The organism is Paratractidigestivibacter sp. (assembly GCF_963660155.1).
Lineage (GTDB): Bacteria > Actinomycetota > Coriobacteriia > Coriobacteriales > Atopobiaceae > Paratractidigestivibacter.
Map to the genome: position 1 here is coordinate 1 of NZ_CAVKWG010000022.1, position 52,187 is coordinate 52,187.

General features: G+C 66.8%; 39 protein-coding genes. 4 read left to right on the plus strand and 35 right to left on the minus strand.

The features are described from left to right. Positions 1 to 95: 95 nt before the first annotated feature. The 14 genes from U5709_RS04060 to U5709_RS04125 form a co-directional block, all read right to left on the minus strand. Entirely contained in the window at positions 96 to 1,568 is a 1,473-nt protein-coding gene (locus U5709_RS04060) for a nucleoside hydrolase-like domain-containing protein (protein WP_321972481.1), read from the minus strand. 59 nt (positions 1,569 to 1,627) lie between these two features. Further along, the gene (locus U5709_RS04065) at positions 1,628 to 2,926 is read right to left on the minus strand and encodes a prolyl oligopeptidase family serine peptidase (RefSeq protein WP_321972482.1); all 1,299 of its coding nucleotides are present in this window, start codon (positions 2,924 to 2,926) and stop codon (positions 1,628 to 1,630) included. A gap of 29 nt (positions 2,927 to 2,955) precedes the next feature. Then, complete coding sequence (locus U5709_RS04070) at positions 2,956 to 4,251, minus strand: DUF4038 domain-containing protein (protein WP_321972853.1); 1,296 nt, start codon at positions 4,249 to 4,251, stop codon at positions 2,956 to 2,958. A 217-nt stretch (positions 4,252 to 4,468) separates the two neighbouring features. Continuing rightward, positions 4,469 to 5,896 carry a PTS transporter subunit EIIC gene (locus tag U5709_RS04075; RefSeq protein ID WP_321970490.1) on the minus strand — a complete coding sequence of 476 codons (1,428 nt, stop codon included), beginning with the start codon at positions 5,894 to 5,896 and terminating at the stop codon, positions 4,469 to 4,471. A 599-nt stretch (positions 5,897 to 6,495) separates the two neighbouring features. Continuing rightward, positions 6,496 to 7,392 (minus strand): ribokinase, encoded by an 897-nt coding sequence (locus tag U5709_RS04080; RefSeq protein ID WP_321970491.1) that lies wholly within the window; start codon positions 7,390 to 7,392, stop codon positions 6,496 to 6,498. A gap of 148 nt (positions 7,393 to 7,540) precedes the next feature. After that, positions 7,541 to 7,942, minus strand: coding sequence for a D-ribose pyranase (gene rbsD, locus U5709_RS04085; RefSeq protein WP_321970492.1), 402 nt, complete (start codon positions 7,940 to 7,942; stop codon positions 7,541 to 7,543). A 5-nt stretch (positions 7,943 to 7,947) separates the two neighbouring features. Then, positions 7,948 to 9,030, minus strand: coding sequence for an ABC transporter permease (locus U5709_RS04090; RefSeq protein WP_321970493.1), 1,083 nt, complete (start codon positions 9,028 to 9,030; stop codon positions 7,948 to 7,950). 25 nt (positions 9,031 to 9,055) lie between these two features. Beyond that, positions 9,056 to 10,600, minus strand: coding sequence for a sugar ABC transporter ATP-binding protein (locus U5709_RS04095; protein ID WP_321970494.1), 1,545 nt, complete (start codon positions 10,598 to 10,600; stop codon positions 9,056 to 9,058). A gap of 17 nt (positions 10,601 to 10,617) precedes the next feature. After that, the gene (locus U5709_RS04100) at positions 10,618 to 11,253 is read right to left on the minus strand and encodes a DUF2291 family protein (RefSeq protein ID WP_321970495.1); all 636 of its coding nucleotides are present in this window, start codon (positions 11,251 to 11,253) and stop codon (positions 10,618 to 10,620) included. A gap of 95 nt (positions 11,254 to 11,348) precedes the next feature. Continuing rightward, a complete protein-coding gene (locus tag U5709_RS04105; protein WP_321970496.1) occupies positions 11,349 to 12,365 on the minus strand; it encodes a D-ribose ABC transporter substrate-binding protein in 1,017 nt (338 codons plus the stop codon). A 379-nt stretch (positions 12,366 to 12,744) separates the two neighbouring features. Then, a complete protein-coding gene (locus U5709_RS04110) occupies positions 12,745 to 14,235 on the minus strand; it encodes a glycerol kinase GlpK (protein WP_321972854.1) in 1,491 nt (496 codons plus the stop codon). A gap of 3 nt (positions 14,236 to 14,238) precedes the next feature. After that, complete coding sequence (locus tag U5709_RS04115) at positions 14,239 to 15,186, minus strand: transketolase family protein (protein ID WP_321970498.1); 948 nt, start codon at positions 15,184 to 15,186, stop codon at positions 14,239 to 14,241. After that, entirely contained in the window at positions 15,179 to 16,015 is an 837-nt protein-coding gene (locus tag U5709_RS04120) for a transketolase (protein WP_321970499.1), read from the minus strand. The genes U5709_RS04115 and U5709_RS04120 overlap by 8 nt, the downstream gene beginning before the upstream one ends. Further along, positions 16,015 to 17,418 (minus strand): L-fucose/L-arabinose isomerase family protein, encoded by a 1,404-nt coding sequence (locus U5709_RS04125; protein WP_321970500.1) that lies wholly within the window; start codon positions 17,416 to 17,418, stop codon positions 16,015 to 16,017. The genes U5709_RS04120 and U5709_RS04125 overlap by 1 nt, the downstream gene beginning before the upstream one ends. 213 nt (positions 17,419 to 17,631) lie before the next feature. Between U5709_RS04125 and U5709_RS04130 the strand changes: the two genes are divergently transcribed. Further along, positions 17,632 to 18,663: a LacI family DNA-binding transcriptional regulator gene (locus U5709_RS04130; protein ID WP_321970501.1), complete on the plus strand. Its 1,032-nt coding sequence runs from the start codon at positions 17,632 to 17,634 to the stop codon at positions 18,661 to 18,663. A gap of 250 nt (positions 18,664 to 18,913) precedes the next feature. Here the strand turns inward: U5709_RS04130 and U5709_RS04135 are convergent, their stop codons facing one another. The 9 genes from U5709_RS04135 to U5709_RS04175 form a co-directional block, all read right to left on the minus strand. Beyond that, on the minus strand, positions 18,914 to 19,633 hold the full coding sequence (locus U5709_RS04135; RefSeq protein ID WP_321970502.1) for an ECF transporter S component: 720 nt from the start codon (positions 19,631 to 19,633) through the stop codon (positions 18,914 to 18,916). A gap of 9 nt (positions 19,634 to 19,642) precedes the next feature. Then, positions 19,643 to 21,085 carry an ABC transporter ATP-binding protein gene (locus U5709_RS04140; RefSeq protein ID WP_321972855.1) on the minus strand — a complete coding sequence of 481 codons (1,443 nt, stop codon included), beginning with the start codon at positions 21,083 to 21,085 and terminating at the stop codon, positions 19,643 to 19,645. Beyond that, complete coding sequence (locus U5709_RS04145; protein ID WP_321970504.1) at positions 21,085 to 21,954, minus strand: energy-coupling factor transporter transmembrane component T; 870 nt, start codon at positions 21,952 to 21,954, stop codon at positions 21,085 to 21,087. The genes U5709_RS04140 and U5709_RS04145 overlap by 1 nt, the downstream gene beginning before the upstream one ends. 246 nt (positions 21,955 to 22,200) lie before the next feature. Then, on the minus strand, positions 22,201 to 23,400 hold the full coding sequence (locus U5709_RS04150) for a DUF4430 domain-containing protein (RefSeq protein WP_321972856.1): 1,200 nt from the start codon (positions 23,398 to 23,400) through the stop codon (positions 22,201 to 22,203). Beyond that, a complete protein-coding gene (locus U5709_RS04155) occupies positions 23,400 to 27,206 on the minus strand; it encodes a DUF4430 domain-containing protein (protein WP_321972857.1) in 3,807 nt (1,268 codons plus the stop codon). The genes U5709_RS04150 and U5709_RS04155 overlap by 1 nt, the downstream gene beginning before the upstream one ends. A gap of 846 nt (positions 27,207 to 28,052) precedes the next feature. After that, positions 28,053 to 29,720, minus strand: a complete 1,668-nt coding sequence (locus tag U5709_RS04160; RefSeq protein ID WP_321972858.1) for an NAD(P)/FAD-dependent oxidoreductase — start codon at positions 29,718 to 29,720, stop codon at positions 28,053 to 28,055. Further along, positions 29,720 to 30,865, minus strand: coding sequence for an NAD(P)/FAD-dependent oxidoreductase (locus tag U5709_RS04165; protein ID WP_321972859.1), 1,146 nt, complete (start codon positions 30,863 to 30,865; stop codon positions 29,720 to 29,722). The genes U5709_RS04160 and U5709_RS04165 overlap by 1 nt, the downstream gene beginning before the upstream one ends. A gap of 4 nt (positions 30,866 to 30,869) precedes the next feature. Beyond that, positions 30,870 to 31,772, minus strand: coding sequence for an Mrp/NBP35 family ATP-binding protein (locus U5709_RS04170; protein ID WP_321972860.1), 903 nt, complete (start codon positions 31,770 to 31,772; stop codon positions 30,870 to 30,872). Between the two features lie 147 nt (positions 31,773 to 31,919). Beyond that, positions 31,920 to 32,951 carry an MBL fold metallo-hydrolase gene (locus tag U5709_RS04175; protein ID WP_321972861.1) on the minus strand — a complete coding sequence of 344 codons (1,032 nt, stop codon included), beginning with the start codon at positions 32,949 to 32,951 and terminating at the stop codon, positions 31,920 to 31,922. Between the two features lie 229 nt (positions 32,952 to 33,180). On the opposite strand from U5709_RS04175, the gene U5709_RS04180 reads away from it, so the two are divergent. Further along, complete coding sequence (locus U5709_RS04180) at positions 33,181 to 33,594, plus strand: hypothetical protein (RefSeq protein ID WP_321972862.1); 414 nt, start codon at positions 33,181 to 33,183, stop codon at positions 33,592 to 33,594. Positions 33,595 to 33,713: 119 nt separating this feature from the next. Here U5709_RS04180 and U5709_RS04185 read toward each other — a convergent pair whose 3' ends face one another. The 10 genes from U5709_RS04185 to U5709_RS04230 form a co-directional block, all read right to left on the minus strand. Continuing rightward, positions 33,714 to 34,199 carry a flavodoxin gene (locus tag U5709_RS04185; protein ID WP_321972863.1) on the minus strand — a complete coding sequence of 162 codons (486 nt, stop codon included), beginning with the start codon at positions 34,197 to 34,199 and terminating at the stop codon, positions 33,714 to 33,716. A 408-nt stretch (positions 34,200 to 34,607) separates the two neighbouring features. Continuing rightward, positions 34,608 to 35,375, minus strand: coding sequence for an imidazole glycerol phosphate synthase subunit HisF (gene hisF, locus U5709_RS04190; protein ID WP_321972864.1), 768 nt, complete (start codon positions 35,373 to 35,375; stop codon positions 34,608 to 34,610). A 211-nt stretch (positions 35,376 to 35,586) separates the two neighbouring features. After that, positions 35,587 to 36,321 (minus strand): HisA/HisF-related TIM barrel protein, encoded by a 735-nt coding sequence (locus U5709_RS04195; protein WP_321970514.1) that lies wholly within the window; start codon positions 36,319 to 36,321, stop codon positions 35,587 to 35,589. Further along, positions 36,318 to 36,995, minus strand: coding sequence for an imidazole glycerol phosphate synthase subunit HisH (gene hisH, locus U5709_RS04200; RefSeq protein ID WP_321970515.1), 678 nt, complete (start codon positions 36,993 to 36,995; stop codon positions 36,318 to 36,320). Before hisH ends, U5709_RS04195 begins: the two co-directional genes overlap by 4 nt. Then, positions 36,995 to 37,585, minus strand: a complete 591-nt coding sequence (hisB, locus tag U5709_RS04205) for an imidazoleglycerol-phosphate dehydratase HisB (RefSeq protein ID WP_321970516.1) — start codon at positions 37,583 to 37,585, stop codon at positions 36,995 to 36,997. The genes hisH and hisB overlap by 1 nt, the downstream gene beginning before the upstream one ends. Continuing rightward, positions 37,582 to 38,673: a histidinol-phosphate transaminase gene (gene hisC / locus U5709_RS04210; RefSeq protein WP_321972865.1), complete on the minus strand. Its 1,092-nt coding sequence runs from the start codon at positions 38,671 to 38,673 to the stop codon at positions 37,582 to 37,584. The genes hisB and hisC overlap by 4 nt, the downstream gene beginning before the upstream one ends. A 103-nt stretch (positions 38,674 to 38,776) precedes the next feature. Then, a complete protein-coding gene (gene hisD, locus U5709_RS04215; protein ID WP_321970518.1) occupies positions 38,777 to 40,183 on the minus strand; it encodes a histidinol dehydrogenase in 1,407 nt (468 codons plus the stop codon). Positions 40,184 to 40,186: 3 nt separating this feature from the next. Next, positions 40,187 to 41,851, minus strand: coding sequence for an ATP phosphoribosyltransferase (hisG, locus tag U5709_RS04220; RefSeq protein ID WP_321972866.1), 1,665 nt, complete (start codon positions 41,849 to 41,851; stop codon positions 40,187 to 40,189). A 166-nt stretch (positions 41,852 to 42,017) separates the two neighbouring features. Next, positions 42,018 to 44,363: a family 78 glycoside hydrolase catalytic domain gene (locus U5709_RS04225; protein WP_321970520.1), complete on the minus strand. Its 2,346-nt coding sequence runs from the start codon at positions 44,361 to 44,363 to the stop codon at positions 42,018 to 42,020. Between the two features lie 24 nt (positions 44,364 to 44,387). Next, complete coding sequence (locus tag U5709_RS04230) at positions 44,388 to 45,635, minus strand: MFS transporter (RefSeq protein WP_321970521.1); 1,248 nt, start codon at positions 45,633 to 45,635, stop codon at positions 44,388 to 44,390. 308 nt (positions 45,636 to 45,943) lie between these two features. Here U5709_RS04230 and U5709_RS04235 point away from each other — a divergent pair, with 308 nt between their 5' ends. Beyond that, positions 45,944 to 46,885 carry an AraC family transcriptional regulator gene (locus tag U5709_RS04235; protein WP_321970522.1) on the plus strand — a complete coding sequence of 314 codons (942 nt, stop codon included), beginning with the start codon at positions 45,944 to 45,946 and terminating at the stop codon, positions 46,883 to 46,885. Positions 46,886 to 47,278: 393 nt separating this feature from the next. On the opposite strand, the gene U5709_RS04240 is transcribed toward U5709_RS04235, so the two are convergent. Both U5709_RS04240 and U5709_RS04245 read right to left on the minus strand, forming a co-directional pair. Next, on the minus strand, positions 47,279 to 49,660 hold the full coding sequence (locus U5709_RS04240) for a family 78 glycoside hydrolase catalytic domain (RefSeq protein WP_321972867.1): 2,382 nt from the start codon (positions 49,658 to 49,660) through the stop codon (positions 47,279 to 47,281). A gap of 9 nt (positions 49,661 to 49,669) precedes the next feature. Next, on the minus strand, positions 49,670 to 50,887 hold the full coding sequence (locus U5709_RS04245) for an MFS transporter (protein WP_321970524.1): 1,218 nt from the start codon (positions 50,885 to 50,887) through the stop codon (positions 49,670 to 49,672). Between the two features lie 221 nt (positions 50,888 to 51,108). Here U5709_RS04245 and U5709_RS04250 point away from each other — a divergent pair, with 221 nt between their 5' ends. After that, positions 51,109 to 52,068 carry an AraC family transcriptional regulator gene (locus U5709_RS04250; RefSeq protein ID WP_321970525.1) on the plus strand — a complete coding sequence of 320 codons (960 nt, stop codon included), beginning with the start codon at positions 51,109 to 51,111 and terminating at the stop codon, positions 52,066 to 52,068. Positions 52,069 to 52,187 lie beyond the last annotated feature (119 nt).

Here is a 52,187-nt window from a genome sequence, read left to right on the forward strand (position 1 = left end):
AAAACGCGCGGCGCAAAACCCTCAAAAGCAGGAGGCCTTCGGTCATCGGGGCGCCGAAGACCGTCCCCGAACCGCTGCAGAAAGGGGACTGCCCCCTATCGGCAGGTCACGGCGAGCTGGGCGTAGCGGGTCATGGGGCGCTCGGCCTCGTCGCGGGCCACGAGGGTAAGCACGATGCGCTCCCCCGCCATCGCGTCGGCGGGCACGGTGAACTCAGCGTCCGCGCCGGCGGCCTCCCAGAGGACCTCGCCCGTCGCGCCGTAGCGGCGCCAGACACAGGTCACGACATCGCCGTCGGGGTCGCTCACCACGGCATGCAGCGCCACGGGCTCGCCGGGCACGGCCGCGGTATCGGGCGAGACCTCAGCGATGACGGGCGCGTGGTTACACGCGTCCGGCGCGTTCGCGCACCACTGCGCGCGGGCGGCGAAGTCTTCTTGATAAGCGCGCAGGTAGGGATTGATGTTTGTCTCCGGCGCGGTGAACGGGGCGAACTCGACCGGGGGCTTCTCGCCGTCGAGATACATCGGGCCGAGCAGCGTGTCGAAGCCGTCCTCGTCGGCGCCGCGCAGGCCGAAGGGCAGAAGCGGGATGTAGGTCATCGAATCGCCCTCGGCCATGAAGTCGCCGCGGTCGAACTGAAAGGCAGGCGCGCCGGCGAGGCCCCAGTCAAGCCGCGCGTGCCGCCCGAACTGGAAGCGATCGCATTCCCCTTCGTACACCCTGCCGTCTCCGTAGAGCGCGTAGCGTGCCATGAGCGGCCCGTTTCCGCAGACGAGGTTTGCTTGCGGCCACGGCGCGCGGAACAGCGGCAGCGTGTCGGGCTGCCCGAGCTTCGCATCCACGTATCCACCGTAAACGAAGGGCACGCGCATAAGGCGGAGCCCGCCGAAGAGCTCGCGCCCGTGGTCGGCCCAGGAGTTGTCCTGTCCCACGCCGTCCACGATGCCGGCCACGCGGACCTTACGATACACGCTCTCGCGCACGGCGTCCCACTCGGGGCCGCCGGCGTACTCGTCAGCGATTGACATGAGGGCGCGCACGATGGTATTGGCCCCGCCCCACGAAAGAAGCCACAGCTCACGAGGGTCGTCATCCAGGATCGCGGCGCGGATAACGTCGGAGCCGGGCGTGTCGGCGCGCACGTCTCCCTCGAAGGCGACGTTGCCCACGTACGTCTTGGCAAGAAGCTCGTCGGGCGACGGGAACGCGGGCTCGCCAGCCGCGGCGGCATTGGCGCAGAGGTACGGCCACGCCTCCGCGTAGTCGCCCGTCCACAGCTCCTCGAGCCAATGCACGGGCCACGGCCGATAACTCGTGAGGCTCCCCGCCTCCGGGTCGGGCTCGCTCGGCACGACCTCCCACTCGCAGGAGCGCCGGCCCTTGGTGCGCCAATGCGACGTGACCTCGCCCAGCGTATGGGCCCCGTCGCCTAGGAAATGGTACTGCGAGGAGGTGTACACGACGGCCTCGACGTCGAGCAGGTTCAGGTAAAGCGCCAGGTGAACGACGGAGTTCATGTCGTCGATCTCCATGTCGGTGGTGATGATGACGCGGTGCTTCTCCATGAGCGGCTCCTAACAAAAAAAGAGTGGACAAAGGAACTGTCCTTTTGTCCACTTTAGGACTAGACGCGGGCGCACCACTCCCACAAACCGACGGGCTCGCCGCCGACGACGACGTTCGTGCCGTCCATATCGGTGCGGCAGAAATCGTTGAACTGGTGAATCCAGACGCCGTGGTTAAAGGTGCGCAGCGGCCGGCCGTCCGGCTCGCGGTAGACGCCGGTGAGGTCCTCGACGTGATCGAAGTAGGTGCAGTGGACGTCCGCGCCGGCTGCCTTGAGCGCGGCGTAGAGCGGCAGCACCGTCTCGTCCACAGCCACGAGCTCGTCTCCCTTGGAATGCGTGAACCAGACGGGCGTCTTGGCCAAAAGCTCGACGTCCTCCTCCGTGGCGTTGTACCAGGGCGCGCAACAGGGCGCCGCGGCGGCGAAGAAGCCCGGGTAGTCGCGCACAAGGCGAAGCGTCATGAAGCCGCCGTTGGAAAGGCCGCCGACGATGATGCGGTCGGGGTCCACATGGTCGGCGTGCTCGGCCACGAACTCGTCGATCAAGGCCTTGAGCACCGGGGCGTAGATGGACTCGTTAGAGCGACCCATCTGCTCTTTGCCGTTGTCCATCCAAAACGTCGGGCTCTGGGGCACGAGCACCCACGCGGCGCCGCCGAAGTAGCCCTGGATCGGGTTTTGCGAGAGGGCCGTGACGCGGTTGCCGGTGTAGGCGCGCGCAGGGCCCTCGCCCGTCGTTTCTCCCCTGCCCTCGCCGGCGCCGTGCAGGTAGACGAGAAGCGCGGCTTTCTGCGGCACGGGCACAGGCTCGCCGAAAGGCACGGGGCGCGGCTCGAAGCTCGGCTCGAAGTAGCCGTACTCGAGTGAGATGCCATCGACCGGGGTCTTCTGCTGCGCGTTCTTCCAGCCGGCGAGCTGCGGCGTGTACTCCTCGCGCAGCCCGTCGAACACGAGGCCGCACACCGGGTCGCCGTCGCCGCAGACGGGGGCGAGCTGCGTCACGCGGATGCGATTCTCGACGTAGCGCGATCCCATGACGCCGCCCTCGACGCGCTTGGTGAGGCGTACCTCGGGGACCTCAAGGGCCACGTGGGAGCCGGCGGACGCGCGGCCGCCCTTCTCGTCGCAAGGATAAGCGGCAAGAACGGGCACGTAGCCGGCGGTGTGCACGGCGTGGTCGGCACCGCGCTCTTTGCGCATGAGCGGCTCGCCTGTGGGCTCGAAGCGCGCGCAGTAGACGTTGAAGGCATCGGCCGCGACCTCGCTCGCGCGAACCTCGCAGGGCAGGTCGACGACGATCTTCGAGATCCAGGGGCCGAAGTCGCCCAGGGTCACGACGGTTGCGTAGGTGGACATGGGGGGGTCTCCTTTGCTGAGCGCGGCGGCTACTCGGCGACGACGAGCGCGTCGTGCTCGAACGGGTGCTGGGCCACGGTAACGACGCCGTCGGCGCAGCTCACGGGCAGGTACGCCACGCGCTTATCCTCGAGGTCGAGAGCGCGGGCGGACGTCGCCGCGTCCAACTTGAGCTTGACCTTGGTCGCGCGCGGCACATAGACCACGGCCTTCTTGCCGATGCGGGCGCAGCGGATGGCGGCGCGCTCGTCGTCAAGAAGCTCCTGCGCGGGCTCGACGGCAGCCGCGGCGTCGGCAGAGCTTGCGCCAAGGTGGCCGAGCACGTGCGGAATCAGGCCGAAGTCCCACACACCCGGGAACTGCAGACACTCCTGCCAGCGGAACGGCGCGTCGAAGCCCTCGCCCAAAGCCGAGCCCGTGGAGCGCGAGGTCTGCCAGTTCCACACGCCGTGGGCGCCGTAGGTCACGCCGGCCGATGCGCCCGCGAGAATGGACGACCACACGCTCGCGCGGCAGTCCTGCGCGGTAAAGCGCCAGTAGACGTTGCGCGAGGCGCCCATCTGCTCGTAGCAGGGCTCGGAGTTGACCATGGGCTTCTTGGGATAGTTGGCGCGGAAGTCCTCGGGGAGCTGCCAGGCCTCGGTCTGGCCCTCGTAGTTGTGGCCGGGCTGGAACATGTAGAAGTCCAGGCGGTCGACGAACTGCTCGGGGATGCTGCGGTTCGCGCGGTTGATGTGCATGCAGCGCACGGCGTCGGGCGCGAGCTCGCAGATGGCGGAGAGGGTCTCCCCGTAGTACTCGATGGCCTCGTCGGAGGCGAAGTCGGTGTCGCCGGTGACCACGTAGACCGGGTCGAGGTCGCCGAGGTGCTCGACGACGCGCTCGACATGGGGGCGGATCTCTTCGCGCGGCATGACGTCGGCGCCGAGCAAGGTCGAGATGCGCGAGCCCCAGGTGCCGGGCACGTAGTTGCACCACATGAGCACGAGGGCGGGGCGGATGCCGTGCTCGACGGCCATCTGACACATGGTGCGGGCACGCTCCCAGTAGGCGGCGTTGACGCTCGACCAGTCGAAGTGGACGCCGTCCTCGCTCGCATAGGGCCAGATGCCCAGGTCGGGGGTGCAGCGGTCCCACTGCGGCAGGGTGTTGATCTGCAGCACGTTCATGCCCTGCTCGGCGCGGCGGGCCAGGTAATAGTCCCAGTCCTCAAGCGAGATGCTGGTAAAAGCGCTCCAGCAGGTATCGGCGAACCAGAACCACGGCTCGCCGTCCAGCAAGAAGCCGTCCTGACGAGCGTTGATGCTCAGCTTTCCCAGTCCCATGCGATGCTCCTTTTTATGTTTGGGGTCGCGGCGGGAGCGCCCCCCCTTTGCCTAACGATAAGCGCTTTCTTCTTGCCGGCGCGGCAAAAAGCGGCGCGGCAAAAAGCGCTTATCGACGGGCAAACGGGCCGCGAACGGCTTTGCAGCCGGCCTTGCAAAGATGCCCCGCCCGGATGGGGGAAATCCGGGCGGGGTGAACATTAGGGGCGAGGTTGGCCTACTCCTCGTCCATCGCGGCGAGCTCCTCCTTGGAATAACCGGTGAAGTAAACGACCACGGCGGAGACCACACAGGCAACGGCCATGCCGATAATCGCGCAGATAGTGTTCTGCATGCCGCCCTGGAGGTAGCCGAGGAAGACCAGGAAGTTAGTCGCCATCGCGCCGACGTACAGGGTAACGCCGAGCAGCGCGGAGACCGCCGCGCCGGCAGCGCCGCCGATGATCATGCCGAGCATGGTGCGGCGGAAGCGAAGAACGGTGCCGAAGAGAGCGGGCTCGGTCACGCCGCCGAGCAGAGCGGAGACGATGTAGCCGGCGCACATGCCCTTCTCATGCTTGTTGCGGATGCGGAAGAAGGAGCCGATAACGCAGCCCCAAACGGCCGTCATGGCGCAGTTGGTGGCGACGAAGAGGAAGGGGTCGGAGCCGACCTGGAGAATCTGCACCTGAGCAAGCATGATCACGGGCATGTGCATGCCGGCGACGACGAAGAGCTGCCAGAAGGCGCCGAGAACCATCATGGCCAGGATGGTGAAGACGCCGCCGAGGTTCTGCAGGCCGAAGAGGACGGCAGCGATACCCTGGCCAAGCAGGTTGCCGAGGGGGGCGAGCACGATAAACATGATGGGCACAACGACAATCATGGTGAAGAACGGGGAGAACAGGGTGCTCAGAACGTCCGGCACGTGCTTCTTCATGAACTTCTCGACCACATAGAGGACCGGGATGGTCAGCATGACAGGCAGAACGGTCTGGGAATAGTCAGCCGCGGCGATCTGGAAGCCGTAGACGCTGATGTTGGCACCCTCACCCGCAGCAGAGACGACGGACGGCGCAATGAGAATGGCGCCAGTGAGCAAACCGAGCATCGGGCTAGCGCCCATCTTCTTTGCGCAGGCGTAGCCAAGGAAGATCGGGAGGAAGTAGAAACCGGCCTCATACAGCGTGGTGTTGAAGAAGGTGTAGGTCGGATCCGTGTCGGAGAGGACGCCGAAGACCTGCGGGCCAAGCACAACGGCGAACGTGCGGAAGAGGCCGGCGGCCATGACCAGCGGAATGAGCTGGGTCATGGAGCCGGACAGGTAGTCGAGGATCGCGTTGAAGACGCCCTTGGGGGTGAGCTTCTCCTTCGGGGCGTCGTCGAGGTTCTCGTCGACGGCAGCGCCCTGCTTGACGCCGGAGATGGCGACGAACTCGGCGAGGACCTTCGGCACGTTCTGGCCGATGATGACCTGCAGCTGAGAGCCGGAGAACTGAGCGCCGAGGACACCCTTGACCTTCTTGAGGCCCTCGAGGTCGGCCTTGGAGTTGTCCTTGAGCGTGAGGCGCAGGCGCGTCATGCAGTTCGTGGCGATGGTGACGTTCTCGGCACCACCCACGAGCGGCAGGACGTCGGCGGCAATCTGGTGGTTGTCTACGGCCATATATATCCCTCTTTCCTTTCCTTGCGGCCAGGCGCGACCCTGACCCTAAGCGGACGCGCCCCGGGATTCCCCCTACCGGCGACGCGCAATTTCTGATGTAAATAATGCGTTCGCGACAGGTTAGTTGAAGGTCAGGCGGAGATTTACTAAATGCTTTAGCAATTTTATTAACGGATTTAATTGTAACTTTGACGTTAGCTGCGACTCTATTTCTAAATTCTTTAATTGCAAAGCTACGGGGTCGGCTGCAGTTTGGGGACAGACACCTTTACGCACACGCGTCGCGGTTGCAAGCCGGTTGCCGAATCAATGGGCCAATTTGCTCAAGCCGAGGTTCGCGTGCGCAAAGGTGTCTGTCCCCAAACTGCAGCTGGACCACCGGGCGTCCAATTTACAGGCGACCGCTCCTCGATTTGAGGGTTTTGCGCCCTCCGTTTTGGGCGCGCAACGCAAAACCCTCAAATCGAGGATACTTTCTTCCGCGAAAAAAGGGTTTTGCGCCCTGGCACCAAAACCAGGGACGCAAAACCCTTAAATACAGGAGAAGAACGGCTCAGTTGCGCCGGGCGTGGCGCGATCCGGCGATGAAAACGAGGGCCCTAGGCGCCGAGGGCGGCGCGGACCTCGTCCAGAGCCGGGATGCTCGGGGCCGCGCCCGCGCGCGAGACGGCGATGGAGCTCGCCTGCGCCGCGCAGAGCATGGCCTGCGCGACGTCCTCGGAGCGCAGGTACTCCGCCAAGAAGAACCCAGAGAACGTGTCGCCCGCGGCCGTCGTGTCCACGGCCGTCGTCGGGATGATAGGCTGCTCGAAGCGCTCGCCCCCGAACTGCGCGACTGCACCGTCTGAGCCGAGGGTAAGGACCACGTTCGAACCCGGGTAGCGCTCGGCGAACGCGTCGAGGATCTGCGCGGGGTCGCTCTTGCCCGTGATCTGCTCGCCCTCGATCTCGTTCACGAAGAAGAGCCACACGCGCGAAAGGTCGCACTCGTCGATGCGGGCATCGAAGGGGCTGGGGTTCAGCACCACGCGCATGCCGCGCGCCGCCGCCGACTCGATGATCTGCGGCAGCATGTTGACCTCGTTCTGCAGCACGATGAGGTCACCTTCGCCGTAACCCTCCAGCGCCTCGTCGATATAGGCCTGCGTGACGCCGCGGTTCGTGCCGCCGAAGAGGATGATCGAGTTCTGGCCGTGCTTATCGACCTGGATGATGGTGTGGCCGCTGCGTCCCTCGTCCACGTGCACGCGCGAGACGTCGACGCCTGACTCGCGGCAGATGTCGAGAAGCGCCTGCCCGTCCGCGCCCACGATGCCCGCGTGCGCGACGTCCGCGCCGCCGCGGGCCAGTGCGATGGACTGGTTGAGGCCCTTGCCGCCGCAATGCGTGGCCACCTCGCCGGCGTCGATGGTCTCCCCGCCGAGCACGATGTGGTCGACCTGGTAAACGAAGTCGAGGTTGAGCGAGCCAAAGCTCAGAACTTTTGCCTGTGCCATACAAACCCCCTGACGAGTGGACAAAGGGACTGTCCCTTTGTCCATTATTTGCAGAAGAGGGCCGAGAGCCGTACAGGTAGGCTCTCGGCCCAAGAGGGTCGCCGTAAGGGAAGGGAGGAGGAACCGGCGGCCCCCAGGGAACTTCGATTTATGCCGGGAACGCGACGCCGGCGCGCAGGATCACGTTCGGGTACGGCGTGAACTCGCCGGTGCGGATGGCGAACCTGCAGGAAGCGGACATCTTCTTGAGCTCATCGTGGGGCAGCTCATCCATGGTCGCGCCCGAGAAGGTCTCGGCGAGATACGCCTCGAGCTCGGGGTTCTTCTCGTGGATCTCGGTGGCCACGGTGTAGTGCTCGACCACGGTGTCGGCCGCCACGGCATCGACGACCTGCTTGAAAGTCGGTACGCCGCCGACGAGGACCAAGTCCACGACCTCGACGCCTGCCGGGATGGGCATGCCCGCATCGCCGATCATGAAGGTGTCCTTGTGCCCGAGCGCGGCGATGAGGCGCGAGAGCTGGGCGTTGAGGATTCCGGAGCGCTTCATAGCCGTTACTCCTTAGCCTTCTCGGCGGGCGCGTCACCGGTCTTTTCCGGGACCGCAGGGGCCTTGGCCTGCAGGGCGATCTTGGCCTGGAGGCGACGCTGGGCGACGTCGATGACGACGGCCAGGACGACGACCACGCCGCGGATGACCATCTGCCAGAACTCGGAGACGCCGCACATGACCATGCCGTCGTTGATGACGCCGATGATGAAGGCGCCGAGGACCGTGCCGGAGATGGTGCCGATGCCGCCGGACATCGAGGTGCCGCCGAGGACGGTAGCCGCGATGGCGTTCATCTCCCAAGACTCGCCGGTGGCCGGGTGGGCGGCCATGAGCTGCGAGGTGGTGATCACGCCGACGATGGCGGCGCAGGCGCCGGAGATGATGTAGACGATGATGGTGTCCTTATCGACCTTGACGCCGGAGAACTTGGCCGCCTTGGGGTTGCCGCCGATGGCCAGGGTGTGCCAGCCGAAGGAGGTCTTGGACAGGACGAAGCCGGCGATAACGGCGATGACGATGAAGATGATCAGGCCGTTGGGGACGCCGAAGGTGGTGGAGCCGAAGAACTCGAAGCCGGTGTTGCCGAGGGCCTCATTGCCCGCAAGGCTCGAATAGGTGGCGCCGTTGGAGCGCAGGTTGGCGAAGCCGCGCAGCACGTACATGGTGCCGAGCGTGGTGATGAAGGCGGGCACCTTGAGCTTGGTGATGATCAGACCGTTGACGGCGCCGATCAGCGCGCCCAGGACAAGCGCGATGACGAAGATGGCGGGCACGCTGAAGTAGAGCGTCACGCCGAGGGGCTCGATGGTGAGGCCCTCCTGGAGCAGGCCGCCGACGATCATACCGGCGAATCCGACCACGGCGCCGACAGAAAGGTCGATGCCGCTCGTAATGATGACGTAGGTCATGCCCACGGCGAGGATGCCGTAGAGGGCGACGTGCTTGCCGATGAGCAGCATCGTGGCGACCGACAGGAAGTTGGGGGCCGCGATGCTGAAGAAGATGAACAGGGCCAGCAGCACGATGAGGGTGCGCCCCTTGAGCAGGAGCATGACAAGATCGTTGTTGGACTTCTTCTCGCCCATGCTGGATTCTCCTTTCTTTGGGGGCCTACGCGTCGGCGTGGTGACCCTTGTAGGATGCGAGTACGAGGTCGTCGTCGGAAACCTTGCGGCTGTCGAACTCGGCGGTGAGCTTGCCGTTCGAAAGGACGAGGACGCGGTTGGTCACGGAGATGATCTCCTCGAGCTCGGAGGACACGAGGATGATGGCCAGGCCCTCGGAGGCATACTGGTGAATGATCTCGAAGACCTCGGTCTTGGCGCTGATGTCGATGCCGCGGGACGGCTCGTCGAGCAGCAGCACCTTCGGGTTCGTGAGGATGCACTTGCCGATAACGACCTTCTGCTGGTTGCCGCCAGAAAGCGAGAGGATCGGGAGCTTCTTGTCGGCGACCTTGATGTGGATGTCGTCGATCTGGGAGCGCGCGGCGAAGTCGAGCTTCTTCTGGTTGATCATCGGCCCCTGGGTGTAGTGCTTGAGGTTGGAGATCACGAGGTTGCGCTCGATGTCCATGGTCTGGATGAGACCCTCGCCCTGACGGTCCTCGGGCACGATCGCGAAGCCGCGGTCGATCTGGTCGGCGATGCTCTTGGGCTGGATCTTCTCGCCGTAGAGCTCGATCTCGCCTGAAGACTCAGGATGCAGGCCCATCAGGCACTCGAGCATCTCGGTGCGGCCGGCGCCGAGCAGGCCGTAGACGCCCAGGACCTCGCCGGCCTTGAGCTCGAAGCTCACGTGGTCGACCAGGTAGCCGCCGCCGGCCTTGGGCAGGCACAGGTCGCTGACCTTGAGGACGGTCTCCTGCTTGGACCAGTCGACGTTGTTCTCGAAGACGGGGTACTTCTTGTCCTCGCCGACCATCTGCTCGACGATCCAGCTGACGTCGACGTCCTTGACGTCGGCGTCCGAGATGAAGCGGCCGTCGCGGAAGATGGTGACGTGGTCGCCGATCTCCATAATCTCCTCGAGTCGGTGGGAGATGTAGACGATGGAGACGCCCTGGTCGGTGAGCTCGTGGATTAACTTGAAGAGCAGGTTGACCTCGTTCTTGTCGAGCGAGGAGGTCGGCTCGTCCATGATGAGGAGCTTGAGGTTGTCGGCCTGGACCAGGTTACGGGCGATCTCGATGATCTGCTGCTGGCCGATGCGCAGGTCGCCGACGAGGGTGGAGGGGTCGATGGGGTTCTCGAGGCGCGCGAGGACCTGCTTGGTGCGCTCGATGTGCTCCTTGTTGTCGACCACGCCGCCCTTGAGCTGCTCGCGACCCATGAACATGTTCTGATAGACCGTGAGGTTTGGGAAGAGGTTGAGCTCTTGGAAGATGATGCAGACGCCCTCGGCGCGGGCGGCGTCGATGTCCTTGAAGCTGACCTCGCGCCCCTCCATGTAGATCTTGCCGTTCGAGGGCTGCTCGACGCCGGCGAGGATCTTCATGAGGGTGGACTTGCCGGCGCCGTTCTCGCCGATAAGAACGTTGACCTTGCCGCGCAGGACGTCGAAGGACACGTCGTCGAGGGCCTTGGTGCCGGGGTAAATCTTGTCGATGTGGTCTGCGTGGATGAGTACGGAGTCATCCATCTGGAAATCTGCCATACAAAAATCGACCTCCCCTACGAGAGCTCGAGCTGAACCGGCGTGATGGTGAGGGTATCGCCGGTAAAGGTGCCGCAGAAAGTGACCTTCTTGCCGGCGGCCGAGGCAGTGTCGACCTTGCCGACGACGTCGGAGGCGACCTTCGCGTTGAGGGCGGTCTTCAGCTCGCCCCACTCGACCTGGTTGGTGAAGTCCTGGGCGCTGACGTTGTTGAGCGCGTCGCGGATGGTCGAGCCCTTGTAGATGGGGCCGACCTGGATGGTGACCTGGGCGTCGGCGTAGTCGTCGAGCGTCACGACGAGCGCGCCGTTGTTGCCCTCCTCGACAGAGGCGACGGTGCCCGTGCCCTTGACGGCGAAGCATTTCTTGGAGCTGCCGACGGCGTACTTGTCGGCAACGGAGGACGGCTTGCCGCCGGACTCGGAAAGAAGGGTAGCCAGATCGGTGGCCTCGCCCGAAATCTCCTCGACGACGCCGGACCACTTCTCCTCGACGTAGGCAGTTGCGTCGAAGGTGGTCTGGCCGGTGAGAGCCGCCTCATCGCCGATCTTGACGACGGTGACGCAGCCGGCCATACCGAGGGCGGAGACGCCGAGAATCGCGGCGAGCGACCCTGCGGCGACGGTGCGGGCGAGCTTGTTGCTCTTAACCATGTGTATCTCCTCTCTATGGTGATAAGAAGGGCCGCCGCAAGTCGCCTTGGACGGCCCTAACAGTCAAGCTAAGCCGCGGATAACGGCACGAAGAGCTACTCGGTGAAGGTGAAGTTGCTCATCTTGTCGACGTTGGCGGAGGTGACGATGGCGCAGTCGATGAGCTGCTTCTCGTCCTGGCCGGTCTTGCCGTTCTTGAGGTAGGCGTCGAGCTGCTCGGCGGCGGTCTGGGCAATCACGAAGAAGGGCTGCATGGCGGTGCCGACCATCTTGCCGGCCTTGATCTGCGCGGCAGCCTCGTCGGAGCCGTCGACGCCGATGATCTTGATGTCCTTACCCTCGCAAGCGGCGATGGCACCCATGGCCATGGTGTCGTTGCCGCAGATGATGCCCTTGAGGTTCGGGTTGGACTGAAGGATGGTCTCGGTCTTCTCGAAGGCCTCGGTCTGCTCCCAGTTAGCGACCTGGGTGTCGACGAGCTTGAGGTCGCTGTACTGGTCGATGACGGAGTGGAAAGCGTCGGAGCGGACGCCGGCGTTGGTGTCGGACTCCTTGCCCTTCAGCTCAGCGTACTCGCCGGCCTCGCCCATGGCGGTGACCCACTCCTGGGCGATGCCCTCGGCGCCCTGGTAGTTGTTGGCGACGATCTGGGCGATGGCGATGCCGGTCTCGTTGATCTCGCGGTCGATGAGGACAGTCGGGATGTTGGCCTCGTAGGCCTTCTTGACCGGGGTAACGGTGGCATCGGCGCCCGCATTGTCGCAGATGATGCCGGCGGCCTTGTCGGCGATGGCGTTGTCGAAGAGCTCAGACTGCTTGTTCACGTCGTCGTCGTGGGAGACGCACTTGACCTCGTAGCCGAGCTCCTTGACCTTGGCGGCAGCGGCGTCAGCCTCGCACTTGAAGGCGGGGTTGGAGACGGACGGGGTGATGACATAGACGAGGTTGGAGCCGCCGCCGGTGAGGACCTTGGCCTCAGTGCTGGAGCTGGAGTCGCTGGAGCTCGAGGAGCTGCTCGAGGAGCTGGAAGCGGAGTTGCAGCCCGCGAGGACGGCGACGGAGGCGACGGTGCCGGCCATGCCGATGAATGAGCGGCGAGAAATGCTTGACATACTGGGATCCTTTCCCCTATTTGCTGCGAAACTTTGCACAGCAATCCCCAACTTCCGCGTGCCTCTTCCTTGCACGATCGGAAGTACCTTCTAAATAAAAAACTTTCGGAAAAACCCTCATTGCGCCGGCCTCTCACCGACGCGCCTTTTCTGTTGACGATTAATCTACACGCAACACGCACGCAGTGCTTTGCTCGATGGATTTAGTAGCGCGTTTAGTAGTGTTTTAGATGTTTAACTACCGTTCACCGACTGTTCAGCGACATATAAAGCCGCAGGTTAGGGGTAACTAAGCTTTTCGGCATGCAAAAACCCGCGCAGACGTGGCGTGTCTGCGCGGGTTTACTAAATTTTGCGGATAAACCGCTTGGCAAGCGCTTTAGCGCGTAGTCGCCTGCTTGAGGGCGAGGTGCCAGCCGTCGCGCTTGGCGGCGACGTCCGCCTTGCTCATCTGAGGCTTAAATGCGCGGCGCTTGACCTTCTCATAGATAACATTATGATCGAACAGGCCCGCCGAACGGCCGGCCACGAAGCCTGCGCCCGCCGCCGAGAGCTCGTTTAGGCTGGAGACCACCACGTCGGCGGCGGCCATGTCGGCCTGGAACTGCATGAGGTAGCCGTTGGCGGTGACGCCGCCGTCGGCGCGCAGCTCCCCCACCTCAAGGCCCGTATCGGCGCGCAGGGCGTCGAGGACGTCCGCGATCTGGTACGGGATGGACTCGGCGCAGGCCTTGACCATCTCGGCGCGTCCCGTGGTGCGCGTGACGCCGGTAAGAAGGCCCGTGGCCTCGGTGTCCCACCAAGGGGCGCCAAGGCCCGTGAAGGCGGGCACGAAGTAGGCGCGGTCGGCGGGGTTGGCGCCGGCAATGATGCCCTCGACCTCGGCCGGGCTCTCGATGAGGCCCATCTGGTCCTTGAGCCAGGTGATGGTCGCGCCAGTGTAGTTGAGGTTGCCCTCGAGCACGTAGGAGCGCTCGCCGCCGAAGTCCCAGGCGATGCTGGAGACAAGGCCGCTCTGGGACTGCTTGAGCTCGGAGCCCGTCTGCATCATGACCGAGGAACCGGTGCCGTAGGTGGCTTTGGTGTCGCCGGGGTTCAGGCAGTTCTGGGCGGCGAGGGCCGCCTGCGAGTCGCCGAGGACTCCGCAGATGGGCACGGGCTCGGCGAAGAGCCCGCCCATCGTGGTGTGGCCGAAGACGGAGTCCGAGGGCTTGACCTCGGCGAGCGCCTCCATCGGCACGACGAACGCGTCGCAGAGCTCGGGGCTCCAAGCGCCGGTGCGGATATCGAGCAGCTGCGTGCGGCAGGCGTTTGACGGCTCGGTGGCGAAGGCGTGCTCCTCGGAGAGCTTGAACACGAGCCACGAGTCGATGGTGCCGAGGGCGAGCGTGCCCCCCTCGGCCGCCGCGGAGACGGCGTCCACGTTGCGAAGCAGCCACGCGAGCTTGGCCGCCGAGAAGTACGGCGACAGCGCCATGCCGGAAAGCTCGGCCACGCGATCGGCCACGCCCTCGCGGGCGGACATCTCGTCGCAGATGCCCTTCGCGCGGCCGCACTGCCACACGATGGCGCGGGCCAACGGCTCGCGGCGCTCGCGGTCCCAAGCAAGGCAGGTCTCGCGCTGGTTGGAGATGCCCACCGCGCGGACCTCCCCCGCCTCGACGCCGGCCTTCTTGCAGACGTCGCGGGAGCAGGCGAGCACGTTCGTCATGATTTCCTCGGCGTCGTGCTCGACCCAGCCGGCCTCGTTCACGTGCTGCTCGTGCGGGCGCGAGGCCTTCTCCACGAAGTTGCCCTCGGCGTCGAAGAGCAGCGCCTTGGTCCCCTGCGTGGACTGGTCGATGGCGAGGATAAGGGAACGGCCGGCCATGGCTTAGGCCTTGGTCTTCTCGAAGAAGCCGCGGGCCGTGTCGGCGATGCCGCGGGCGTCGAGGCTGTAGTGGGCAAAGACCTCCGGCGAGGTGCCGGTGATCACAGGGGCGTCGGGCAGCGAGAGGCACTTGACCGGGCGCGGGCAGTTCTCGCCGACGACCTGCGCGACCATGGAGCCGAGGCCGCCGAAGGGCGAGTGCTCCTCGACGGTGAGGACGACCTTGGCACCTTGCGCGGCGTTGACCACGGCCAGGGTGTCGAGGGGCTTCACGCAGTACATGTCGAGCACGGTGGTCGAGATGCCCTGCTGCTCGAGGAGGGCGGCCGCGTCGTAAGCGGGCTTGACCATCTCGCCGCAAGCGATGAGGGCCACGTCGGTGCCCTTGCAAAGGACGGTGGCCTTGTCCATCTCGAACGGGCAGTTGTTCTCGTCGTAGACGTCCTCGACGGGGTTGCGGCCCACGCGGACGTAGGCGGGCTTCTCGTCCTCCAGCAGCGCCTCGATGAGCTTGGCGGTCTGGAAGCGGTCGCTCGGCAGGTAGACGCGCATGTTGGGGATGGAGGCCATGGCGGCGATGTCCTGCGCGGAGTGGTGGCTCATGCCCAGGGCGCCGTAAGAGACGCCGCCCGAGATGCCGATGAGGGTGACGTTGGTGTTGGAGTAGGCGCAGTCGACCTTGGCCTGCTCGTAGGAGCGGGTCGAGACGAAGGACGCCGGGCTCGCGGCGAAGGCCTTCTTGCCGCAGGAGGCGAGGCCGGCCGCGATGGAGACGAGGTCCTGCTCGGCGATGCCGACCTCGACGGACTGCTCGGGGAACTGCTCGAAGAAGGGAGCGAGCGAGGCCGAGCCGCGCGAGTCGGAGCACAAAACGACGATGTCCTTGTCGGTGGCCGCGTGCTCGAGCAGCACGTCGCAGATGGCCTTGCGGTTGGCGATCTTGTTAGGCATTGAGGGCCCCCTCTCGGGCGGTGAAGTCGGCGATGATCTGCTTGTACTCCTCGTCGTTGGGGAGGTGGTGGTGCCAAGAGGCCTTGTTCTCCATGACAGGGGAGCCGTAGCCCTTAGTGGTGTTGGCGATGATCACCGTCGGCTTGCCCTTGGTCTGGGCGGCCAGGGTAAAGGCGGAGTCGAGCGCGGCGAGGTCGTTGCCGGGGATGGAGAGCACGTTCCAGCCGAAGGCGGCCCAGCGCTCCTCTTGGGAGTCCTGCTTCATGACCTCCTCGGTGGTGCCGGAGATCTGCAGGCGGTTGCGGTCAACGAGGGCGCAGAGGTTGTCGAGCTGGTAGTTGCCGCCGGACATGGCGCCCTCCCAGACGGAGCCCTCGGCGAGCTCGCCGTCGCCCATGAAGACGTAGCTGCGGTAGTCGCGGCCGTCCATCTTGGCGGCAAGCGCCATGCCCACGGCGACGGGCAGGCCGTGGCCAAGGGAGCCGGAGTTCATCTCGATGCCCGGGAGCTTGTTGTTCGGGTGACCGATGTAGGGGCTGCCGAACTTGGAGAAGCGCGCCTTGACATCGGCGAGGTCGAGGTAGCCCCCCTCGCACAGGACCGCGTAGTAGGCCTCCATGGCGTGGCCCTTGGACAGCACGAAGCGGTCGCGGTCGGGGTCGTCGACGGTCGCGGGGGTGATGTTCAGGTGGTTCTTGTAGAGCACCATGAGGGCATCGATGACGGACATGTCGCCGCCGATGTGGCCGCCGGCGCCGGCCATGATGATGTCGACGCAGTCGCGGCGCAAGCGCCAGCGAAGATGCTCGAGCTCCTGGATACTAGCCATTAGTTCTCTCCTCTCAGGTAGGCCTTGACGTCCTCCTCGATGGGGTCGTAAAGGTCGGGCTTGACGCCGATGTACTTGCAGGCCTCGTAGAGGACCGGCACGACGTCGGCGTGGATGGCGACGCAGTGGTGGATGTAGGGGCCCTCGACGATCTTGGCCTCGAGGCGCTTGAGGTTCTCGACCTCGACCCACAGGTAGGTGCCCATGCCGGCCGGGCCGTCGATGCCCTTCGCGTTGCCGAGGAGCAGCGAGTACTCGCCGTTGTCGCCGTCGAAGCGGGCCAGGGTGAGGTCGCCGTGCTTGGCCTCGGCGGTCAGCGCGCCGGGGTGGTCGAAGGCCAGCGGGTAGGTGAGCTTGGGCTTGCAGCAGGCGACCGAGCAGGGCCACGGGCCGCAGTGCTGGAGCAGCTCGCCGTTCTCGTTGTCCGGGTGGCGGACGGTCCAGTCGGCGAACATGCCGCGGTGACGGCCGAGGTCGGCGGCCTCGACCATAAGGGCGGTGATGGCGCCGTGGATGTCGGTCTCGCAGACCACGGGGATGCCCATCTCGTTAAGGATGGCGTTGGCGGCGCAGGGCATGATGCCGAGCTCGTCTTGCAGCGCGTTCCAGCACTGGATAGCGCCGGCGTTGCAGCCATACTTGTCGATGAGGTTCTTCATGGCAATGGCCAGGCCCGCGACCTCGGGGACCTTGTCCTCGGGGATGCAGATTTCGAAGGACTCGTTGATGTGGGCGAGCATCTTGTCCATGGCGTCCTTATCGGCCTGGGCGGCGCGGACGGCCTGGACGAGCTCGGTCATCGGGATGGGCGAAAGCTGGATGTTGAACTTCTCGAGCAGCTCGCCCTCGTTGCACATGGTGGACCAGAAGTCGAAGGGACGGGTGGCCATCTGCAGGATGCGGGTGTGCTTGAAGGTCTTGACGACGTTGCACACGGCCAGGAAGTCCCAGACGCCGCGCTCGAACTCGGGGTCGGTCAGGCGGCAGTTGGTCATGTAGGTGAAGGGCACCTGGAAGCGGCGCAGGACCTTGCCAGTGGCAAAGAGGCCGCACTGCGAGTCGCGCAGGCGGGAGCCGTCGGGCGCAGGGCGCTCGTCGCGCGGGCCCCAGAGCAGGACGGGCAGGCCCATCTCCTTGGCGAGGCGAGCGCAGAGGTACTCGGTGCCGAAGTTCGCGTGGCAGAGCATGATGCCGTCGACGCCGGCCTCGCGGAACTTCTTGACGATGGGTTCGATGTGGGAGTCGTCGAAGAGCAGGCCCTCGTCGTTGATGTCGTCAATGTCGACGAAGTCCACGCCCAGCTCACGCAGGCGATCGGCCGTGAGGCCGCGGTACTTGATGGCGTCCGGGGCGCTGAAGATGCTTCGGCGCGTCGGCACGTACCCGAGCTTGATGTTATCCATTAGAACCCCTCTCTCTTGTTTTATGCCGCCGGCCGATGTGGCCAACTAAACCGGTTAGCTGGTCCTCTTGCCGGCGACACCCTCTGGCAAATAGCGCTTTACCTGCTAATTCCGCATGATAGAGCCAAAGATACCGCTCGACGGGCTGAGGGTGGATTACTAAATCTTTAGTACTAAACTAGTCGGAAATTCGCGGATTGGAGAGGTGCCAGGATGTCAAAAGTGACTGCGCGAGACGTGGCGAAGGCGGCTGGCGTGAGCCCGGCGACCGTGTCGCTGGTGTTCCGCAACAAGCCCGGCGTGGGCAACGATACCCGCGAGCGGGTGTTCTCTGTGGCGCGCGAGCTGGGGTTCGAGTACTCGGTGCCCGACACGCCGCGCAAGACGAGCACGCTTCTGCTCATCGTGTACAAGTCGCACGGGCGGGTGCTCGCCGACACGTCGTTCTTCGAGAGCCTGATCAAGGGCGTCTCGGACGCGACGTACGCGCAGGGCTACCACCGGCTCTCGGTCTCGTACTTCTACGCGCAGCAGGACCGCGAAGAGCAGCTCGCGGCGCTCAAGTCCGTCAAGTGCGCGGGCATCATCTTGCTGGCCACCGAGATGCGCGCGGGCGACGTGGCGCAGTTCGAGCGACTCGGGGTGCCCATCGTGCTTCTTGACAACTGGTTTCCCACCAAGCGACTGGACAGCGTCGTTATCGACAACACGCGCGGGGCATGGTCGGCCGTGCGTTACCTGGCCAACATCGGGCACCGCGAGATCGGCTACCTGCACAGCTCGACCGAGATCCGCAACTTCCTGGAGCGGCGCGAGGGCTACCTCTCGGCGGCGCGCAGCATCGACCCCGACGTCAACTCCGTGCACGCCATCGTGGGCGTGGGGCCGACGCTCGAGAGCGCGTACTCGGACATGAGCGCGTATTTGGACAACGACCCGTACTTGCCCACAGCGTTCTATGCGGACAACGACGTTATCGCCATGAGCTGCATGCGCGCGCTGCAGGACCACGGGTATCGCGTGCCGGAGGACATCTCGGTGATGGGGTTCGACGACGGGGTGGCGTCCGCCTCATGCAACCCGCCGCTGACCACGATGCGCGTGCCCAAGGCCAGCATGGGCGCGCTCGCGGTGCGCAGGCTCGTGGATCACATCCAGGGCAAGACCGGCGACGAGGTGGTGCGCATCGCCGTTTTGCCCGAGATTGTGCAGCGCGAGAGCGTGGGCAAGCCGCCTGAGGAGTAGCGGCGGGGCCGCCCCCTCTGTCCGCAAAGGGACGATCGCCCGAAATCGGGATGCTCGTTAAACTCGGGCGACTTTTCCGGGACTAAATTTGGATTCGGCGAGTAGACGGGGCTCGATTGGTTGCAAAGCCGCAGGTAGATGAATTGCTCGTATAAGGGATACTCTGGGTTTTCGCATTTAGTCCCGGAAAAGTCGCGCGAAATGTTTTTGCGTCGGCGAAGGGCACCGAAACGATCGCGCGTGACGGCCCTCAGCGGGTCGAAAGGTCGTATTTGGCAACGACGCGGCGGATGGCGCGCCCCCAGGGCTTCCATATTGCGGCGAGGAAGGCCGCGGTGGCCACGCCGTGGACCACATCGAGGGGTGCCCCGGCCGCATAAGCCGCGACGATGGCCGGCCAGGTCACCGGGCGCACGAATCCGAGCACGTAATAGCCGTTGAGGATGGCGCCGTACATCAACGCCGAGACAAACCCCCACGCGTAAAGGACGCCGCGGCGGTGCAGCGCTCCGTGGTCGGCGAGGACGCCGCCGAGGTAGCCGACAAGCCCCCACGCATACATCTGCCAGGGCGTCCATGACCCTTGGCCAAAGAAGAAGTTCGAGACGAGGGCGGCAACGGAGCCGACGACGAAGCCAGAGCGGCGACCCAGCGCCGCACCGGCCACGATCGCGATAGCCGAGACGGGTTTGACGTCGGGAATCGGCGCGAAGAGGACGCGGCCCGCGGCAGCCGTCGCCCCGAGCACCGCAGTGGGCATGAGCTGGCGCAGCGGCGGGCGCGACGCCTCGAAGCTCGCGAAGAGGAGCCCCACGGCGAGCAGGGCCACGAGCAGCGTGAGGCCGGCCGTGGCGTCGAGGCCCGCGGCGGCCGTGGCCACCATCACGACGGGCACCGCAAGGAGCGCCGGCACCTCAAGGGCCGACAAAATGCGCGGAACAAGGGGTTTTACGAGGGGTTTATTGCTCATCGACGCACCTTAGGGCCGGTAGAGCCACGAGTCGGCGAAGAACTCCGCCGCGGGCTGGGTGCAGGTGAGCTGACCGTCGAACATAAGGCTCACACGGTCGGCCACGGCCTCGACGAAGGCCATGTCGTGCGTGGTGAGAAGCACCGTCGCGCCGGCGTCGCGAGCTCGCAGGATGGCGCGGGCGACCCAGGCGCGCGCATCGTCGTCCAGGCCCTTCGTCGGTTCGTCGAGCAAAAGGAGCCGCGGCCGGCAGAGCAGCAGCTTCTGCAGCGCGAGCATCTGTTGCTGGCCGCCGGAAAGATCGTAGGGGTGTCGAGCGGCGGCATCGGCGAGGCCGAGCTCAGCCAGCGCGGCGTCGACCTCGGCGTCCCCGTAACCGGCGCCTCTCCCCCACTCGAAAAGCTCGTCGCGCACCGTTTGACAGGCAAGAATCGCCTTGGGCGACTGCGGGAGCAGCGCCTGCGACGCAGCGAGGGCGTTTTTCACGCGGCCCTTCTGCGGCCTGGCCACGCCGGCCAAAAGCGAGAGCAGCGTCGACTTCCCGCAGCCGTTGCCGCCCGCGAGCGCGCGCACCTCTCCACAAACGAGCCGCAGGTCAAGCCCGCGAAGCACCCAATCGCAGTCGCGTCCGTGGCGAAACCACAGCTCGCGCGCTTCGACGGCGGCGGAAGCGGACAAGGGAACTGTCCCTTTGTCCACGGCGAGGGGTCGCGGGGCGGCGAGGGGGCCGGTCGCGACCTCGCGGACAGCGCCGGCCTCGAGGCGGAAGGCGCAGGTGGCATAGGCGCACATGGGGGCGGGCGCGTGCGTGGCCACGACGACGGTGATGCCGAGCTCGCGGTTCGCGCGGAAAAGCAGGCCGAGGAACTCCTTCTCGGCGATGGGGTCGAGCATGCTTGTGGGCTCGTCGAGCAGCAGCACGCGCGGCCGCATGGCGAGCGTGGCGGCGAGGGCGAGCATCTGGCGCTGGCCGCCGGAAAGCTCGGCCGTCTGTGCGCGGAACCACGGCTCCATGCCGAAGAAATTGCAGGTCTCGGCCACGCGGCGGCGCATCTCGGGCTCGGGAACGCCGAGGTTCTCGAGGCCGAAAGCCATCTCGTGCCACACGGTGTCGCAGACGATCTGCGCGTCGGGGCTCTGGAAGACGTAGCCGACGGCGCGGGCGGACTCGACGGGAGAGAGGTCCGAGGCGTCGCGGCCAAGCACGCGAATCTGGCCCGCGCGCTCCCCCGCCGGGGCGAGCTCGGGCTTGGCGAGGCGCAACAACGTGGACTTGCCGGAACCGGTTGCGCCGGTGAGCAGGGCAAACGCGCCTTCGGGCACGGCGAGCGACGCGCCGTCGAGGATGCGGGGCGCCGGCGCCGCGGCAAGGCCAGAGGCGGCCTTCTCGCCGCCCGCGCCGCTTGCCGCATACGCGAAGCTCACGTTGTCGAATTCGAGTACCGCGCCCATCAAAGTCTCCTCCAGCGAAGCCGCTCGGCCGCCGCAGCGACCGTCGGCACAAACATAAGCGCAGCGTAGGGCACGTATCCCCACCAGGCTATAAGCGAAGGCATCGTGGGATAGAACCGCCACTGCGAGCATGCCGCCCAGGCAAGAAACGCACACGCCGCGAGCGCGAGCGCAATGCCGCAGAGCGCCGCTGCGTCGGACTCCCGCAGCGCATCCGGCCGGTAACTCGTGCGGCGCGCGCCCGACTCCCAGCCGCGCGCCCGCATCGCGTCGGCGCGCTCGAGCGAGTCCTCGAGCGCCCAGCCCATGAGCTGGCCCGACTCGCGCGTGAGCCGCTCGCGAAGGCCGGGCCGCGGGCCGGCCGCGCTGCAGGCCGCAAGCGACGCCTCGACCCCGCGGCCTCGCCGCAGCATCTGGGGCATGAGCTGCGCAGCCATGGAAATGACGAGCGAGATGGACGCCGCGCGGCCTTGCCCGAGGCCGAGCAACCGGTCCTGCGTGAGCACTGCCGACGCGTCCTCGAACCACACGACCACGGCGACCATGAGCGCCCCCATCACGGCGCCGTATGCAAAGCTCTCGAGGTAGACGGCCACGGGCCCCAGGCGCAGAAGCAGCGTGGACCCCGACGCCGAGAAGAGCGGATTCGCCACGCACACGAGCGCGAGCATCGGCAACTGCCAGGCAAGCCCCCGCGCCGTCGCTCGCGCGCCGCGCACGAGCGCCGAGAACGTGAGCGCCCCTACGAGCGAGATTGTCACCAGCACCGGCTGCACGCAGAACATCGTGAGCATCAGGATGCCCGCGAACAGGGCCGCGGGCACCGACACGTGGCACGCGTCAAACGGTATGTGTGCGATACGTCTCAAACCGCGGCTCCGGTTTCCATGGCAGGGCCTGTCTTTGTGTGGCGCAGGGGTCATTTTACTGGCGTTTTGGGGCCTCCGCGGACGTGGTCGGCGATGCCGCCTCCTCAAATGAGGGGTTTTGCGCCCTCCAATTAGGCCGCGGGACGCAAAACCCTTAAATTCAGGAGAATCTATTCCTGCTTTTGAGGGTTTTGCGTTCCGGCGTCAAACACGGCGACGCAAAACCCTCAAATCGAGGAGCGGCGGCTAGTATTCCACGTTGGCGTACCACCAGTAGATGGAGTCGCCATCCGAAAGGACGTAGCTCGAGCAGGAGACGCCGGCGGTGACGCCGTTGACGGAGTACATCCAGCCGCTCATGCTGCCGTGGTCCTTCTCGGCGAGGCCTGCGATGGAGCTCACGTACATGCCGTAGCCGGTCGATTTGGCGTTGTAGTCGACGCCGGCGCTGGCCAGCGCGTCGTAGACGGTCGCGCCCGGCTCAAGCGTGAGCGTGGCCGAGCTGCTGCCGGCGCCCGCCGCGGAGCCGTCGACGGTGATGGTCACGGTAACCGTGTCGGCCTGCTGCGCGGACGCCGCGTCCGCGGACACGGCACCGGAATCGTCGGCACTTAAGCTGTTGCCCTCGTCGCCCGTGACGTTGCCGTCGTCGCCCGACACCGAGGACTTGGACGAGACCTCATCGCCGTTCTCGTCGACGACGCGGTTCGTCGCCTTGGTCTCGGTGAGGACCTCTCCGTCCGCGGTCTTGCTCGCGATGACGGGGACCTCGGCCGCGTCGGGAAGCGACGGTGCCTCGCCGCCCGTTTGCGCAAAGGCAACGGAGCCCAGCTCAGCGAAGGCGTTGCCGCTGATGGCATACCCGGAAGCGCTGGAAAGAAGCGCCGCGGTGTCGCCAGAGGCCGGCGCGCCCTCGCAGGCGAAGCGCACGACCATGCGCACGGCCCCGTTGGCGTCCTCGGAGATCCACGTAACCTGCTTGAAGCCGACGCCCTGCCCGTTTGCCCACGTCGCGAGCGCCGCGGCGCGGCGGGCGGTGGCCTCGACCATCGCGGCCGCGCCGTCGGTCGTGGCCTGCTCGATCCAGATGCCGCCATCGGAGATGACGGCGACGACGCGGTCGGACGCGACCGAGACGTCCGCGCCATCGAAGGAGAGGGTCGCAGCAGCCGCGCAGACGTCGTCGGCGGTGACCGTGATCGTGGTCGTCGTCGCGGCCGCGTCCGAGGCGGTGGTTATCTGCGGCGCCCCGTCATCGGTCTCGGCGACCGTCTGGAACGCCGAGCTGCCAAGAAACGCGAGCGGATCGTTGCCCTGCGTGTATTGCCAGGCCGACCAGCCGCAAAACGCCACGGCCACGGCGGCCACGGCGCCGACGATGGGACGCCAGATGGGGGCTTTGGCGGTTGCCGGCTCATTGACCTGCGGCTCGTTAAAATCTGCCATTACTGCTCGTCCTCCATCTTGCGCTTCGTGGCCACAACGGCGACAAGCGCGACCGCACCGGCGCCCATGCCGATGAAGGGCCAGATGGGAACACCGCGCGGGGCGGCGGGCTGGGCGGCCTCAGCCGTGGCAGCCCCGGATGCCGAGGAGCCCGCGTCGTCGGAAGCCGTCGAGCTCATCTCGCCAGAGGCGAAGCCGACGAGCAACCCCTCGAACGTCTCCGCTGCGGTGGCGGAGGACTCGACCGTCGTCGCGGAGCTCGACTTGAGTGCGCCCGCAAGCGTCGCCGAGGAGCTCCCGGAGCCCTTGGCCGATCCGTTGGCCGATCCGTTGCCGGTAAGGAAGATCGAGCCGGCCGTGCTGTCAGCGCCGCCGCTGTCCGAGCCGGCACCGGCACCGGAATCCGTACCGCCAGCGCCGCCGCCCGGCGTGGCGCCGCCCTTGGCCTCCCACTTGGCCGTCAGCGTCATGTCGCAGGTCACGCCGGAGGCGAAATCCCAGGCCTTCGTGCACGCGGTATCGGCGTACCAGCCGCAGAACCTGTAGCCGGCGCGCACAGGATCGGCGGGCTTGGTCGCCGTCGAGCCCTCCTTGACCTTCTGCGGCGCCGGGGTCTCGCCCGTGCCGCCGTTGAGGTCGAACGACACGATGTAGCGCTGGGCCCTCTTGCCGTTGCCCTTGACGGCAAAGAGCTTGCCGGAGTCGTTGGTGTAGTAGAGCGCGCCGTCGGAGCCCACGGCGATGGACGCCATGCAGTACTGCTGGCCTTCGGCCTCGGGCGTGTAGAGAACCTCGGCCTCATCGTCGCCCAAGCAATAGCGATAGATGCAGCCGGGCTCGTTGTTGGAAGTGAAGTACACGTAGGTCTCGCCGTCCTGGACGCTCACGACCGGCTGGGACTTCACGTCGCCGCCCGCATCGTAGCCGTACTGACGGATGTAGCTGCCGTCGGCCTTGTCGACGGTCTTCTCAACGGTCATGGTCGCCGCGTCGATAACGGCGATCTGGCCGTAGTGGTACTCGTAGTTGCCCTGGTAGCCGCCCTTGAAGAACTCGGTCGAGGAGCCGCCGACGATGATCTTGCCGCCCGCGAGCACGGGCGTGGAGGTGGAGCTGTAACCGAACCGCGTGCTGGCGACCTCGGAAAGCTTGCCTTCCGAGCCGAGCGTGAGCTTATGGAGCACGCCGTCATTGCTCACCACGTAGATGTCAGAGCCGTCGACGAGCGTGGTCGCGCGCACGCGGTCGGCCACCTTGAGCGTCGAGACGACGTCGCCCGTCGCCGGGTCCAGCACGCTGACCGTGCCGGAATCGTCGGCCACCACGCCGTAGCCGCCCGCGAAGGCCACACCCGTCCAGTAGTAGCCGGCACTGTTCTCGTTGGCGCGGCTCCACATGACGTGTCCGTCCGAGAGGCGAACGCACTGCAGGTAGCCGCCGTAGGTACCCGACCAATCGGCGTCGGAGGTGCCGAAGTAGGCGTAACCGTCGCGTACGGTGAGCGACGAGAGGGACTGTTGCGCGCCCATGGTGCCGGCGGCGACGGCCGGGGTGACCCACTTAGTGGCCAGGGTATCGGCCGTGAGCGCCTGGAGGCGTCCGGACGAAAGCGGCACGATGATCAGGCCGTCGGCGTAGGCGATGCGCGAGGTCGAGTCGATCTTCTCGGCAAGAGCCGCGGTTCCGCCCTCGACGGTCTCGCCTGTCTCGACGCTCTTCTTGTAGAGCGCGCTGCCGGCGGCGATGTAGAGATAATCGCCCGCGAGCACGGGATCGGAGACGTAGGTAGTCCAGTCGCTCGACTTCTTGACCTCGGCGACCCACTTGGCCTCGGCGTCCTTGGTCGGCGTGGCGGCGTCGGTCACCTTATCGGCCGAGGTGTAGCCCGACCAATCGCTGTCCCAGTCGGGAGCGGCGGCGCCGGGATCGACAATCACGCCGGAGGCGGGGTCATCGCCGTAGGAGCAATAGACCCACTGGACACTGTCGCCGTCCTTGAGGGTGATGCCGTCGGCCATGGACGCCGCGGACACGCCGTTAACGAAGAGCTGCCAGTAAAGCCAGTTGCCGCTCGCATCCTGCGCGGTGCCGAGGGTCATCGAGGCGTCAAACGGCGAGGTCACGGAGTTGAGGCTCCAGCCGTAGCCCCCGTCGCCGTAGCTCGCGGCGACGGGGGTGCTCTTGAAGAACGCCTCGGTAAGCTCGGCCGCGGTCGCGCCGGCCTCGAACTTCCATCCGGACAGGGCTCCCCAGCGGGCGGCGTTTCCGTTCTCATCCAGGCCGATGAGCTCGATGGAGGCGACGGCGTTCTTGGCGCCGGGCTCGGGGACCTCGTCGCCGTAGCAGCTGTACGCCCAGACGATTCTGTCGCCCGGCTGCAGGGTGTAGCCGTCGGCCATCGTGCTGGAGGCCTCGCCGTTGATGAAGAGCTGCCAGTACTGGCCAGTAGTCTGGTCGTACGCGTAGGTGATGCCGTCGTGGGTGATGGAGTTCAGGCTCCAGCCCCAGGTACTCTGGCCGTAGTCGGCGGTGATGCCGGCACTGGCAAAGAGGGCCTCGGACGCGTCAGCCACCGTGGCCTCGCCGCGCTGGAAGGAGTACTCGAAAAGCGAGCCCCAGCTCTCGGCCATGTTGTAGAAGTCAAGGCCGATCACCTCGACGGAGGCCTTGGCCACGGCCGTGTCGCCCCATGCGGAGTAGACGAGCTGGATGCGGTCGCCAGCAGCGAGCGTGACCCCGCCGGCGCCCACCTCGGAGCACTTTCCGTTCAAAAAGAGCTGCCAGAACTTGCCCGTGGTGGCATCCCAGCCATAGGTCACGCCGTCGCGGGTGATGCTGGAGAGGTAGTAGCTGGCCGCGCCCTTGCCGGAGGCCTCGTGCTCAAGGCCGGCGCCGTCCAGGACCTGCTCGATGGCGTCGGCGGCGGTGGCGCCGTCAACGAACTCGTAGTTGGCGCTCGAGACCCAACGGGACTCGCCGCCGCTGGCGTCGGGGCCAACGATGCTCACGGAGGCGCTCTGAGTGACGACGTCATACGACGAGTAGTACAAAAGAACGGAAGTGCCGGCAGAAAGCGACACGGAGCTGGCGCCGACCTGCGAGGCCTCGCCGTCGACGAAGAGCTGCCAGTACTTGCCGGTAACCGCGTCATATTCCAGCTTGCGGCCGTCCTTGAAAGTAATGTCGCTCAGATAGTAGCCATACGTGGTGTCATAGGTGGACGTGTGCGTAAGGCCGGCATCGGTCAGCGCGGTCTCAATCAGGTCGGCTGCGTTGGAGCCCCTCTCCACCTGGTAGGTCTTGGTGATCCAGGCCTCGTCAGCGCCATCAGCGGTGATGCCGATCAGCTGGAAGCTCACGGAAACCATGGAGTCGCTGGAGACGACCTGAAGATCATTTTCGCCCTCGGTGGCGACAGGCGCCACGGCGACGGACTCATCGGCAACGGACAGGGCCGCAGGCTCGTCGGAACCCTCGGCGGCCTTCTCGGCATCGGCGGCGGAGACGGGGGCGGTGGCCTGCGGGGCCTCGGTGGTCTCGAGCTCGGCGGCCTCGGGCTCGGCGGACTCGAGAACCTCGGGCTGCGCAGCCTCGGCGGCCACCTCGGTCTTCTCGGCATTGGCGGTCGTCTCGGCGCCCTGCTCCCCCTCGGCGGGGTCGACGTCGGCTGCGGCCTCTACGGGCGCCGTCTCGTTAAGCGCCTCGACAGCCTCCGCGAGCGCCGCGGTAGGCACCGACGAGAACGCGGTGACGCCGGCCAGCAGCAGTGCGAGCAAGCGCTCTGCCAGCGGTTTATTTGATTTCATGAACCCTGCGCTCCTCTCCCCTTCCGGGACTCAAGGAGGGCAGGTAGGATCGGCGGGGTGCGCCCCCGCCATTGCCCCGCGAGACGCGCAGATGCGCCGCCGCGCGCGGGCGAGCCTTGAACACAGTCATTCAACTGATCCGGAGTTGAACCGGAATCCTTTTTCTCTACTAGGCGTAGCAGCTGTTCGAACCGTGCCCTCGTTTTATTCAACTGGGTAGATAGTCTAGCAGCTCACACTCAGGCAGCTGACGAAATCGCAGCTTTTCCGGCATGTTTTCGCTTTAAGAAACAGCCCGCGAGCTTGCGGGCAAGATCGGGGGCAACCAACATGTTCGGTTGGACTTCGGGTCCCCGAGCAGAGCCGCGCCGCAGAGAAAGCGCGCAAGTTGGTGCGTGCAGGCGGCGGAGGCCTGCCAGTGGTGACTGGCTCGGGCGGCATGCGCGTGGGCGCAGCGAGGGAGGCCGCGCGCCATGAGGCCGGCGACCCGGGACCCGGGACGATGTACGGCCCGCGCCTGTCACCAATGGCGAGCCGGGCATGTGGCGACGGGGACCTGCCACCAATGACCGTCACCCATGGCGACCAAAGCATACCCTCGGCCCCGTACGCGTCACTTGCCTCACAAACTCACGCATTTGAGTGTCTTGCGGAGAATGGGGTGAGTAGGCATGCCCTTAGAGACGCTGTTTTCCTGCAGGAACGGAAGCGAATAGACGTTGTCTACTCCGCGGATGCCGATTAAGGCACACAAATGCTGAAGTTTGTGCGGCAATGCGGCACACGAGGCGGCAAACGCCACCGGAAACGCCCCTCCAACCCCGCGGATTCCGCGGGTTGAGGCGGTTAGGCGCGGTCGCCGAGCGAGTCGATGAGCTTCTGGGCGGCAAGAAGGCCGTCGGTCGCCGCGGACATGATTCCGCCGGCGTAGCCTGCGCCCTCGCCGACGGGCCAAAGGCCCCGCACGTTCACGCTCTGGCCGTCGTCGCTGCGGGTCACGCGCACAGGCGAGCTGGAACGCGTCTCCACGCCCGTGAGCACCGCGTCGTCGGCATCGAATCCGTGCAGCTTGTACGCCATGCGCGGGATGGCGTCGCGCAGCGTCTGGGTGATGTAGGGCGGCAGGCACCCGTCAACGCTGCCCCAGGCCACGCCGCGCGGGTAGGTCGGCGCGACCGCGCCGCCCGCCGTGCTGGCCTGCTCGCGAAGAAAATCGCCCACGAGCTGGGCCGGCGCCACGAAGTCGCCGCCACCCGCGGCAAAGGCCGCCCGCTCGCAACGACGCTGCAGCTCGATGCCGGCGAGCACGTCGTCGCCCGGAAGGTCGTCGGGGAACACGTTGGCAAGAAGGCCCGAGTTGGCGTTGGCGCCCGCGCGGTCGGAATAGCTCATGCCGTTGGTCACCACGCCGCCCGGCTCAGAGGCCGCCGAGACCACGAACCCGCCCGGGCACATGCAGAAACTGAAGGCGGAGCGGCCGCTCGGCAGGTGCTCGGAAAACTTGTACGGCGCGGCTCCGAGCGCGGGGTTGCCGGCGCCGGGACCGTAGAGCGCGCGGTCCACATTGGCCTGCAGATGCTCGATGCGCACGCCCATGGCGAAGGTCTTTCGCTCCATGGACACGTCGCGGTCGCGCAGCATCTCGAAGACGTCGCGCGCCGAATGCCCGGTGGCAAGAACCACGTCGGAGGCGGCGACGCGCTCCTCTCGCTCGGCGCCGTCCGCATCCTGGGAGAGCAGCGTCACGCCGGCGATGCGGCCGTCGGACACGTCGATGCCGGTCATGCGGCAACGGGTGCGGACCTCGCCGCCGGCCTCCTCGATTTGGCGCAGGATGTTCGTGACGACGCCCGGCAGCACGTCGGAGCCCACGTGGGGCTTTGCGTCCCACAGGATCTGGCGCTGCGCGCCCGCCTCGACGAACGTCTTCAGAATGAGCCGGTGAGCAGGGCTTTTGGTGCCCGTCTGGAGCTTGCCGTCCGAGAACGTGCCCGCGCCGCCGACGCCGAACTGGATGTTTGACTGCGCGTCGAGCACGCCCGTCTGGTTGTGGGCGGCCACGATCTGCCCGCGGCGGGTCGCGTCGTCGCCGCGCTCCACGAGCAGCGGCCTCAAGCCGGCGCGCGCGAGCGAAAGCGCACAGAAAAGGCCCGCGCAACCCGCGCCGACCACAACGGGCCGCAGGTCAGGACGGGTAAGAACGAGTCCAGGGAACGTGAACCCGTCGGGTTCGGCCACCTTCACGCCCTTGTCGGCATGGGCGCGGGCGAGCTTGCCGAGGACCGCGCTCTCGGCGTCCTTCCCGCCCTTGAGCTCCACGTACAGCGTGAAGGTAACGATGATGTCGTTCTTCTTGCGGGCGTCGATGGAGCGGCGGCGGCGCTCGATGCGCGCGACGTCGGCCGGGCGCACGCGCAGCTTCTTGGCGGCGGCGCGCTTGAGCACAGAGAGCTCCGTCGCGTCGCGGCCGTCGAGCTGCGCGAGCCTCACGCGGATGTTGGACACCTCGAGCATCAGTTTTTGTCCTTTCTTGCCAAGAGAGCATACTCGGCGGCCGCGCTACCTGCGACGATGCCGCTTTTCCACGCCCAGGCGAGGTTGAAGCCGCCGCAATCGGCGTCCACGTCGAGCGCCTCTCCGCACGCGAAGAGGCCAGGGCGCTCGCATGCCCCGAGGGTCGCCGGGTCGAACTGGCTGGCAAGAAGCCCACCACGCTTGACCTGCGCTTTATTTGTTTCCGCAAGGCCCTCGACGCGGAAGTCGAGAGCAGTCGCGCGAGCCAGCGCGTCCTTACCCAGCGCCCGGGCGACCTGCGGGTCGAGCACGCCTTCCGGCACCAGGCCCGCGAGCTTCTCGGCGCCCATGCCGCAGGTCAGGTCCAGCCGGATGACGTCGCCCGCCTCGACGCGACGCGAGAAATCGAACATCACGATGCCCGAGAGCCCCCAGGAGCGAAAGAGCACCTCGCCGTCCTCGGCAAAGACCTCGCGGCCGCCGCGCAGAAGCGCCGCATGCGCGCGGGCACGGCGGCCGTCGACCGCCGCTAGGTCAAAGCCGGCATCCACCGGCCGCGCCGCCACAGGACACAGCACCGGCGAGAAGGGCCGCGCCTCGAGCCCGAAGCCGCCCACCAGCTCCGCTCCCCCGCCGCAGGCGATCACCGTCGCGGCGGCGCGCGGCAGCTCTCCCAGGCTCGCCGCCTCGCGCCCGCACGCCAGCACGACGCCCGCTCGGCGCGCCCGCGCGAGCAGCAGGTTCCGCACGCTCGCCGCTTGCAAAGACATCGGGTAGAGCCGGCCCGAATCGCTCACCCATGCCATGCCGCACCCGCGCCAAAACGCGAGCACGTCGGCGAGCCATGCATCGGCCAGGCCGCAAACACCCTGCACGAACTGCGGGTTGTTGCAGCGCGCCGCATCAAGGTTCTCATGAGCGAAGTTGCAGCGGCCGTTGCCCGTGGCCAAGATCTTGCGCCCGCACTCGAGCTCACGCTCGAACACGACGACGCTCGCGCCCGCTTCCGCGGCGCACACCGCGGCCACAAGCCCCGCCGCGCCGCCGCCCACGACGACGACGTCGCAACGCTCCGGCACCTGCACCGCCGCCGCGGCCGCGGCCAGTGCTTCTCGCTGCTTTGCCCTCGAGACCTTCTTCGCCATCGGGCTATTCGCCCTCGCGCGCCAAGAACTCGGTGAACTTCGCCACCTGGACCACGGTCTCGGTCATCTGCGGCAACGTGCCCGCCGGCAGCGCGGACTCGAACTCGCCCTTGTCGCACGCCTCGGCCAGCGCCGGGTCGATGCCCAGCTGCCCCAGCTCGATGAGGTCGAACGCCGCGGCCGTCTCGGCGAGGCGCGAGGGGCCGTAGGGGTAGATCTTCTTGCCGCAATCCGGGCAGGTCACGTAGGCCATGTTCTCCACGAGGCCGATGACGGGGACGTCCATCATATTGGCCATGTTCACGGCTTTGCCCACGACCATCTGCACGAGGTCCTGCGGAGAGCTGACGATGACGACGCCCTCGACGGGCAGGCTTTGGAACACGGTGAGCGCCACGTCAGAGGTTCCCGGGGGCATGTCGACGAGCAGGAAGTCGAGGTCGCCCCAGGCGGTCTGGCCCCAGAACTGCTTGATGGCGCCGGCGACCACGGGCCCGCGCCAGAGCACGGGGTCGGTCTCGTTCTCGAGCACGAGGTTCGCGCTCATCACCTTGATACCGCCCGCGGACTCGAGCGGGACGAGCAGGTTGTCCTGCGCGTAGGCGTGGGCGCCCGAGAGGCCGAACATCTTGGGGATGGAGGGGCCGGTCACGTCGGCGTCGAGGATGCCGACCTTGGCGCCGCGGCGCGAGAGCTCGGTGGCAAGAATGCCCGTGACCAGCGACTTTCCGACGCCGCCCTTGCCGGACACGACGCCGACGACATGCTTGATGGTCACGCCGTCGGCCAGCGGCTCGGCCGCCGGTGCGCTCGCCGCGGCCGCCTGCTGCTGAGCCTGGGCCCCCTGCTTGCGCGACGCCTCGAACTCACGGCGAATGCGCTCCTTCTCCGCCTCGTCCATTGCCATGGGTACCCCTTCTGCCAGCGCGGCCGGGCCGCGCGCTTATTCGTAATGTTTAATTGTAGCCGCCCCGGGCGCCTACCGTTTGGGGACAGTCCCCTTTCTGCAGCGGTTCTGGGACAGACTTTCCGCAGGCGCGGCGCGGGGGTCGGGTCACGCCGGGAAGTAGCGGTTAACGCCTTGTTCATCGGCGCGGCGCTCAATAAGCCCCAGCTCAACGAGGTGGTCCAGGTGCGCCAAGCTCTCGGCGCAGATAAACCAGCGCGTGTTCAGCGACACGGTGTCGAGGCCGCCCGCGCCGATGGCGCGCCACCCGAGGTCGCACACAAGCTCGCGCCCCGTGCGTCCCTGCTCGCGGCGAATCGCCTCGAGCGCGCGGGCGCTTCTCCGCTCGTGGTGCGCAAGGTTTACGAGCGCACGCTCACCGTAGTCGCCAGCCTGCTCGCCGTGGCCAAGAAACACCTGCTCAAGCCCCATATCCGCAAAGCGCCGCAGGGTCGCCATCTGGTCTCCAAGCGAGTCTTTTACCTCCGGCCAGAAACAAATGAACGACGAGCACGCAAAGAGGAGCGCGTCGCCGGTAAATGCCATCCGCCGCCCGGGCAGCACCAGCGCGCAGTGACCGGGGGTGTGCCCCGGCGTCGCGACGACCTCGAACGACCAGCGCCCGCACCGCACGTGGTCCCCCGGCTCGACGGTGCTCACCGCCACGCCGTCGAGCGTGAAGTCCGCTCGTCGCTCCCACTGCGAGCACACGAGCTCGCGCGCCAGCTGCGCATCCGAGCCTTCCGCGGCGAGGCGCGCCGCCAAGAAATCGCGGCACCCGTAGCTCGAGAAGGTGCGCAGATCCACCAGCGAACGCTTGCTCATCACCAGCCTGGCGCCCGTGTCGGCGAGCTCGCGCGCGAGGCCCGTGTGGTCGTTGTGCGAGTGCGTGCAAAAGACGGTCGCGCGCGCCGGGTCTACGCCAAGGCGCACCAGGGCGCGCATGAGCCGCGTGTCGTTGAAGTCGTCGCAGGTCCCGGCGTCGACGATAAGCGCCTCACCTGCGTCCAGCACCACATGCACGTTCACGCTCGGCAAGAAGGTCCGCGCCATGGCGAGCTTCACGCGCCAGACCTCCGGCTCCTCGCACACCCGCGAGCACGTAAACCCATCGGAATCCAACGTGAACGCCTCAACCATCGCACGCCTCCCCTCTCCCGCTCATCATACGCCCCTGCGCTGGGTGACAGGTTCGTTGTGCAGCACGGGGAACCCGTCACCCGGTGCAGGCGGGCCGTCGCCGGCGGACAAACCCGTCATTTTGTGCAGCACGGGGAACCCGTCACCCGGTGCTGCACAAAATGACGGGTTGCTCGACTAGCCTTTATACTGAATGCAACCTAATTCCCGCATCACGAAAGAAGGTCACATGTCCACCAACCGTCGCGTGCTCAAGATCGTGAGCCTTATCCAGTTCGTCCTCGCCGTCGGCGTCATCGTCCTCGCCATCCTCGCCAAGGTGGGCGGCGACCAGTCCGTGGAGTCGCACGAGTGGGGCGAGACCGTGCGCCTCTACCTCGACCTGCCCGCGTTCATCCTCTTCGGCGCGCTCTCCATCGGCGCCTCCATCACCGGCATCCACGGCGCGAACCGCCCAAGCCGCCTCGGAAGCCATATGCTGCTGTGCATCCTCGGCATCCTCTTCGGCGTCGTGGCCATGGTGATCTCGGGCGCCGGCTCAGGCGTGCCCGTGGTCCCCGCGCTCGACGTCGTCTGTTGCCTTGTCGGCGCGATCTTCGACGCCCGCGTGCGCAAGGAGGTCGAGCGTCGCCTCGACAAGTAGCGCGAGCCCAGCGGCCAAAGCACTCAGCAAGAAGCGCCTCCCCGCCCGATGCGAGGAGGCGCTTTTCTTTGCGCAACACACGTTGGCGGGCCCGCAGCCCGCAGCCCACGGTTTGCGGCCTAGAGCCCCAGGCCCTCGGCCCAAGCCGCGAGCTCGGCCGCGCTCGCGGACGCCGAGAAGCGCTTCGCGCCCACGAACTCGGCGCCCGGCGCGGACGGCTCGAGCTCAGCCACCGTGTTGCCCATGCCGGAGCCGCCGGACGTCGCGAAGACGGCGATCTTCTTGCCGGCGAAGTCGTGGGCCTCGAGGAACGTGTTCACGATGGTAGGCGCCACGTACCACCAGATCGGGAAGCCGATGAAGACCTCGTCGTAGCCGGAGACGTCGGCGGACTTGACGGACGCGGCGACGGCGGGGCGGAAGGACTTGTCGGCCATCTCGACGGTGCTGCGGGCCTTCTTGTCCTGCCAGTTGAGGTCGGCCGCGGTGTAGGGCACCTCGGGCGCGATCTCGAGCACATCGGCGCCGACGGCTGCGGCCAAGCGCTCGGCCAGGTCCTTCGTCACGCCGCTCGCGGAGAAGTACGCCACAAGCTTCTTTGCCATGATTCACTCCTTACGTCGGGTTTATTGACAAGACAACCGTACCCCTTTGAGCACGCTCCAAGTCAAGCGACGACCAAAAGGCGGCCGTTGCAGCGGTTTCTCCCGGCCTTCGCGAGCTTGCGACGGCCATGCGTGCAACAAAATCGAGTTCCTGCGTGCTTTGTTGTAGTTTTGATGCAAGTCCCGCTCCACGCCAACTGGGCAAACGCGAGGCGGTCGCCTTCAGAATCCGTCCCAAAGGTCTCCCGGCGCCCCGAACGACCGTCAAAACGCCGAGAAATCCACGCACAATCTCGAAAAAGTTGTCCCGGAGGCCCGCGCAGGTGCCTTCCGGGACAAAATGAGTCAACTTAACGTGCAGCCGAGCCGCGGCGGCGCCACCGATAAGACGAAGGGACTGCCCCCGTCTTAGAAATCGAGCCTCACGGGGATGCCCTGGCTCGCCATGTACTCCTTGACCTGGCGGATGCTGTACGTGCCGAAGTGGAAGACGCTCGCGGCAAGGACCGCGTCGGCCTCGCCCTCGATGATGCCCTCGGCGAAGTGCTCGAGCGTGCCCACGCCGCCCGAGGCAATGACGGGAATGCTCACCGCGCGGGCCACGGCGCGGGTCAGCGGGATGTCGAAGCCGTCCTTCGTGCCGTCGCGGTCCATGCTGGTAAGAAGGATCTCGCCGGCGCCGCGGCGCGCGGCCTCCTCGGCCCAGGTCACGGCGTCGATGCCCGTCGGGATGCGCCCGCCGGCCAGGTAGACCTCCCATTTGTCGGTGTTGCCGACCTGCTTGGCGTCGATGGCCACGATGACTGCCTGGCTGCCGAAGGCGTCGGCGCAGGCGGTGATGATGCCCGGGTCCTTGACGGCCGCGGAGTTAATGGAGACCTTATCGGCGCCCGCCGCGATCATCGTGCGGCAGCCGGCCACGTCGCGGAAGCCGCCGCCCACGGTATACGGGATGCGCAGCTCAGCGGCCGCGTGGCTCGCGAGCTCGATGGTGGTGCGGCGGTCGTCGGAGGTGGCGGTGATATCGAGGAAGACTACCTCGTCGGCGCCCTCGCGGTCATACTTGCTGGCGAGCTCGACGGGGTCGCCCGCGTCGCGCAGGTCGACGAAGTTGACGCCCTTGACCACACGGCCGTCCTTGACGTCGAGGCAGGGAATCACGCGCTTGGTCAACATGTGAGAAGTCCTTTCAAAATGCGGGGGCGGCGCCCCGGGAACTGTCTTTTGGGGCTCAGCGCTCACTTTGTTCGCTCGCTGCGCGAATCGCCCCAAAAGACAGTTTCCGGGGCGCCTCGCGATTGTTGGGCTTACGAGCAGAGAAGCGCGTGATTTCCCGTCAGGTGGGGACGGGCGCGCGGTCAAACAGGGGCTGGCAGGAAAAAGAGCATTATGACAGGGCCTTCAGCGCCGCCTCCAGGGTGAAGTTGCCCTCGTAGAGGGCGCGGCCGGTTATGGCGCCCTCGATGACGTCCGGGCCGGCCGCGGCAAGGGCGGTGAGGTCGTCAAGCGAGGTGATGCCGCCGCTCGCCACCACGGGAAAGCCGCAGAGCTCGGCCACGCGGCGATAAGCGCCCACGTCGATGCCGGTCTGCATGCCGTCGCGGTTGATGTCGGTAAAGACCAGGTGGCGGTAGCCCAGGCCCGCAAGGCGCGGCAGCAGCTCGTCGACGGTGAGGCCCGCGCCCTCGCGCCAGCCGTTCACCTTGACGACGCCGTCGGCCGCGGCCACGTCGGCCACGAGCAGCTCGCCGTACTCGGCGGCCGCGCGCTCGGCGAACTCCGGGTCGCGCACGAGCGCCGTGCCGATGGCAATGCGCCGCACGCCGAGCCCGGCCAGGCGCTCGACGGCCGCAAGCGACCTCACGCCGCCGCCGCAGTCCACCTTGATGCCGTCGACCTCGCAGATAGCGCGTATCGCCGCCGCGTTAGCCGCGCACGCCTCCTCGTCCTCCTCGAAGGTCGCCGAGAGGTCCACCACGTGGATCCACTCGGTGCCGCGCGCCGCGAAGTCGCGCGCGACGGCCACGGGGTCGTCGGAGTACACGTCCATCTTCGCGCGGTCGCCGCGCTGCAGCCGCACGGCGCGCCCGCCCACCAGATCGATCGCCGGGAAGAGGATCACTTGGCCTCACCTCGCACGATATCGACGAAGTTGGTGAGGATGCGCAGGCCGCAGGCGGAGCTCTTCTCGGGGTGAAACTGCACGCCGTAGACGTTGCCGCGCCACACGGCCGAGGCGAAGCTGCTCACGTAGTGGGTGCGCGTGGTCACGTCGGCGGCCTCCACGTCGTCGTCCAAGGCATAACTGTGCGTGAAGTAGACGTTGGCGCCCTCGGGCACGCCGCGCAGAAGCGGGCAGGCGCGGCCGTTGGCGGTGAGATGGACCTGGTCCCAGCCGACGTGCGGCACCTTGAGGCGGCCGGAGCGCAGGCGGGTGGCCGAGCCGGGCAGGATGCCCAGGCCGCTGACCCAGCGCTCGGGGTCGCTCGGCCCGTGGAGCTTGCCGTCGGTGCGCTCGTCGCCGCGCTCGAAGAGGAGCTGCAGCCCCAGGCAGATGCCCAAAAACGGCACGCCGCGGCCAACGGCCTCGCGCACGGCGTCGGCCTGGCCGGACTCGTTCATGTAGCTCATGGCGTCTTCAAAGCTGCCGACGCCCGGCAGCACGATGCCGGCGGCGCCGCGGATGACCTCGGGGTCGTCGGAGATCTGCGCCTCTCCCCCGACCTCGGCCAGGCCGCGGACGACGGAGAGGAGGTTGCCCTTGTGGTAGTCGACCACGACGATGGGCGCGCCCATTAGAGGCTCCCCTTGGTGGAGGGCACCGAGCCGTCGGAGCGAGGGTCTGCCTCCACGGCCTCGCGAAGCGCCCGCGCAGCCGCCTTAAAGGTGGCCTCAAGGATGTGGTGGGCGTTCTCGCCGCAAATAAGCCGCAGGTGAAGGGTAATGCCGGCGTCGCGCGCAAGGCCCGCGAAGAACTCGTGGCCAAGCTCGGTGTCAAAGGTGCCGACCTTCTCGGGGCCGATTGCCACGTCCCAGAAGAGCTCGCCTCGGCCGGAGATGTCGACGGCAGCCAACACGAGCGCCTCGTCGAGCGGCACCATGACGGAGCCGAAGCGGCGGATGCCGGCCTTGTTGCCCAGCGCCTCGCGCAGGGCCTGGCCCATCACGATGCCCGTGTCCTCGACGGTGTGGTGGTCGTCCACGTAGGTATCGCCCTTGACGCGCAGGGTCACGTCGATGAGCGAGTGGCGGCTGAAGGCGGTGAGCATGTGGTCGAAGAAGCCCACGCCGGTCTCGATGTCGGCGGCGCCGGTGCCGTCGAGGTCGATGGAGAGGCCGATGTCGGTCTCCTTGGTTGCGCGGACGACCTTTGCGGTCCTGGTCATGCGGTCTCCTTAACGAGGCTGGTAAGTGCGTCAACGAGAAGATCGTTCTCCTCGGCGGTGCCCACGGTGATGCGCAGGCAGTCGGCGAGCCCGGGCGCGGCGCTGAAGTCGCGCACGAGGATGGAGTGCTCGTCGCGCAGGCGGGCGCGGACGGTCGCGGCGCCGGGCACACGAAGAAGCACGAAGTTCGCGCTGCTCGGCCACACGCGGGCGCCGGGAAGGGCCGCGAGGCGCTCGGCGAGGCGCTCGCGCTGGTCCACGATGTCGGCCACGACGGGCACCATGAGCTCGCGGTGCCCCACGGCCTGCACGGCCACGGACTGCGCGATGACGTCCTCGGAGTAGAGCTGGCGGATGGCGCCCACCATGTCGACGACGGCGGGGTCGGCCACGAGGTAGCCGACGCGCAGGCCCGCGAGGCCAAAGGCCTTGGAGAGCGTGCGCAGCACCATGAGGCGCGGGTTCTCGGCCACCCAGCCAACGAGGGACTTGTCCTCGCCCAGCAGCTCAGGGACGCCGGCGAACTCCACGTAGGCCTCGTCGAGAAGCACGAGCGCGTCCGTCTCGTCGAGCAGGCGGCGGACTATGGCCGGGTCCACGAGGTCGCCCGTGGGGTTGTTCGGCGAGGTCAAGACCACCATGGCGGCCTGGACGTCGTTGACGGCGGCCACGAGGGCGTCAACGTCGATGGCGAAGGTCTCGGGGTCGCGCCAGGCGCTCACCACGGGCATCTCGCACATCTTGGCAAAGTTGGCGTACTCCGAGAAGTCCGGCGGGCAAGTGACGAGCGCGTGGCCGGGGCCGCCGAAGGTAAAGAACAGGTTGAAGAGGATCTCGTCGCCGCCGTTGCCCACAAGGACGTTTTCCACCTCGACGCCGTGGCGCTCTGCGATCTGTCGGCGCAAGTCGTCGGCCATGGGATCGGGGTAGCGGTTGAGCGGCGTGGACGCCATGGCCTCGCGCAGGGCGTCGAAGAAGGCCATGGGAACGTCGTGGGTGTTCTCGTTTGCCGAGAGGTTCACGCGGCAGGGCGTGAAGGCCGGGTCGTACGGCTCGAAGCCCTGCAGTGCCTTCCGCGCCCGGCTCACCGCGTCAAAACCTGCAAAGGGGACAGTCCCTTTTGCAGGTCGCTCTTGTTCACACCTGCAAAAGGGACTGTCCCCTTTGCAGGTTTTCTCGTCGGCGGACACGCTAGGCCTCCTTGGTATAGCCGGGCAGGTAGGGCACGCCGGGGGCGGCGAGGTCGACCGGCCAGGCCACGCGGTTGGCGCCCTCGCAGGCGGCCAGCGCGTCCTCGTAGCCCTCTTTGCCCTGCTCAGCGAGGCGGCGGCGCATGCCGACCGAGAGCGCGTGGGCCCACAGGCCCTCGGCCTGCGCCATGTCCTGCGTGGCCTGCGCGTCGGCGAGCATGCCCTCGGGCGTGTAGCAGATCACGCTCGAGCGCTTCTGGAAGTCGTAGACGCCGAGCGGGTTGGAGAAGCGAGCGGTGCCGCCGGTGGGCAGTGTGTGGTTGGGGCCGGCCACGTAGTCGCCCAGTGGCTCGGAGCTCCAGGCGCCCACGAAGATGGCGCCGGCGTTCTTGACCTTGCCGAGAAGCCCCATGGCGTCGGCGCAGTGCAGCTCCAGGTGCTCGGGTGCCACGACGTTCACGGCGTCGATGGCGGCGTCGAGGTCCTCGGCCACCACGATGACGCCGCGGTTGTCCAGCGACGCGCGGGTGATTTCCTCGCGCGGGGACTGCGAGACGAGCTTCTCGGCGCACGCGAGGACGCGCGCGGGCAACTCGGCGTCGCACGTGACCAGGTAGCAGCTGGCAAGAGGGTCGTGCTCGGCCTGCGCCATGAGGTCGGCCGCCACGACGGCGGGGTCAGCCGTGGCGTCGGCCAGCACGCAGACCTCAGAGGGGCCGGCCACCATGTCGATGCCCACGTCGCCGGAGACGTAGCGCTTGGCCGCGGCCACGAAGGCGTTGCCGGGGCCGACGATCTTGTCGCAAGCGGGAATGGACTCGGTGCCGTAGGCCACGGCGCCGATGGCCTGGGCGCCGCCCACGGCGTAGACCTCGTCCACGCCGGCGAGCTTGGCCGCGGCCAGGGTGTAGGCCGAAAGGCTGCCGTCCTTCTGCGGCGGGGTGACCATCACCACGCGCTCCACGCCCGCGACCTTGGCGGGGATGGTGTCCATGAGGACCGTGGAGGGATACTGGGCGCGGCCGCCGGGCACGTAGACGGCGGCGGAGGCCACGGGCGTCACCTTGACGCCCAGGATGGTGCCGTCGGGGCGGGTGGTGAACCAGCTCTCCTCGCGCTCCTTCTCGTGGAAGGCGCGGATCTGGTCGCGGGCCTGCGTGAGGGCCTTGAGGAAGGCGGGGTCCACTATGTCGGGCGCCGCGTCGAGAAGCTCGGCCGGCACGCGGAACTCGTCGGGGCAGGCGCCGTCGAACTTGTTGCAGTACTCGCGGACTGCCTCGTCGCCGCGGGCGCGGACGTCGTCCACGATGGCCTCGGCCGACGCCATGATCTCGGCGGGCAGGGCGCCCGAGCGGTTAAGGTCGGCCTGCGTGAGGGCGCGGCCGCCGGAAAGGATGACTTCTCTCATCGCCTACTCCTCCTTAGAAGCGACCTCGGCGAGACGCGCCGCCAGGTCGCGGATTCTCTTGTCGCAGCGGTAGGCCGCGGGGCCCGCGAAGAAGCGGGCGGTGCACTCCATGACGTCATCGACCACCACGAGGTCGTTCTCGGCAAGGGTCGTGCCCGTGGCCGTGATGTCCACGATGCGGTCGGCCATGCCGACGATGGGGCCGAGCTCGATGTTGCCGTGCAGGGTCAGGATGTCGACCTGGCGGCCGATGCGATCGTAATACTGCTGGGTGATGCGCGGGTACTTGCTGGCCACGCGCTCGGTGCCGCGCCACTCGTAGTTGCGATCGGCGAGGCCAGCGTTGGCGGCGGGCTCGGCCACCACGAACTTGCACCAGCCGTAGCCGAGGTCGACGAGCTGCAGCAGGTCGAGGTCGGCCTCTACCAGCGAGTCTTTGCCGCAGATGCCGCAGTCGGCGCCGCCCGCGCCCACGAAGGCCGGGGCGTCCTGGGCGCGCACGATGATGTACTCGACGTCGCCCGCCGAGATGATCAGCTTGCGACCGGGGTCGCGCAACTCGTCGATGGGCAGGCCCGCGGCCTCGAGCACGCGCAGCGAGTCCTTGAAGAGGCTGCCCTTGGGCACGGCGATGCGCAGCGGGCGGGCGGCCACGCGGACGCCCGGGGTCACGACGCCCGAGGCGCCCTGCTCGCCCAGGACCTCCTGCAGGCGCTCGAGCGAGAGCGCGAAACCGCAGGCAGCGAGGCCGGGGCGGCCAAGGTTGGCGAGCACCGCGTCGTAGCGGCCGCCGGAGGCGAGGCTCGCGGCGATGCCCTCGGCGTAGCCCTTGAAGATGATGCCCGTGTAGTAATCGAAGCTGTTGATGATGCTGAAATCGAAGCTCGCGCGGCCCTCGGCAAAGAGGTCGGAGATCTGCTCGGTAAGGGCGCGCAGCTCGGCGCATCCGCGCTCGGCGGGCGCCACGTCGGCGTCGACAAGAAGCGCGTCGATGCGGTCGATGACCTCGAGGCCGCCGTGCATGCGCGGGATAGCGTGGAGGGCGCGGGCCGCCGACGGCTTGAGCTCGGGCGTCGCGTCCACGAGCTCGTCGAGGCTCACGAGGTCGGAGTCGTGCACGAGGGAAAGCACCTCGGCCGAGAACTCGGGGTTCGGCGAGCAGTTGGCGATAAGCGAGGTCAGCGGCGTGACGGAGCCGAAGACGACGCGCCACGCGGGGACCTCGAGGGTGGTCATCGCCTCGGCGAGCAGGCGCACGACCTCGACCTCGGAGGCCGCGCCGTCGGTGCCCACGAGCTCGACGCCGAGCTGCGTGAACTGACGGGGCTGGCCGCGCAGCGACTGCTGCTCGCGGACGACGGGCGCGCTGTAGCGGAAGCGCGCGGGCAGCTCCTCGGCGCGGACGTGGCCCGCGACCAGGCGCGCGACGGGCAAGGTGAGGTCGGGGCGCAACATGAGCAGGTTGCCGTCGGCATCGAAGAGCTGGAACGGCGTGTTCTTGATGCGGCCGCCGCGCTCGAGCGCCGCGCGGTCCTCCAAAAGGGGCGTCTCGACGGGCAGGTAGCCATGGCCGGCGAAGCATTCCTTCACGGTGGCGGTGATGCGCTCGCGGGCGAGCGCCTCCTTGGGGAGGATGTCTCGGAAACCTCTGGCGGTGCCTGCAATCACGGGTCTGTCCCTTCTTCCTGCGTTTTGCGCGGTCGTGTGCGTATGGCACTTTAGCATACTAAAGTGCCGCAGGTGCGCGGGGGGCGGGGCGCGAGACCGTTTCGTAACGTTGGGCGGACCTGCAAAAGGGACTGTCCCTTTTGCAGGTCCGGCACAGAGGGGGTGATTAACAGGTGAAAACGTGCTCGCCCTCACCGACGACCTGTTCGCCGGCGCCGGGAAGAAGCACATGGGCGCGGCAGCCCGCGGGCACGCTCACGCGGACCTCGCGCGTGCCGGCCTCGGCCCCGGACCAAGCAACGCGGATGGTGCCCGCCGCGGTCTCGTGCTCGAGCTCGCAGGAATCGAACCCGCGCACGAACGCCGGGGCCACGTCGAACTCGGCCCAAGCCGGCTCGCGCAGGCGCAGGCCGCCGACCTTGCGCACGATCCAGTCGCAGACGCACCCGAACGCGTAGTGGTTGAACGAGAACGTCCCCACCGTGCCGTCGGGAGCCACGCCCAGCCAGTTCTCCCAGACGGTGGTGGCGCCATGGTCGACCTCATAGAGCCAACCGGGGCATCCATCCTGCCAGAACACGTCGGCCGCCACATCGGCGTGGCCGAAGTCGCCCAGCACGTCAAGCAGGTACGGCACGCTAAGGAAGCCGGTGTCCAAACGGTTGCCATTGTCACGAATCATCTGCGCCAGACGGTCTGCCGCAGCTTGGCGCGTCCTCTCCTCAAGCATGTCGAACGCAAGGGCAAGCACATAGAGGCCCTGGAACTCAGCCGTGAGCCTGCCCTCCCCCGCAACGAAGCGGCCGCGGAACGCTCGGCGGACGTTGGCCGCGTAAGCGCGCCGCTCGTCCGCGCCGTCGCGTCCCAGCACGTCGGCCACCTGCGCGAGCAGGTCGGTCGAGTGCGCGAGCCAGCACGTCGCCACGAAGTCCTTCGTGGCCATCGCGCCGTCCATGGGCCCGTTGGCAAGAAGGCTCGGCAGCATCCAGTCGCCGTAGTGGAACGTCGTGTCCCAGATGTAGCGGTCATCGCCGGACTTCTCGCCGCCATCGGAAAACGCGCCAGCGGCGGACGCGACGCAGTACTCGTGCCAGCGGACCATGGCGTCATAGCAGCGCTCGAGCACGGACACGTCGCCGTACTGGCGGTAGAGCTCCCACGGCACGGCGATGATGGCGTCGCCCCAGCCGGCCGACGAGCACACGCCCGGCATGATGGCCCCGCCGCGGGCCGGCGTCGGCATCGGCGAATAGTCCACGACCTGGCCGTCTTCGGCCTGGTCGGCCATGACCTGGTCGAGCCAGCGGCTAAGGAACGAGTCGAGGTCCATGAAGAAGCACCCGGTTGGCGCGTAGACCTGGATGTCGCCCGCCCAGCCCATACGCTCGCGCTGCGGGCAGTCGGTGGGGATGGAGAGCATGTTGCCGCGCTGCGACCAGAGCGTGTTGGAGATCAGCTTGTTCACGCGCTCGTCGGAGGTGCGGACGCGGCCGACCTCGGTAAGGTCGCTGCGGATGGCGAACGCGACGATGCACGCGGGGTCGAAGGTGCCCTGCGAGGCCACGTCCCAGCCGGAAAGACGCACGTAACGGAAGCCGTGGAAGGTGAAGTCGGGCTCGAGCACCTCGTGACCGCCGCGGCCGACGAACTCGTCGACGGCGTCCTTGTTGCGCCCGGTGATGTTCATGAAGAACTTACCATCGGCGTCGAGCACCTCGGCGTGCTCGAGGCGCAGCTCCTGGTCTTGAGCAAGGTCGCACTCGATGCGGCAGCGGCCCGCGATAACCTGGCCAAAGTCGACCACGATCGCGTCGCCCTCGGCCCAGAAGGCCACGGCCTCAAGGCGCTCGCGGCGCACGACGGCGGGGCCAACCTGCGGCACCACGTCGGCCGCGGGCGCGTCGACCGGTACCGCCGCGCCGTCGAACACGGCCTCGCGGCGCAGGTCTTGCTTCTCGCCGAGCTGGATGTCGGACCACTCGTACTTGCCGCGGCCGCTCTTCCACGCACCGGCGTCTGCAGTGTCGACCACCTGCACGGAGCCGTCGGCGAGTTCGATCCGCAGCTCGCCCGCGAACGAGAGCCTGTCGCCGAACTGACAAGAATCGCCCGGCACCGCGATGCGCCCTGCGTACCAACCGTCGGCCAGCGTGACGTCCCAGCGATTCTCGCCCTCGTGGACGAGGCCGGTCACGTCGTAGGCCTGATACATGATGATCTTGTCGTAGGCCGTGAAATCGGGGGCGAAGAGCGCTTCGCTCACGTCCGCCCCGTTGACCTGGGCTTTATAGATGCCGCGCGCCGTGCATCGCAGGGTCGCGCTCGTCACGGGGCCCGCCACCGTGAACTCACGGCGAAGCATGGGGCACGGGTGCAGACGTACCTCGTTGGGGCCGGACTCAGGCATCGGCTTGCCCATGAACATGTCCATCAGGTTGATCTGGGGCTCGCGGGTCACGGTCTTCTGCTCGGGCTCGAGCCACGCAGGGGTCCAGTCGTTTTCGCAGGTCATGGTTTCTCCTTTACGAGATGGCCGTTAGTTGCCCTGGACCTGGCCGGCGGCTTGAGCGCCGGCCTGAGAGCCGGCCTGGCCGCCGAAGGCGCGGTCGATAACGCCGGCCTGGAAGCGGGTGGCCAGAAGCGCCGCGGCAGCAATGGCCGCGATGACGCCGGCGATGACGCAGCAGCCCTGGGCGCTGCCGCCCATGAAGGCACCGGAAAGCATGTTCAGGATGGTCGGCGAGACGAAGCCGCCGATGGAGGCGCCGGCGCTGAAGAGGCCCATCGCGGTCGGGATCGCCGCGGGGTTCGTGCCGATGGCGATGATGAACGGGCACTGGGCAAATCCAATGGAAAGAGAGAAGCCCACAAGAACAGCGGCGACAATCACCATGGGAAGTGAGGATGCGAAGCCCATGATGACCATGCCCAACGTCATGAAGATAAGGCCAAAGGCAAGGGAGAACTTCTGAATCTTCTTGAGCAGCAGGTTCAGCGTAGCGCCGCAGACGATGCCCGCCAGGGTCCCGGCGGCGGTGACCATACCCGCCATGGTGGAGTCGCCGATGCCGGTCTCGGTGAGGATGATCGAGACGTTGTTGGGCAAGGCGCAGTAAACAAACTGGTAAGCAAGGATGCACGCAGAAGCGACAATAGCAACGGTGCCGACACCAGGCTTGGGACCCGCCTGAGCGCCCTGAGCGGCTGCGGCGGCAGGGGCGCTCTGTCCCTCGCCCGTCTTCCACGGGATGCACATCAGGATAAGGAGCAAAACGGGAACGGCAATGAGGTAGATAAGGTAGTTGTTGCGCCAGCCGCCCGCCGAGAGGATGCCGCCTCCGACGGTCATCACGATGCAGCCAAAGTTAACGAAGATGACGTTCTTGGCCATCATCGACTCCTGCTGGTCGGCCGGGATGAGGTCGGTGATGAGCAGGTTTGCCGTGTTGGTAACAAGGCCGACGCCCAGGCCGAGGATGCCCGCGCAGACAAGCAGCAGCGGCATTCCGCCAGAGACGAACACGGGCAGCAGGCCGCCCACGGCGATGAGCACTGGGGCCGCGATTGCCATGACCTTACGCGGCACCTTCGTGGCAACGGCGGAGAAAATAAGGGCCGAAACGATGCCCATCAGGTTAGGGATGCCCGTGAGCTGCTGGACCTCGGACGCGCCGGCGCCGAGGTCAGCCATGATGAGGCCGATCGAGGGCGTGATGCCAAACGTGGACATGGCGAGCAGCGTGAGCGCGAAGATGCCGATCTTCGCCTTGGTTACTTGGTTCATGGAATCCTCCGTAGGATTGGAGCGATAATTCAGGCAGTTATTAGTGCCTCACACGTTTCGCCTTACTCAGCGACGCTCTTGCAAGATTCGGTGTTCACCTGCGTCTTTGACTTGGGCGGAACTTCTTATCTAGAATTTAAGCGCTTCAATATCAAGGGCAACAGTGCCGCATAATTGCTTCAATCTGCCGGATTGTTCGTTTATCCTGGTAACTGCCAACAATTTATGCGTGAAGGCAGGCAAAACTGAACCGGTCGGGCCGCCGCGCCCGCCGTTCACGGAGGGCGGAAGAGGGAATGTCTCATACCATGGCAAGCGGAAAGACGCTCGAGCAAAGCGGCTATTTGCGCACGGCGAGCGGCCTTTCCGCCGAGCAGGTGTACGACCACACCGCGCAGGGCCTCCTGACCAGCCAGATGCTCACCGACTGGTCGGGTGTCGACTTTACCGAGAGCATCTTCGTCGTCGCTCACCCCATGGATTTTAAGGTACCGCCGCACGTGCACGACTACTATGAGCTGTGCTTTATTCTGGACGGCACGGTGGCGAACATCATCGGCGGGCAAAAGATCTACATGCTCGACGGCACGCTGTGCGTCATGAACCTCGCCTCGCGCCACGCGCTCGAGCCTGTCGACGAAGGCGCCGTCGTGGTCAACCTCTGCCTGCGTCCCGCGCTCTTCGAGTCAGGCGTCTTCGCAGACTTCCTCGCCGCGGACAACGAGATGTCGCGTTTCCTTCGCGGCGAGGGCACGACCGACCACCTCATGTTCTCGGACTCACAGGCAAAGCTGCTGCTCACCCACATGGACGCCGTCGTGATGGAGTTCGCACGCGCGGATTTTCACCAGAGCTTCGCGCTCTGCGCCCAGGTGCTGCTCCTGCTTGACGAGCTTTCGCGAACCGAGACGTATTCGTACTACGGACTCAGCCCCAAGACGCTCCGCATGCTGGCCTACCTGCGCGAACATTGCGCCGACGCGACCATGCGCTCACTCGGGCGCGAGTTCGGCTACACGGCCAACTACTGCTCTCAGTACCTGCGCAAACACACCGGCAAAACGGCGAGCGAGCTTATCGCCGAGGCGCGCGTGGCCAAGGCCGAGGGGCTTCTTGCCGGCACGGACCTGGGCGTCGAGGCCATCGCCGCGGCCGTGGGATACAAGAGCTACAGCCACTTCAACGAGCTCTTCCAGCTCCACCGCAACATGACCCCCGGCGACTACCGCCGCCTTTCCCGCATCAAGTAGCGCGTTCGCAAATCGCGAGCAATACCAGTGATTCGCGGCGCGGCATTGGTATCGCTCGCGATTCGCGAACATTTCGGCCCGGATGTTCGAAAAACGCGAGCAATACCAATGGCCGGCGGCGCGCGATCGGTATTGCTCGATTTTTTCGAACGCCCGACGGCCGCGCGGGGCCCGCGGGAGCGCGGCGCGCTCCCAAAATCGCGAGCAATACCAGTGATTCGCGGCGCGCCGTTGGTATCGCTCGGGTTTTTGGGAGCGCCGGGGCCAAGAAAGCGGACAAAGGGGCTGTCCCTTTGTCCGCTCGCTGCAACGCGGGGCGCCCGCGGGTGCCGGGCCCCACGGTCGGCGCGGCTACGGGCGTCGGGCCGGGGGCCCGACGCCCGAGGGAGGGGGCTAGCAGGCGAAGACGTGCTCGCCGGCCCCGACGACGACCTCGTCGGATCCGGGCAGGGCGACGTGGGCGCGGCAGCCCTCGGGCACGCTCACGCGCACCTCGCGGGCGCCGGCCCCGGAGCCGGACCAGGCGACGCGGATGGTGCCGGCCGCGGTCTCGTGCTCGAGCTCGCAGGACTCGAAGCCGCGCACGAACGCCGGCACCACGTCGAACTCGGCCCAGGCCGGCTCGCGCAGCGCGAGGCCGCCGACCTTGCGCACAATCCAGTCGCCCACGCAGCCGAACGCGTAGTGGTTGAACGAGAGCGCGCCCACGGTGCCGTCGGACGCGATAGCGCCCCAGTTCTCCCACACGGTGGTGCCGCCGCGGTCGACCTCATAGAGCCAGCTCGGGCAGCCATCCTGCCAAAGCAGGGTCTCGGCCACGTCCTCATGGCCGAAGTCCCAGAGCACATCGAGCAGGTACGAGACGGAGAGGAATCCCGTGTCCAGCTTGTCGCCGTTGGCGTGGATCAGCTCGACCAGGCGGTCTGCCGCGGCGGCGCGCTCCGCCTCGGGCAGCATGTCGAACGCGAGCGCGTCGACGTAGCAGCCCTGGAAATCGGCGTCGAGCTTCTTGCCGTCCCAGAAGCGATCGGCGAAGGCGCGGCGCACCTCGGCGGCGTAAGCGCGCTGCTCCGCGGCCGCATCGCCATGCCCCAGCAGCTCAGAGATGTCGGCGAGCACGTCGGAGACGTGGGCGAGCCAGGCCGTAGCGATGGTCGGCGCCGTGACGGCGGCCGCCTCAATGGGGCCCGCGCCCTCGTTGCCCATAACGTAGCTCGGCAGCATCCACTCGCCGTAGTTGAACTTGGTATCCCAGATGTAGCGGGCGTCGCCCTCCTTCTCGCCCTCCTCGAGGAAGGCGCCGGCGGCGGACTTCACGCAGAAATCGTGCCAGCGCATCATCGAGTCGTAGCAGCGCTCGAGCACCTCGCGGTCGCCGTACTCGCGGTAGAGCTGCCACGGCACGAGGACGATTGCGTCTCCCCAGCCAGAAGACGAGATGGCGCCGAGGAACTCGCCGGACGCAAAGAGGTCCTTGGTCGCCGGCGAGTAGTCAACGACCTGGCCGTCGTCGAGCTGGTCGGCCATGACCTGGTCGAGCCAGCGCACGAGGAAGTCGTGCAGGTCCATGAAGAAGCAGCCGGTCGGCGCGTAGACCTGGATGTCGCCCGTCCAGCCTGCGCGCTCGCGCTGCGGGCAGTCGGTAGGGATGGAGAGCATGTTGCCGCGCTGCGACCACAGGATGTTGTCGAGCAGGCGGTTCACGCGGGCATCGGACGTGCGGATGCGGCCGGTCTCGCGCAGGTCGGAGTAGATGACGACGGCCTTGATGCACGCGGGGTCGAACGTGCCCTGGGCGGCCTCGTCCCAGCCGGAAAGACGCACGTAGCGGAAGCCGTGGAAGGTGAAGTCGGGCTCGAGGACCTCGTGGCCGCCGCGGCCGACAAACGCGTCGGCGGCGTCCTTGTTGCGGCCGATGATGTTCATGAAGAAGCGCCCCTCGGCGTCGAGCACCTCGGCGTGCTCGAGGCGCAGTTCCTGTCCCTCGGCGAGGTCGCACTCGATGCGGCAGCGGCCGGCGATGACCTGGCCGAAATCGACCACGATGGCGTCGCCTTCAGGCCACGCCTTGACGGCGTCGAGCACCTCGCGGCGGCGGACCTGCGGCCCGACCTGCGCCACGAGCTCGGCGGCAGGCGCCGCGACCTCGGCGACCTCGTCCCAGCCCTCGGCGACGGCGGTCGACGCCCAGGCCTTGTCCTCGAGGCGCAGGTCCTGCTTCTCGCCGATCTGGATGTCGGAGTAGACGTACTTGCCGGTGGTGGAGCGCCATTCGGCGTCGGTGCGCACGAGCTCGCTCGTGCCGTCGGCGTACTCCACCTCGAGCTCGCCCATGATGCTCAGGCGGTCGCCGTACTGGGCACCGTTGCCCTGCTGAGAGATGCGCCCTGCGTACCAGCCGTCGGCCAGGATGACGCCCCAGACGTTCTCGCCGGCACGGACGAGGCCGCTCACGTCGTAGGTCTGGTACATGAGCAGGTGGTCGTAGGTGGTGTAGTCGGGGGCAAAAAGGGCGTCGCTCACGAGCTCGCCGTTGACATAGGCCTGGTAGACGCCGCGCGCGGTCATGTGCAGGGTGGCGCGGCGAACGGGCTTATCGGCCACGACAAAGCCGCGCTTCATAAGCTTCGCGGGCCAAAGGCGGGTCTCGGGCGGGGTCCACGCGGGAGGCTCGGCGTGCAGCACGAACATCTCGTAGAGCGAGTACGCGGGCTCGGGGGTGGTGCTTTCCTGCGCGGGCTCAATCCAGCCCGCGGTCCAAGTGCGCTGGGTCATGGCGTCCCCCTACTCCTGGGCGCCCTGCGGAAGGGCGGCGTTGTCGATGATGCGGCCCTGGAAGCCGGTGACGAGCAGCGCCGCGGCGACCACGAAGGCGATGCCGGCGGCAACGAGGCAACAGTCCGCGCCGGAGCCGGAAAGAAGCGAACCGGCGATACCGTTGATCAGGGTCGGGCTGATGGTGCCGCCGAGGGAGGAACCGATGGAGTACATGGAGATGGCGGTCGGGATGAGCATCGGCGCGACGGAGAGCGAGATCACGAACGGGCACTGCGCGAAGCCGATGGAGAGGGCGAAGCCGATGAAGAAGGCGGCGACGCACATGACGGCGACGCTGGGGGCAAAGGCCATGGTGACCATGCCGGCGCCCATGAGGATGAGGCCGAGGGCGAGCGACATGCGCTGAATGGTGCGGTTCTCGAGGATCTTGCCGAGGATGACGCCGGCGACCATGCCGCCGATGGTGGAGACGGAGTTCACGATGCCCACGGCGCCGGAGTCGCCGAGGCCGCCGTTGATGATGAGGATCGAGGCGTTGTTGGCAAAGGCGCTGTACACGCAGTTGACGGTGAGGATAATGCCGGCGACGATGAACGGCTTCACGCCAAGGCTGAGCTTGGGGCCGGCGGGAGCGGCGGCGTCGGCAGGGGCGGCGTCGGGGGCGGCGTCGGGCCTATAGAACGGAATGAAGACAGCGACGAGCAGCAGTACGGGAACGGCGACCAGGTAGATGAGGTAGTTGTTCTTCCAGCCGCCGGCCGCGAGCATTCCACCGCAGGTGGTCATGATGATGGCGCCGATGTTGACGAAGATGACGTTCTGGGCCATGGTCGCCTGGCGCTTCTCGGGGCTCACGAGCTCGGTGATGAGGACCTGCGTGATGTTGGAGACGCAGCCGACGCCCGCGCCCACAATCCCGGAGCAGACGAGCAGGAACGAGAGCGAGTTGCCGAAGAAGTACGGCAGCAAGCCGCCGAGGGCGACGAAGATGGGGCCGGCGAGGGCAACGACCTTGCGCGGGATCTTGTTGGCGCCGACGGAGAAGAGCAGGGCCATGACGATGGCGACGAGGTTCGGGATCGCCGTGAGCTGCTGGACCTCGGTGGCGCTCGACTCGGGGAACGCGGCCATGATGAGGGCGATCGACGGCGTGATGCCGAGCGACGCCATCGACAGCAGCGTCAGCGAGAAGATGCCGATCCTTGCCTTGGTGTCTTTGGACATTGGTGCCTTCCTTTCCTGATTCGCATATAGCGAGCCTACCTGCAGCTTTAGGCCGCAGGATTCCTTGGCACCTATTACAAACCCGAGCTATTCAGCGCGATAGTTCCGTTAAAACGCTTCAATGTTCCCGATTCTTAGAACGTGCTGGTAAATGCAAGAAATCGATATACGATTTATGTTGTCGAACGGAGAGCCGGCAAGGCCGAGCGGCAGGAGGAGCGGTGAACGAGGAGCGCGGCTGGAACGCGGAATTCTTTGACGCGCTGGGGCTCATGCACAACGCGGAGACCGCCGAGATCGAGCAGGCCTTCCAAGTGGAGACGCGCGGTCACCTGTCCGACCGCCGTGTCGCCGACTGGGCAGGCCTTCTTCCCAGCGACGACATGTTCATGGTTGCCCACGACATGAGCTCCCCCACCCCGCTGCACAGCCACGACTTCTACGAGTTCAGCTACGTGACCGGCGGCATCGTGCTCAACGTGGTCGACGGGCAGCGTCTCTATATGTTGCCGGGGTCGCTTTGCGTCATGAACCTCAACACCCGGCACACGCTCGAGGTCATCGACTCGGAGGCCGTGGTCGTCAACCTCGGCATCCGGCCGAAGCTCTTCCTCGAGGGGATCTTCCGCGAGTTCATGGACGAGGACAACGTCATGTCGGAATTCCTGCGCGGCGAGGGTGCACGCGGGCACCTGTTCTTCAGCGATGCGGGCGACCGCGCGCTTATTGGCGAGATGGCGGCCCTGGCCAGCACGTATTCGCAGGCAGGGATGCGGCAGAGCTACGCGCTGGCAGGGCGCGTCCTCATGCTGCTCGACCGACTCGCCCGAACGCCGACGTACAGCTACTTCGGCGTCGACACGAAGACCATGCACATGGTGTCCTTCATCCGCGACCACTGTGAGGTGGCGAGCGTGCAGGCCATCGCGCGCAAGTTCGGGTACAGCGAGAACTATTGCACGCAATACATAAAGGCGCACACGGGCAGGACTGCGACCGAGCTTATTGCCGACGCGCGCGTGACTCGCGCCGAGGTGCTGCTCTCGTCAAGCGAGATGAGCGTGCAGGCCATCGCCGCGGCGGTCGGGTATCGCAGCGTCGGGCACTTCAACGAGCTGTTCCGCAGCTACCACGGCATGACGCCGGGCGATTACCGCAAGCTGAGCCGCACGGCTAAGTAGCGCGTTCGCAAATCGCGAGCAATACCAGTGATTCGCGGCGCGCCGTTGGTATCGCTCGGGTTTTTGGGAGCGCCGGGGCCAAGAAAGCGGACAAAGGGGCTGTCCCTTTGTCCGCTCGC

Bases quoted from the DNA above. Each gene is read 5' to 3' on its own strand.
- U5709_RS04245 (WP_321970524.1), bottom strand. From the start codon at position 50,887: ATGTCCAAAGACACCAAGGCAAGGATCGGCATCTTCTCGCTGACGCTG.
- U5709_RS04125 (WP_321970500.1), bottom strand. From the start codon at position 17,418: ATGGATAACATCAAGCTCGGGTACGTGCCGACGCGCCGAAGCATCTTC.
- U5709_RS04115 (WP_321970498.1), bottom strand. From the start codon at position 15,186: ATGCCTAACAAGATCGCCAACCGCAAGGCCATCTGCGACGTGCTGCTC.
- U5709_RS04160 (WP_321972858.1), bottom strand. From the start codon at position 29,720: ATGCTCGAGGTGTCCAACATCCGCGTGAGGCTCGCGCAGCTCGACGGC.
- U5709_RS04175 (WP_321972861.1), bottom strand. From the start codon at position 32,951: ATGGTTGAGGCGTTCACGTTGGATTCCGATGGGTTTACGTGCTCGCGG.
- U5709_RS04225 (WP_321970520.1), bottom strand. From the start codon at position 44,363: ATGACCTGCGAAAACGACTGGACCCCTGCGTGGCTCGAGCCCGAGCAG.
- U5709_RS04105 (WP_321970496.1), bottom strand. From the start codon at position 12,365: ATGTCAAGCATTTCTCGCCGCTCATTCATCGGCATGGCCGGCACCGTC.
- U5709_RS04080 (WP_321970491.1), bottom strand. From the start codon at position 7,392: ATGGCACAGGCAAAAGTTCTGAGCTTTGGCTCGCTCAACCTCGACTTC.
- U5709_RS04070 (WP_321972853.1), bottom strand. From the start codon at position 4,251: ATGGGACTGGGAAAGCTGAGCATCAACGCTCGTCAGGACGGCTTCTTG.
- hisD (WP_321970518.1), bottom strand. From the start codon at position 40,183: ATGAGAGAAGTCATCCTTTCCGGCGGCCGCGCCCTCACGCAGGCCGAC.
- rbsD (WP_321970492.1), bottom strand. From the start codon at position 7,942: ATGAAGCGCTCCGGAATCCTCAACGCCCAGCTCTCGCGCCTCATCGCC.
- U5709_RS04095 (WP_321970494.1), bottom strand. From the start codon at position 10,600: ATGGCAGATTTCCAGATGGATGACTCCGTACTCATCCACGCAGACCAC.
- U5709_RS04170 (WP_321972860.1), bottom strand. From the start codon at position 31,772: ATGGCAATGGACGAGGCGGAGAAGGAGCGCATTCGCCGTGAGTTCGAG.
- U5709_RS04090 (WP_321970493.1), bottom strand. From the start codon at position 9,030: ATGGGCGAGAAGAAGTCCAACAACGATCTTGTCATGCTCCTGCTCAAG.
- U5709_RS04110 (WP_321972854.1), bottom strand. From the start codon at position 14,235: ATGGCCGGCCGTTCCCTTATCCTCGCCATCGACCAGTCCACGCAGGGG.
- U5709_RS04120 (WP_321970499.1), bottom strand. From the start codon at position 16,015: ATGGCTAGTATCCAGGAGCTCGAGCATCTTCGCTGGCGCTTGCGCCGC.
- U5709_RS04130 (WP_321970501.1), top strand. From the start codon at position 17,632: ATGTCAAAAGTGACTGCGCGAGACGTGGCGAAGGCGGCTGGCGTGAGC.
- U5709_RS04060 (WP_321972481.1), bottom strand. From the start codon at position 1,568: ATGGAGAAGCACCGCGTCATCATCACCACCGACATGGAGATCGACGAC.
- U5709_RS04135 (WP_321970502.1), bottom strand. From the start codon at position 19,633: ATGAGCAATAAACCCCTCGTAAAACCCCTTGTTCCGCGCATTTTGTCG.
- U5709_RS04065 (WP_321972482.1), bottom strand. From the start codon at position 2,926: ATGTCCACCTACGCAACCGTCGTGACCCTGGGCGACTTCGGCCCCTGG.
- U5709_RS04235 (WP_321970522.1), top strand. From the start codon at position 45,944: ATGGCAAGCGGAAAGACGCTCGAGCAAAGCGGCTATTTGCGCACGGCG.
- U5709_RS04230 (WP_321970521.1), bottom strand. From the start codon at position 45,635: ATGAACCAAGTAACCAAGGCGAAGATCGGCATCTTCGCGCTCACGCTG.
- U5709_RS04185 (WP_321972863.1), bottom strand. From the start codon at position 34,199: ATGGCAAAGAAGCTTGTGGCGTACTTCTCCGCGAGCGGCGTGACGAAG.
- U5709_RS04075 (WP_321970490.1), bottom strand. From the start codon at position 5,896: ATGGCCGTAGACAACCACCAGATTGCCGCCGACGTCCTGCCGCTCGTG.
- U5709_RS04155 (WP_321972857.1), bottom strand. From the start codon at position 27,206: ATGAAATCAAATAAACCGCTGGCAGAGCGCTTGCTCGCACTGCTGCTG.
- U5709_RS04180 (WP_321972862.1), top strand. From the start codon at position 33,181: ATGTCCACCAACCGTCGCGTGCTCAAGATCGTGAGCCTTATCCAGTTC.
- hisH (WP_321970515.1), bottom strand. From the start codon at position 36,995: ATGGGCGCGCCCATCGTCGTGGTCGACTACCACAAGGGCAACCTCCTC.
- U5709_RS04240 (WP_321972867.1), bottom strand. From the start codon at position 49,660: ATGACCCAGCGCACTTGGACCGCGGGCTGGATTGAGCCCGCGCAGGAA.
- U5709_RS04165 (WP_321972859.1), bottom strand. From the start codon at position 30,865: ATGGCGAAGAAGGTCTCGAGGGCAAAGCAGCGAGAAGCACTGGCCGCG.
- hisB (WP_321970516.1), bottom strand. From the start codon at position 37,585: ATGACCAGGACCGCAAAGGTCGTCCGCGCAACCAAGGAGACCGACATC.
- hisF (WP_321972864.1), bottom strand. From the start codon at position 35,375: ATGTTGACCAAGCGCGTGATTCCCTGCCTCGACGTCAAGGACGGCCGT.
- U5709_RS04140 (WP_321972855.1), bottom strand. From the start codon at position 21,085: ATGGGCGCGGTACTCGAATTCGACAACGTGAGCTTCGCGTATGCGGCA.
- U5709_RS04100 (WP_321970495.1), bottom strand. From the start codon at position 11,253: ATGGTTAAGAGCAACAAGCTCGCCCGCACCGTCGCCGCAGGGTCGCTC.
- U5709_RS04150 (WP_321972856.1), bottom strand. From the start codon at position 23,400: ATGGCAGATTTTAACGAGCCGCAGGTCAATGAGCCGGCAACCGCCAAA.